At 46.7% G+C, this 56768-nt stretch carries 60 protein-coding genes and 1 pseudogene (2 of these 61 running past the window's edge); 39 read left to right on the top strand and 22 right to left on the bottom strand.

The genetic code is table 11. The features are described 5' to 3' along the window. The 9 genes from E0D71_RS06320 to E0D71_RS06360 all read left to right on the top strand — a co-directional run. Positions 1-774 carry the final stretch of an ATP-binding protein gene (locus tag E0D71_RS06320; RefSeq protein ID WP_243711947.1) on the top strand. Its footprint begins 2394 nt before the window's first position, so only the last 774 of its 3168 coding nucleotides appear in the window; its start codon lies off the left edge, out of view; it ends in the stop codon at positions 772-774. 10 nt (positions 775-784) lie between these two features. Beyond that, the gene (locus E0D71_RS06325; RefSeq protein ID WP_133002469.1) at positions 785-1120 is read left to right on the top strand and encodes an Hpt domain-containing protein; all 336 of its coding nucleotides are present in this window, start codon (positions 785-787) and stop codon (positions 1118-1120) included. A gap of 155 nt (positions 1121-1275) precedes the next feature. Then, the gene (ugpB, locus tag E0D71_RS06330) at positions 1276-2577 is read left to right on the top strand and encodes a sn-glycerol-3-phosphate ABC transporter substrate-binding protein UgpB (protein WP_133002470.1); all 1302 of its coding nucleotides are present in this window, start codon (positions 1276-1278) and stop codon (positions 2575-2577) included. A gap of 73 nt (positions 2578-2650) precedes the next feature. Further along, the gene (gene ugpA, locus E0D71_RS06335; RefSeq protein ID WP_133002471.1) at positions 2651-3526 is read left to right on the top strand and encodes a sn-glycerol-3-phosphate ABC transporter permease UgpA; all 876 of its coding nucleotides are present in this window, start codon (positions 2651-2653) and stop codon (positions 3524-3526) included. After that, positions 3526-4374 carry a sn-glycerol-3-phosphate ABC transporter permease UgpE gene (gene ugpE / locus E0D71_RS06340; RefSeq protein ID WP_133002472.1) on the top strand — a complete coding sequence of 283 codons (849 nt, stop codon included), beginning with the start codon at positions 3526-3528 and terminating at the stop codon, positions 4372-4374. The genes ugpA and ugpE overlap by 1 nt, the downstream gene beginning before the upstream one ends. 3 nt (positions 4375-4377) lie before the next feature. After that, positions 4378-5445: a sn-glycerol-3-phosphate import ATP-binding protein UgpC gene (locus E0D71_RS06345; protein WP_133002473.1), complete on the top strand. Its 1068-nt coding sequence runs from the start codon at positions 4378-4380 to the stop codon at positions 5443-5445. Between the two features lie 7 nt (positions 5446-5452). Beyond that, a complete protein-coding gene (locus E0D71_RS06350; RefSeq protein ID WP_133002474.1) occupies positions 5453-6208 on the top strand; it encodes a glycerophosphoryl diester phosphodiesterase in 756 nt (251 codons plus the stop codon). Between the two features lie 18 nt (positions 6209-6226). Then, positions 6227-6985: a DeoR/GlpR family DNA-binding transcription regulator gene (locus E0D71_RS06355; protein ID WP_133002766.1), complete on the top strand. Its 759-nt coding sequence runs from the start codon at positions 6227-6229 to the stop codon at positions 6983-6985. Positions 6986-7006: 21 nt separating this feature from the next. Continuing rightward, positions 7007-7801, top strand: a complete 795-nt coding sequence (locus E0D71_RS06360; protein WP_133002475.1) for an HAD-IIB family hydrolase — start codon at positions 7007-7009, stop codon at positions 7799-7801. Between the two features lie 37 nt (positions 7802-7838). Here E0D71_RS06360 and E0D71_RS06365 read toward each other — a convergent pair whose 3' ends face one another. Continuing rightward, complete coding sequence (locus E0D71_RS06365) at positions 7839-8765, bottom strand: DUF808 domain-containing protein (protein WP_133002476.1); 927 nt, start codon at positions 8763-8765, stop codon at positions 7839-7841. Between the two features lie 249 nt (positions 8766-9014). On the opposite strand from E0D71_RS06365, the gene E0D71_RS06370 reads away from it, so the two are divergent. The 3 genes from E0D71_RS06370 to E0D71_RS06380 are packed head-to-tail and all read left to right on the top strand — an operon-like array spanning position 9015 to position 12194. Continuing rightward, the gene (locus E0D71_RS06370) at positions 9015-10205 is read left to right on the top strand and encodes a GAK system CofD-like protein (protein ID WP_133002477.1); all 1191 of its coding nucleotides are present in this window, start codon (positions 9015-9017) and stop codon (positions 10203-10205) included. Between the two features lie 28 nt (positions 10206-10233). Beyond that, complete coding sequence (locus E0D71_RS06375) at positions 10234-11238, top strand: response regulator (protein WP_133002478.1); 1005 nt, start codon at positions 10234-10236, stop codon at positions 11236-11238. A gap of 2 nt (positions 11239-11240) precedes the next feature. Next, the gene (locus tag E0D71_RS06380; protein ID WP_133002479.1) at positions 11241-12194 is read left to right on the top strand and encodes a sensor domain-containing diguanylate cyclase; all 954 of its coding nucleotides are present in this window, start codon (positions 11241-11243) and stop codon (positions 12192-12194) included. 78 nt (positions 12195-12272) lie between these two features. On the opposite strand, the gene rimK is transcribed toward E0D71_RS06380, so the two are convergent. After that, positions 12273-13181 (bottom strand): 30S ribosomal protein S6--L-glutamate ligase, encoded by a 909-nt coding sequence (rimK, locus tag E0D71_RS06385; protein WP_207923348.1) that lies wholly within the window; start codon positions 13179-13181, stop codon positions 12273-12275. Between the two features lie 75 nt (positions 13182-13256). After that, a pseudogene (locus E0D71_RS17455) lies at positions 13257-13661 on the bottom strand (RimK/LysX family protein); the annotation flags it as partial. 239 nt (positions 13662-13900) lie between these two features. Here E0D71_RS17455 and E0D71_RS06390 point away from each other — a divergent pair. Further along, positions 13901-14827: a D-hexose-6-phosphate mutarotase gene (locus E0D71_RS06390; protein WP_133002481.1), complete on the top strand. Its 927-nt coding sequence runs from the start codon at positions 13901-13903 to the stop codon at positions 14825-14827. Between the two features lie 156 nt (positions 14828-14983). Here E0D71_RS06390 and E0D71_RS06395 read toward each other — a convergent pair whose 3' ends face one another. After that, positions 14984-15760 (bottom strand): exodeoxyribonuclease III, encoded by a 777-nt coding sequence (locus E0D71_RS06395; protein ID WP_133002482.1) that lies wholly within the window; start codon positions 15758-15760, stop codon positions 14984-14986. Between the two features lie 116 nt (positions 15761-15876). On the opposite strand from E0D71_RS06395, the gene pyrE reads away from it, so the two are divergent. After that, the gene (pyrE, locus tag E0D71_RS06400) at positions 15877-16530 is read left to right on the top strand and encodes an orotate phosphoribosyltransferase (protein ID WP_133002483.1); all 654 of its coding nucleotides are present in this window, start codon (positions 15877-15879) and stop codon (positions 16528-16530) included. A 48-nt stretch (positions 16531-16578) separates the two neighbouring features. On the opposite strand, the gene slmA is transcribed toward pyrE, so the two are convergent. The 4 genes from slmA to coaBC all read right to left on the bottom strand — a co-directional run bounded on the left by slmA (position 16579) and on the right by coaBC (position 20189). Further along, positions 16579-17172, bottom strand: a complete 594-nt coding sequence (gene slmA, locus E0D71_RS06405) for a nucleoid occlusion factor SlmA (RefSeq protein ID WP_133002484.1) — start codon at positions 17170-17172, stop codon at positions 16579-16581. 66 nt (positions 17173-17238) lie between these two features. Beyond that, positions 17239-18147 carry an acetylglutamate kinase gene (gene argB, locus E0D71_RS06410; protein ID WP_133002485.1) on the bottom strand — a complete coding sequence of 303 codons (909 nt, stop codon included), beginning with the start codon at positions 18145-18147 and terminating at the stop codon, positions 17239-17241. A 330-nt stretch (positions 18148-18477) separates the two neighbouring features. Continuing rightward, on the bottom strand, positions 18478-18936 hold the full coding sequence (gene dut, locus E0D71_RS06415) for a dUTP diphosphatase (protein WP_133002486.1): 459 nt from the start codon (positions 18934-18936) through the stop codon (positions 18478-18480). A 29-nt stretch (positions 18937-18965) separates the two neighbouring features. Beyond that, the gene (gene coaBC, locus E0D71_RS06420) at positions 18966-20189 is read right to left on the bottom strand and encodes a bifunctional phosphopantothenoylcysteine decarboxylase/phosphopantothenate--cysteine ligase CoaBC (protein ID WP_133002487.1); all 1224 of its coding nucleotides are present in this window, start codon (positions 20187-20189) and stop codon (positions 18966-18968) included. 136 nt (positions 20190-20325) lie between these two features. Between coaBC and radC the strand changes: the two genes are divergently transcribed. The 9 genes from radC (at position 20326) to cdd (ending at position 28123) form a co-directional block, all read left to right on the top strand. After that, a complete protein-coding gene (gene radC, locus E0D71_RS06425; protein ID WP_133002488.1) occupies positions 20326-21000 on the top strand; it encodes a DNA repair protein RadC in 675 nt (224 codons plus the stop codon). Between the two features lie 240 nt (positions 21001-21240). Continuing rightward, the gene (gene rpmB / locus E0D71_RS06430; protein WP_133002489.1) at positions 21241-21477 is read left to right on the top strand and encodes a 50S ribosomal protein L28; all 237 of its coding nucleotides are present in this window, start codon (positions 21241-21243) and stop codon (positions 21475-21477) included. A gap of 11 nt (positions 21478-21488) precedes the next feature. Further along, the gene (rpmG, locus tag E0D71_RS06435; RefSeq protein WP_011978459.1) at positions 21489-21659 is read left to right on the top strand and encodes a 50S ribosomal protein L33; all 171 of its coding nucleotides are present in this window, start codon (positions 21489-21491) and stop codon (positions 21657-21659) included. A 124-nt stretch (positions 21660-21783) separates the two neighbouring features. Continuing rightward, entirely contained in the window at positions 21784-22602 is an 819-nt protein-coding gene (gene mutM / locus E0D71_RS06440; protein WP_133002490.1) for a bifunctional DNA-formamidopyrimidine glycosylase/DNA-(apurinic or apyrimidinic site) lyase, read from the top strand. Between the two features lie 220 nt (positions 22603-22822). Continuing rightward, entirely contained in the window at positions 22823-23815 is a 993-nt protein-coding gene (locus E0D71_RS06445) for a BMP family ABC transporter substrate-binding protein (RefSeq protein WP_133002491.1), read from the top strand. A 267-nt stretch (positions 23816-24082) separates the two neighbouring features. Then, positions 24083-25636, top strand: coding sequence for an ABC transporter ATP-binding protein (locus E0D71_RS06450; RefSeq protein ID WP_133002492.1), 1554 nt, complete (start codon positions 24083-24085; stop codon positions 25634-25636). Continuing rightward, positions 25636-26742 carry an ABC transporter permease gene (locus tag E0D71_RS06455; protein ID WP_133002493.1) on the top strand — a complete coding sequence of 369 codons (1107 nt, stop codon included), beginning with the start codon at positions 25636-25638 and terminating at the stop codon, positions 26740-26742. Before E0D71_RS06450 ends, E0D71_RS06455 begins: the two co-directional genes overlap by 1 nt. Position 26743: 1 nt before the next feature. Further along, a complete protein-coding gene (locus E0D71_RS06460) occupies positions 26744-27712 on the top strand; it encodes an ABC transporter permease (RefSeq protein WP_133002494.1) in 969 nt (322 codons plus the stop codon). Between the two features lie 3 nt (positions 27713-27715). After that, complete coding sequence (gene cdd, locus E0D71_RS06465; protein ID WP_133002495.1) at positions 27716-28123, top strand: cytidine deaminase; 408 nt, start codon at positions 27716-27718, stop codon at positions 28121-28123. A gap of 61 nt (positions 28124-28184) precedes the next feature. Here the strand turns inward: cdd and E0D71_RS06470 are convergent, their stop codons facing one another. Continuing rightward, positions 28185-29264, bottom strand: coding sequence for an AbrB family transcriptional regulator (locus tag E0D71_RS06470; protein ID WP_133002496.1), 1080 nt, complete (start codon positions 29262-29264; stop codon positions 28185-28187). Positions 29265-29563: 299 nt separating this feature from the next. On the opposite strand from E0D71_RS06470, the gene E0D71_RS06475 reads away from it, so the two are divergent. After that, positions 29564-29947: a septal ring lytic transglycosylase RlpA family protein gene (locus tag E0D71_RS06475; protein ID WP_133002497.1), complete on the top strand. Its 384-nt coding sequence runs from the start codon at positions 29564-29566 to the stop codon at positions 29945-29947. Here the strand turns inward: E0D71_RS06475 and E0D71_RS06480 are convergent. Next, the gene (locus E0D71_RS06480) at positions 29931-30863 is read right to left on the bottom strand and encodes a LysR family transcriptional regulator (RefSeq protein WP_133002498.1); all 933 of its coding nucleotides are present in this window, start codon (positions 30861-30863) and stop codon (positions 29931-29933) included. The two genes, E0D71_RS06475 and E0D71_RS06480, sit on opposite strands and share 17 nt — an antisense overlap. 148 nt (positions 30864-31011) lie before the next feature. Between E0D71_RS06480 and E0D71_RS06485 the strand changes: the two genes are divergently transcribed. Continuing rightward, complete coding sequence (locus E0D71_RS06485) at positions 31012-31767, top strand: SDR family oxidoreductase (protein WP_133002499.1); 756 nt, start codon at positions 31012-31014, stop codon at positions 31765-31767. 85 nt (positions 31768-31852) lie between these two features. Here the strand turns inward: E0D71_RS06485 and E0D71_RS06490 are convergent, their stop codons facing one another. Continuing rightward, a complete protein-coding gene (locus tag E0D71_RS06490; protein ID WP_133002500.1) occupies positions 31853-32239 on the bottom strand; it encodes a hypothetical protein in 387 nt (128 codons plus the stop codon). 137 nt (positions 32240-32376) lie between these two features. After that, positions 32377-32661, bottom strand: coding sequence for a NadS family protein (nadS, locus tag E0D71_RS06495; RefSeq protein WP_133002501.1), 285 nt, complete (start codon positions 32659-32661; stop codon positions 32377-32379). A 189-nt stretch (positions 32662-32850) separates the two neighbouring features. Here nadS and E0D71_RS06500 point away from each other — a divergent pair, with 189 nt between their 5' ends. Genes E0D71_RS06500 through E0D71_RS06510 form a run of 3 tightly spaced genes read left to right on the top strand, consistent with a single transcriptional unit; the run spans position 32851 to position 35190 of the window. Further along, entirely contained in the window at positions 32851-33081 is a 231-nt protein-coding gene (locus tag E0D71_RS06500; protein WP_133002502.1) for a Trp family transcriptional regulator, read from the top strand. Further along, entirely contained in the window at positions 33078-34523 is a 1446-nt protein-coding gene (locus E0D71_RS06505) for an anthranilate synthase component I family protein (RefSeq protein WP_133002503.1), read from the top strand. The genes E0D71_RS06500 and E0D71_RS06505 overlap by 4 nt, the downstream gene beginning before the upstream one ends. Positions 34524-34527: 4 nt before the next feature. After that, positions 34528-35190, top strand: a complete 663-nt coding sequence (locus E0D71_RS06510) for an aminodeoxychorismate/anthranilate synthase component II (RefSeq protein WP_133002504.1) — start codon at positions 34528-34530, stop codon at positions 35188-35190. Between the two features lie 65 nt (positions 35191-35255). On the opposite strand, the gene E0D71_RS06515 is transcribed toward E0D71_RS06510, so the two are convergent. After that, entirely contained in the window at positions 35256-35954 is a 699-nt protein-coding gene (locus E0D71_RS06515) for an ElyC/SanA/YdcF family protein (protein WP_243711948.1), read from the bottom strand. Between the two features lie 115 nt (positions 35955-36069). Here E0D71_RS06515 and E0D71_RS06520 point away from each other — a divergent pair, with 115 nt between their 5' ends. Further along, entirely contained in the window at positions 36070-36768 is a 699-nt protein-coding gene (locus E0D71_RS06520; RefSeq protein ID WP_133002506.1) for a GDSL-type esterase/lipase family protein, read from the top strand. Between the two features lie 77 nt (positions 36769-36845). Next, positions 36846-37142 (top strand): Dabb family protein, encoded by a 297-nt coding sequence (locus E0D71_RS06525; protein ID WP_133002507.1) that lies wholly within the window; start codon positions 36846-36848, stop codon positions 37140-37142. Positions 37143-37601: 459 nt separating this feature from the next. On the opposite strand, the gene E0D71_RS06530 is transcribed toward E0D71_RS06525, so the two are convergent. Continuing rightward, on the bottom strand, positions 37602-38291 hold the full coding sequence (locus tag E0D71_RS06530) for a type 1 glutamine amidotransferase domain-containing protein (RefSeq protein ID WP_133002508.1): 690 nt from the start codon (positions 38289-38291) through the stop codon (positions 37602-37604). Positions 38292-38474: 183 nt separating this feature from the next. Between E0D71_RS06530 and E0D71_RS06535 the strand changes: the two genes are divergently transcribed. From E0D71_RS06535 to E0D71_RS06545, 3 genes are all read left to right on the top strand, one after another. Further along, positions 38475-39371 carry a LysR family transcriptional regulator gene (locus E0D71_RS06535; RefSeq protein WP_133002509.1) on the top strand — a complete coding sequence of 299 codons (897 nt, stop codon included), beginning with the start codon at positions 38475-38477 and terminating at the stop codon, positions 39369-39371. 96 nt (positions 39372-39467) lie between these two features. Continuing rightward, positions 39468-39833, top strand: coding sequence for a hypothetical protein (locus tag E0D71_RS06540; protein ID WP_133002510.1), 366 nt, complete (start codon positions 39468-39470; stop codon positions 39831-39833). After that, a complete protein-coding gene (locus E0D71_RS06545) occupies positions 39830-40405 on the top strand; it encodes a cysteine hydrolase family protein (RefSeq protein ID WP_133002511.1) in 576 nt (191 codons plus the stop codon). The genes E0D71_RS06540 and E0D71_RS06545 overlap by 4 nt, the downstream gene beginning before the upstream one ends. Before the next feature lie 59 nt (positions 40406-40464). Here the strand turns inward: E0D71_RS06545 and E0D71_RS06550 are convergent, their stop codons facing one another. The 8 genes from E0D71_RS06550 to E0D71_RS06585 all read right to left on the bottom strand — a co-directional run bounded on the left by E0D71_RS06550 (position 40465) and on the right by E0D71_RS06585 (position 49414). Beyond that, entirely contained in the window at positions 40465-42891 is a 2427-nt protein-coding gene (locus E0D71_RS06550; RefSeq protein ID WP_133002512.1) for a TonB-dependent receptor, read from the bottom strand. A 139-nt stretch (positions 42892-43030) separates the two neighbouring features. Continuing rightward, positions 43031-44002 carry a FecR family protein gene (locus E0D71_RS06555; RefSeq protein ID WP_133002513.1) on the bottom strand — a complete coding sequence of 324 codons (972 nt, stop codon included), beginning with the start codon at positions 44000-44002 and terminating at the stop codon, positions 43031-43033. Continuing rightward, positions 43989-44522 (bottom strand): sigma-70 family RNA polymerase sigma factor, encoded by a 534-nt coding sequence (locus tag E0D71_RS06560; RefSeq protein ID WP_133002514.1) that lies wholly within the window; start codon positions 44520-44522, stop codon positions 43989-43991. The genes E0D71_RS06555 and E0D71_RS06560 overlap by 14 nt, the downstream gene beginning before the upstream one ends. 132 nt (positions 44523-44654) lie before the next feature. After that, complete coding sequence (gene gntR, locus E0D71_RS06565) at positions 44655-45650, bottom strand: gluconate operon transcriptional repressor GntR (RefSeq protein WP_133002515.1); 996 nt, start codon at positions 45648-45650, stop codon at positions 44655-44657. A gap of 183 nt (positions 45651-45833) precedes the next feature. Next, positions 45834-46322: a gluconokinase gene (locus E0D71_RS06570; protein WP_133002516.1), complete on the bottom strand. Its 489-nt coding sequence runs from the start codon at positions 46320-46322 to the stop codon at positions 45834-45836. 87 nt (positions 46323-46409) lie between these two features. Beyond that, entirely contained in the window at positions 46410-47726 is a 1317-nt protein-coding gene (locus E0D71_RS06575) for a TRAP transporter large permease subunit (RefSeq protein ID WP_133002517.1), read from the bottom strand. After that, positions 47719-48276, bottom strand: coding sequence for a TRAP transporter small permease (locus E0D71_RS06580; RefSeq protein WP_133002518.1), 558 nt, complete (start codon positions 48274-48276; stop codon positions 47719-47721). Before E0D71_RS06580 ends, E0D71_RS06575 begins: the two co-directional genes overlap by 8 nt. 121 nt (positions 48277-48397) lie before the next feature. Next, positions 48398-49414, bottom strand: coding sequence for a TRAP transporter substrate-binding protein (locus tag E0D71_RS06585; protein WP_133002519.1), 1017 nt, complete (start codon positions 49412-49414; stop codon positions 48398-48400). A gap of 300 nt (positions 49415-49714) precedes the next feature. Here E0D71_RS06585 and E0D71_RS06590 point away from each other — a divergent pair, with 300 nt between their 5' ends. From E0D71_RS06590 to E0D71_RS06615, 6 genes are all read left to right on the top strand, one after another. Further along, entirely contained in the window at positions 49715-52678 is a 2964-nt protein-coding gene (locus E0D71_RS06590; RefSeq protein ID WP_133002520.1) for an EAL domain-containing protein, read from the top strand. 75 nt (positions 52679-52753) lie between these two features. Then, complete coding sequence (gene siaA / locus E0D71_RS06595; protein WP_133002521.1) at positions 52754-54739, top strand: biofilm regulation protein phosphatase SiaA; 1986 nt, start codon at positions 52754-52756, stop codon at positions 54737-54739. A 25-nt stretch (positions 54740-54764) separates the two neighbouring features. Beyond that, positions 54765-55301 carry a biofilm regulation protein kinase SiaB gene (siaB, locus tag E0D71_RS06600; protein WP_133002522.1) on the top strand — a complete coding sequence of 179 codons (537 nt, stop codon included), beginning with the start codon at positions 54765-54767 and terminating at the stop codon, positions 55299-55301. 8 nt (positions 55302-55309) lie between these two features. Next, the gene (siaC, locus tag E0D71_RS06605) at positions 55310-55684 is read left to right on the top strand and encodes a biofilm regulation phosphoprotein SiaC (protein ID WP_133002523.1); all 375 of its coding nucleotides are present in this window, start codon (positions 55310-55312) and stop codon (positions 55682-55684) included. Further along, complete coding sequence (gene siaD / locus E0D71_RS06610; protein ID WP_133002524.1) at positions 55684-56466, top strand: biofilm regulation diguanylate cyclase SiaD; 783 nt, start codon at positions 55684-55686, stop codon at positions 56464-56466. Before siaC ends, siaD begins: the two co-directional genes overlap by 1 nt. 157 nt (positions 56467-56623) lie before the next feature. Continuing rightward, positions 56624-56768: the 5' portion of a DUF294 nucleotidyltransferase-like domain-containing protein gene (locus E0D71_RS06615; protein ID WP_133002525.1), read on the top strand. It continues 1733 nt past the right edge of the window; the window shows 145 of its 1878 coding nt (coding positions 1-145); it begins with the start codon at positions 56624-56626; the stop codon falls past the right edge of the window.

Raw genomic sequence — 56768 nt, forward strand, 5'->3', positions numbered from 1 at the left:
GAAACAGGGCGTCACTATATTAGTCAGTTATTAACGCACTTTAACGTTCAGCATACGTTATACGAGAGCGTTAGCTTACTATTGGACGCGTCATTATCGAATGTCGATGGCCTTTTGCTTGATAGCATCGCTTCTGAAGCTTGCTCTGCCGATGACGCGTCGAGATTGCAGGCGGCATGTCGTCATTCTAGAGTGCGGGTTATTCGGTTACAATCCAGCTTAGAAGAGGCCGAAACATCCGCGTCAGAGTCCATACAAAAGCCCATTAGTTATTCTCAGTTAGAAACATTATTATCAACCATGGCATTGGCGACACAAGGGGAATCAATCATGGCAGCAAGTACCTTTTCAGACGAGTTAGTGAGCCGCGGTCTAACTATCAATGCCCGCGTGTTAGTGGTGGAAGACAACTTAACTAACCAGATAGTGGTGCGAGGGCTGCTTAATATGTTTGGTGTAGAGGTTGAAGTGGCAGAAAATGGGCAAGAGGCACTGGAAAAAGTGCGTACAGAAGCCTACGATCTTATTTTCATGGATTGCCAAATGCCGGTGATGGATGGCTACGAAGCGACCCGTGAAATTCGTAAGTTGGCCGCTGGAGCAACCCCGAATGATGTGCCTATTGTCGCGTTGAGCGCGAATGCCATGAAGGGTGACAAAGAGTTGTGTCTTGAGGCCGGAATGAACGACCATTTAGCGAAGCCTATTGCCCAAGATCAATTAAAACAGCAACTGAAAAAATGGTTACCAGAAGCCTTAATACAGGATAAATAAAGAGGAAAGGATGCAGGACTTTGATGCGGTTAATTATGGCAATCGTCTAGGCAACAATAAGATGCTAATGACGTTGGTGGCGAAAGAATTTTTGAAAGAAAGCGCCGCTCTAGTCGAACAATTACTGGCGCATGCGGCAGCAGAAGATTGGACAAACGTGGCGCGTGTTGCTCACCGAATTAAAGGCGCAAGCGCTGAGGTGTCGGGGCTCGCCATGAGTGACACTGCCAAGCGCATTGAATCTGCGGCACAAGCTGACGACGCCACCACAGTGCAGCAGGCGTTAGAGCAGCTGCAAAAAGAGTATAAAGCGCTCACCGCAGCGCTTTCATCTAGCGAATTTTAATATCCATTTCGAACCTAAAAACGTCTTTTTAGGTTCAATTATTTTCTTTTTTCGACTTTTTTCTTTCATTTGAAACTCAAATATCATAAAAATGAAACATTGAGCTACTAAAGTGCTTTCTCAACCAATAAAATAATCACATGAGGAACTCCTAAATGCGTAAATCAATGTTCGCGACAACCGTATTAGGCTTGTCTATTGCTAGTTCCAGCTTTGCCGCCACAGAAATTGAATGGTGGCATGCTATGGGTGGTGCTAACGGTGAAAAATTGAATGAAATCGTTAAAGAATTTAACGACTCGCAAACGCAATACAAAGTAGACCCTGTTTTTAAAGGGACTTACACAGAAACCATGACGTCCGCTATTGCGGCGTTCCGCGCCCACAAACAACCTGCCATTGTCCAAGTTTTCGAAGTGGGTACCGCGACCATGATGGCCGCCAAAGGCGCTGTTTATCCTGTTTATAAGCTGATGAAAGACACCAAGGCAGATTTTGACCCAAGTGCTTACCTCAGTTCTGTTACCGGTTATTACTCGGATGTAGATGGCAACATGTTGTCTATGCCTTTCAATAGCTCAACCCCAGTGCTTTATTACAACAAAGAAATGTTTAAAAAAGCGGGGCTAACAACACCGCCAAAAACATGGGAAGAGGTTGCAGCCTACTCTAAAAAATTATTAGCCAGCGGCGCACAATGTGGTTTTACCACGGGTTGGCAGTCATGGGTTCAACTTGAAAACCTAAGTGCACGGCACGATGTGCCGTTTGCGAGCAATGATGATGGCTTCTCAGGCCTAGACACCAAGTTGTTGTTCAATGGCCCTCTGCAAGTCATGCATATCACTAAGATGCACGAATGGCAGAAGAGTGGCATTTTCAGCTACGGTGGTCGTCGTAGCGATTCCGCTCCTAAGTTCTATAGCCAGCAATGTGCTATGTACACAGGGTCTTCTTCTGCGTTTGGCGGCATGACGCGTAACGCAAAATTTGATTTTGGTGTGTCTTCATTGCCTTACTGGGCAAGCGAAGTAAAACAGCCTAACAACACCATCATTGGTGGTGCTTCTTTATGGGTACTACAAGGCAAAGACAAAGCAGAATACAAAGCGGCTGCGGCTTTCCTTCACTTCCTATCTACGCCAGAAATCCAAGCTCAGTGGCACCAGTTCACCGGCTATTTGCCGATTACGCACGCGGCTTATGAGCTAACCAAAAAAGAAGGTTTCTACCAAGCGCACCCAGGTACTGAAGCGGCGGTTCTGCAAATGACCGCATCAGAGCCGACGGTAAACTCTCGTGGTTTGCGATTGGGTAACTTTGTGCAGATTCGCGATGTGATCAACGGCGCGCTAGAAAGTGTGTGGAGTGGTAAAGAAACACCACAAGCCGCTCTAGACACCGCGGTGAAACGTGGCGATATGTTGTTGCGTAAGTTCGAAAAAGCGCACAACTAATTGCTTTGGTTGTTATCCCTATCCGTCCTACGGATAGGGATATTTGATTTCTTGTTTCTGTTCGAGTGACGTTATGTCTGTTTATTTCCCGCAAAAAAAATTGCCTTACTTGCTGGTGTTACCTCAGTTGGTGATCACGGCGATTTTCTTCCTTTGGCCTGCTGGACAGGCGGTGCTGCAAGCCTTTTATCGTGAAGATGCCTTTGGTTTGAGCCAGCAATTTGTTGGCCTTGAGAACTTCGTTGATTTATTCCAAGACCCGCTTTATTACAAATCCATGGTAGTCACCATGGTCTTTAGTTTTTCGGTCGCCTTTTTGGGCATCGCTGTGGCGCTCTGGCTGGCGGTGATGGCAGATCGAGTGATTCGCGGCAGAATGGTTTATCAAACCTTATTAGTGTGGCCTTACGCTGTTGCGCCGGCCTTGGCTGGGGTGTTGTGGTGGATTTTATTTGACCCAAATATCGGCCCTGTGGCCTTGTTTTTAGATCGTATTGGTCTGCATTGGAATCACTTTTTAAACGGTGATCAGGCGATGATTTTGGTGGTTATTTCTGCGACTTGGAAACAGATTAGTTATAACTTCTTATTTTTCTTAGCTGGGTTACAAGCGATCCCTCGGTCTTTGATTGAGGCGGCGGCGATCGATGGCGCCAGCTCTTTCAAGCGCTTTTGGGACATTGTGTTTCCCTTGCTGTCACCCACCACATTTTTCTTGTTGGTCGTCAACTTGGTGTACGCCTTTTTCGAAACCTTTGGGGTGATAGATACCACCACTCAAGGTGGACCAGACGGCAGCACCAATACACTGGTGTACAAGGTATTTAAAGACGGTTTTATTGGCTTAGACAGCGGCGGATCAGCGGCGCAATCTATTGTCTTAATGGCCATTGTTGGACTCATGACGGTGATTCAGTTCCGTTTCATTGAGCGTAAGGTGCAATACTAATGATAGAGAATCGTCCTTGGTCGAGATTGCTTAGCCATCTTATTTTGATAATTGGTGTGTTTATTGTTGCTTTGCCTGTGTGGGTTGCCTTGGTGGGATCGACACAACCAGAAGGTTCTTTTAACTCCGGTAGTATTCCTTTGTGGTTTGGTGACCAAGGTGTACAGAACTGGGCGCATGTATTGTTTGCGGAAGCGGGCAGTACCTTACAAATTCCCGTTTGGCATTTGTTATTGAACTCTTTAGTGATGGCGCTGGGAATTACCATTGGCAAGATTGCCATTTCGATTATTTCTGCCTATGCCATTGTGTTTTTCCGCTTTCCTTTTCGCAGTGCTATTTTCTGGGTGATTTTTATGACCCTGATGTTGCCAGTTGAAGTGCGGATTGTGCCGACGTATCAGGTCATTGCGAACTTGGATATGTTGAATTCTTACAGTGGTTTGATTTTGCCTTTGATCGCCAGTGCGACGGCTACTTTCTTGTTTCGACAGTGTTTTATGTCGATTCCTGGTGAGTTAGTGGAAGCGGCTAGGATTGATGGCGCCGGCCCGATTCGTTTCTTCTTTGATATCTTGCTGCCGATGTCGCGTACCAATATCGCGGCCTTGTTTGTGATTATGTTTATCTATGGTTGGAACCAATATCTTTGGCCTTTGATCATTACCACAGATGACACCTATTACACCTTGGTAATGAGTATAAAGAGCATGTTGTCTGTTCCTGATGGCGACATTCAGTGGAATTACGTCATGGTAACCACTTTATTGGCTATGCTTCCACCGGTTGCGGTGGTCGTGGGAATGCAAAAATTATTTGTGAAAGGCTTGGTTGACGCGGAGAAGTAAGCAATGACCGATTTAGTATTAAAGAACATAGGCAAAACCTACCCGAATGGCTACCAAGCGATACCAAGTATTGATTTAAGCATTGAAGAAGGTGAATTCATTGTCCTAGTTGGGCCATCAGGTTGTGGTAAATCAACGTTACTGCGCATGGTGGCAGGCCTTGAGACGATTACCCAAGGCGACTTGTTGATTAAAGGCAATCGGGTGAACGACAAAGAGCCCGCCGATCGTGATATCGCCATGGTGTTTCAAAACTATGCCTTGTATCCGCATATGACGGTGCGCGCCAATATGGAATACGGCTTGAAAAACCGTGGTGTTTCCAAAGACGAGCGCCACACCAAGGTGATGGATGTGGCTCAGATGTTGGGGTTAGACGAGTTGTTAGACCGTCGTCCAGGTCAATTGTCTGGCGGTCAGCGTCAGCGTGTGGCCATGGGGCGCGCTATGGTGCGCGACCCTAAAGTGTTTTTGTTTGACGAACCCTTGTCGAATTTAGACGCCAAGTTACGAGTGCAAATGCGCGTCGAAATTCGTCAGTTACAGCGTAAACTTGCCACCACCACCTTGTATGTGACCCACGATCAGGTCGAAGCCATGACCTTGGCGGACCGTTTGGTGGTCCTAAACAAAGGCAAAGCGGAACAGATTGGCACGCCGATGGAGCTGTACGATAAGCCAGCCACTACCTTTGTGGCGGAGTTTATTGGCTCGCCATCAATGAACTTATTTGATGCCATGTTGACTGAACGCGGGATAGAATTGTCAGAATCATTAACCTTGCTGATGCCTCACCAATACCGTGGCGCCATCAAGTGGGGGATTCGTCCAGAGCATTTACTGCAAAGCGATGAAGCCAATGGGGACTTTTCTTTACAAGTACAAGCGGTAGAATCCCTTGGTGCAGAAACACTAATTCATGGTGTGCTCGAGGATGGAACTGAGCAACCGAAACCTATTGTAGTGCGACTGGCAGGCCCTCATTTGCCTGACATTGGAAGTCGAATGTGGTTAACGGCCCCTTTGAAGCACTGGCATTTGTTTGATGCCACTACCCAACAACGTTTGTGAGGTTTTTATGCAAACCAATCCAGCAGTACGAAAAGACATTTTGAAAAGTAAGGTGATGGGGCATCGGGGTGCGGCATTATTGGCACCAGAAAATACCTTAGCCTCGATTAAAGCGGCGGCTGAAACCGGAGTTAAGTGGGTAGAAATTGACGTTTACCTGATCGACAAAGGCGGTTTGATTATTTTTCATGATGACACACTAGATCGCTGTACGAATGGCGCTGGTGTGACGCGAGAAACCGACCCGCTGGTGGCCAGTACATTGGACGCTGGTGCTTGGTTTGCACCTGAATTCAAAGGGGAAAGCATTCCTACCTTGATCGAAGCCTTGGATTGCATTCAGGCGCTGGGGTTGGGTTTGAATCTAGAAATCAAACACGACACAGCTGACGTCGAAAATATCGTGCCGACCGTCTTAGACACATTAAAAGAGTACTGGGTGGACAATGAAAAGCTGCTTATTTCTAGCTTTAATCATGACGCTCTAAAAATGGTGTTTGAGTTGGACCCACAGCGTCACCTTGGCCAACTTTATGAAGCGATCCCGGCGAATTGGCAGGCACAATTAGAGCAAATTCATGCTTATAGTTTGAATTGTGATTACAGCTTGTTAACGCAAGCGCAGGCGCAAGCGGTGAAGGCCGAAGGCTATAAGTTGTTGTGCTATACCGCGAACGATCCTGAGACAGTGACCGAGCATTGGGAATGGGGAATGGACGCCGTGATTACGGACAATCCTTCTGTGTTTGCTTCTTTTATTTAGTCGTGTAGGACAATGATGTTGAGTCTCAACGAACGACAAAGCCAGATATTGAACTGGGTTCAGCAAATGGACAGTTTACTGGTAGAAGACATGGTGGCGCATTTTGATGTTTCCTCGCAGACCATTCGCAAGGACATAAATCAGCTGGCAGAACGCAATCTGGTGCGTCGTACCCATGGCGGTATTGCACCGGTTTCCAGCATGGAAAACCTACCTTTTGATCACAGACACAATCTCAATATAGCGGCCAAGCTGGCGATTGCGGAGCGAACCGCAAAGGCCATTCCAGACGGCTCGTCGTTGTTTCTAGGGGTGGGCACCACGGTCGAATATGTGAGTCGAGCCTTGTTAGAGCATAAAGCGCTGCAGGTGTTTACTAACAACCTGACGGTGGCCAGTATTTTTGGCACTCGTCCTAATATTCAAGTGCGGGTATTGAGCGGTAAGTTGCGGCATCGACATCATGATTTAGTGGGCGAAGAAACCCTTGCTGGTTTGCGCCAATATTATTTCGACTATGGCATTTTAGGGTGCGGTGGTCTGGATGATGTGCAAGGTATTTTAGACTTCGACCCAGAAGAAGCGGCCGTGAGCAGAGTGTTAATCGAACAAAGTCGTCATTCATTTTTAGTGGCTGATCAGCACAAATGGAATCGCAAGGCGATGGCGCGAGTGGAGTCTTTTTCCAATATAGACTGTTTTTTTAGTGACGAAATGACGCAGCCAAGACAGCAAATGCTTAAGGCTGCTGGCGTCAAAGTAGAGCTGGTGGGTTAAGACCGGTTGGTTAGGAATCGTATGTCGATAAAATCACTTGAACATTTCAGTAAAGAGGCTTGTCACGGGGTGCGATTTATCCTCACGGATGTGGATGATACCTTAACCTGGCATGGGCGTTTACCGGAGCAAACGTTAGCGGCCCTGACGCGCTTAAGCGCAGCGGGCATCAAGGTGATACCAGTAACGGGAGGCTGTGCTGGGTGGTCAGATATGATCGCACGAACGCTTCCGGTGGAAGGCGTTATTACCGAAGGTGGCGGCTGTTTTATTGCCAACACAGAGGGCGTATTAGATTACACTTTTTGGCGTGATGAAGCGGAAATGCTCGCGGACCAAGCCAGTATTATGGCAAAGGTTCAGCAAGCGCTAACGGCGTTTCCTCGTTTGCGCTTGGCGCGTGACCAATCTTATCGGTTAACCGATGTGGCGATTGATTATGCTCAAGACGTGAAACCGCCTGCCATTGATGAGAAAAACGCCTTGCTTAAGGTTTTGTTGGAGCAAGGGTTGAACGCCAAAGCCAGTTCTATCCATATTAATGTCAGTGGTGGTGGCTACGATAAGTTTGCCATGGCAGAAAGAGTGCTGCGTGAGCGTTATGGCTTGCACGAAGAAGCCTGTCGCCAGCAGGTGGTGTACGTTGGCGATGCGCCCAATGATGAAAGCATGTTCGCGCGCTTTCCATTAAGTGTAGGCGTCGCCAATATTGCTCAGCACTTAGATCATATGCAGCATCACCCAGGCTTTCAAACTCAGCAGCCTGGTGGTTTTGGTTTTGCGGAATTTGCTGATTATTTATTGGCCAATACTTAACTGTGTTGCCAATCGTGAAGGATAAGCAAGGCGTGAATTAGCCTTGCTTATTGGGGCGCATTTTTTGTAAGCAAACGACGCCAGCTGTCACCAGAGTACCGAGTAACAGGCCAACCAGTAAACTAATGCCGGTATTGAGTATCATGCTGATGAAAGGCTGTTGGGTAATTTCCCCTGAAACGGCCTCTTGAGCAAGATGGTGTAGCGCCGGTAAACCATGAACAACAATGCCACCGCCGACTAAAAACATGGCGATCGTCCCCACAATAGACAGCAGCCGAATGACCCAGGGCGCACTTTTCAAAATGCCTGAGCCGATTACTTTCACCAGTGCCGCTTTTGATTGGATTAAATGAAGGCCAATGTCATCGAGCCGCACGATTAACCCTACCAGCGCATACACACCAACAGTCACCAATAACGCAATCAGGCTCACTACGACGGCTTGAGTCAACAAAGGTTGGCCATTCACTGTGCCAAGTGCAATCACAATGATTTCAGATGATAAGACAAAATCGGTGCGAATTGCGCCACGCACTTTGCTTTTCTCAAGTGCCAATAATGCCTGATCAGACAGGTTTTGTTTTTTGACTATGTCAGCGTGTAGCTTGCTCTTATCATCGTGGCGATGCTGATAAACATGCAGGATTTTTTCGATGCCTTCATAGCATAAGTAAGCGCCACCGAGCATTAACAATGGTTGGATCAGCCAAGGAATAAAGGCGCTGATGACCAACGCAAGTGGCACCAAGATGATCTTATTGATGAAAGAGCCTTTGGCAACCGCCCAAACAACAGGCAGCTCTCTATCCGCCTTCACGCCGGTGACTTGTTCTGCGTTTAACGCCAGATCGTCGCCTAATACGCCAGCGGTTTTCTTGGCCGCCACTTTAGAAAATACGGCAACGTCATCGAGTAAGGTGGTGATGTCATCGAGTAACGCAAGCAGTCCTGTCATTGCCATATCATGGGTCCTATTGATGAGTAGTCTGTGTGTTTTTATTGTGCGTTAAGCGTGAAAGAAAACCAAATGAAACAAAAGACGTTACACGGCATTAATCACGCTTTTGGTTAAGAATTGCAGGCAATGTGTTCTGCTTGACTCTTTTCTGTGCTCTAACGTGACTATTGTAAGTCACGTTAACACTTTTCCTCTTGTTGTCATGGTCTAGGTTATTTAAGGTAGTGCCAGTTCAATGGTTTTGAGGTCAATATGTCTAGCTCTTGTCGCATTTGGCGGCGCATGCAAATGCCTGATCTTGCTCGAATTCACCGTTACCAAAGTTTGCCTGAGCAAGGTCCCAAAGTATTATTTTTTAGTGGCGGTTCAGCACTGAATAAAATCAGTCGCGTGCTCAAAGGCTACACCCACCATTCTATACACCTTGTGACGCCTTTCGATTCTGGTGGCAGTTCTGCTCGTTTGCGGGCTGAATTTGATATGCCGGCCGTAGGAGATTTGCGCAGCCGCTTGATGGCGTTGGCCGACGAAACCGTGATGGGGCAACCTGAAGTCTATGCTTTGTTTACCCACCGTTTTGGTATGTCCGCTTCTTTGTCTGAGTTACGAGAAGAGCTTAAGCAGCTAGTGGATGGGTCGCATTCACTGATCAAACCGATTCCAAACCCCATGAGAGAGTTGATACAGACGCAACTTGGGGTGACTCAAGCGCAAATCAGCGACACCTTCGATTTGCGAGGAGCGAGCATTGGCAACCTGATTATTTCAGGTGGTTATTTGAATAACCAGCAACAGTTAGACCCCATAGTGTTTCTTTTCTCGCGTTTGACGAAGGCGCTTGGCGAAGTCAAAACCATATTGGATGCTCCTTACCATTTGAGCGTAGAGCTTGATAATGGCGAGATCATTCTAGGTCAGCACCGGATTACCGGCAAAGAGCATGCTGTGCTAGACAGTCCAATTAAGCGCATGTGGCTAAATAAAGGCTTAAAGCAGGTGTCTGCGATCAACAGTGAGATTGCCGAAGATCGTCGTGATCTCATTGAACACGCTGATTTAATTTGTTATCCACCGGGCAGTTTTTATAGCAGCGTGCTGGCTAATTTACTGCCTGTTGGCGTGGGTCGGGCGATTTGCCAGAACCCAAATCCTAAGGTCTATTTACCGAATTTGGGCGTGGACCCTGAGCAATTCGGTTTGTCGTTGATGACACAAGTAGAGCGCTTGGTTGCGACCGTACTTAGCGACGCAAAATCCATGGAAGCCATTCAGTTTGGTGGTTTGGATTACCTCTTATTGGATGATCGTCATGATTATGGCGAGATTGATGAAAAGCAATTGAGCTCGCTTGGTGTGAGCGTTATCAAGACGCCACTGATCGCTCAAAAAGAACATAAATATGATGAGCAAATGGTCGTTAAAGCCTTGTTATCTATGATGTAAATCTATTTTTCGGTTTTGGGAAATACGTATGAGAAAGAGTGTATTAATTTGCGATGACTCAAGTATTGCTAGGAAGCAATTGGCAAAGACATTGCCAGCTGACTGGGACATTGACGTAGATTATGCCCAAGATGGACAGGAAGCCTTAGACATAATAGCGAAGAAGAAAATTGATATTCTTTTTCTCGACTTAAACATGCCCGTCAAAGATGGTTACCAAACATTAGAGGAGTTACGAGGCCGTGGGGCCATGCCCCATGTGTTGGTGGTGTCTGGTGATGTGCAGCCGCAAGCAGTGCAACGGGTAAAAGACCTTGGCGCAATTGCCTTTCATAAAAAGCCAATTCAGGTGGATGCCCTACGTGAGTCTCTTCAGTCTTTAGGTTTAATGGAGCTGGGTGTTCATTCGGTTGCCAGTGCTAGAGCGTCTGTTGTGGATGATTTTTCATTCTCAGAATGCCTGCAAGAAGTGTCCAATGTCGCGATGGGGAAAGCCGCCAGCGTATTGGCTGACATGCTCAATGTTTTTGTTAAATTGCCTGTGCCTACGGTGAATATTTTAGAGGTTAGTGAGCTGCAAATGGCGCTTGGGTATGGCTCGCAAGACAGTCGATTTTCTGCCATCTCTCAAGGTTTTGTCGGTGCTGGTGTTGCGTTTGAAGCCCTGCTTATTTTTAACGACACTAGCTTTCCTGATATCGCCAAATTGTTGAATTCATCGGGAGAGGTTGATCGTGACAGAGAGGTCGAACTACTGATGGAGGTTTCTTCGGTGCTGGTTGGGCCTTTTATGGATGCGCTTGGCAAGCAAATGAACATTGATTTCAGTTTTGGGCACCCAGCTCTACTGGGTCAGAATGTCAAAATGGCCAACCTCATTGATGTAAAAAGATCGACATGGAAGCGCACGTTAACGGTAGAAATTGTCTACGAGATTGAAAATCACAATGTAAGTTGCGATTTGCTTTTGCTTTTTACGGAGGATTCTATTCCCGTGCTCGAAAACTTATTGTCTTATTTGGTTGAGGATTAGCCATGTCGAACTCTCTAGATGAAATGATGGAGCTGCATTGGCTGTTTGATATGCTCAACCATATCGATCTGGGCCTTGTTGTGGTCGATCAAAATTACAAAATAACCCTGTGGAATAGCTTTATGGAAAACCACAGTGGCAAAAGCTCCTCCATTGCCAAAGATCAGTCGTTATTCAATCTTTTTCCCGAAATAGACAAAGAGTGGCTGCAGCGTAAGTTAGATAATGTGATTGCCTTAAGGACATCCATTTTTATTTCTTGGGAGCAGCGACCTTACCTTTTTGCTTTTAAAAGCTACCGCCCCATTACTGGGCTGGCCGACAACATGTACCAGAATATCACCTTGCGCCCACTGGCCAACGCAGACGGTACTGTGAAGCATGTGTGCATTGCTGTTTATGATGTGACGGACACGGCGACCCATAAACAGGCGCTTTCATCGGCCAATCGTCAGCTTGAACAGCTCAGTAAAACCGATGCGTTAACGGAATTACACAACCGAGGCAGCTTAGAAAAAGCCCTGGGTATTATTTTTTCCGCGTATCAGAAGAAACCGAGCAGCACGCATTCCTTAGTGATAGCTGATTTGGATTTCTTTAAGAAAATCAATGATCAATATGGGCATCCCATTGGAGACATCGTATTAAAAGAAGTCGCCAAACTGATGATGGCATCGACACGTAAAGGCGATTTTATTGGTCGCTATGGCGGCGAAGAATTTGTCGTGCTTTTGCCTAATACACCCTCTTCAGGGGCCATAAGCTTTTGCGAGAAATTGCGCCAAAAGATCGAAGCGATGACGATAAAAACCGATAAAGGGGATATTAAAGTCACCATGAGTTTGGGAGTAGCCCAGCTGATGGAAGAAGATAAAACGTCGTCTGCTTGGCTGGTTCGAGCCGATGAAGCCTTGTATAAAGCAAAAGCCTCTGGCCGTAATCAAACGTTTGGCTAAACACAGCGAATAAAAAGCCGCTCTTCAGGTATTGGAGAGCGGCTTCGATGTCTATTGCTGGGCTTTGAGGGGTAACGCTTAGGCTTCTTTTGGCTTCATGAGTTGTCTTTCAATGGCCATTATCATGCGCACTGCGATGTCTTCATTGGTCGCGGTTTCTATGCCTTGTAACCCCGGTGACGAGTTGACCTCCAAGAGGAGTGGGCCTTTATTGGAGCGGATCAAGTCGACCCCCGCGACTTTTAAATCCATGGCTTTAGCGGCTTTAATCGCGATGCGCTTTTCTTCTGGAGTGATTTTAACCAATTCCGCGCGACCACCTTGGTGGATATTGGCTCGAAATTCGCCCACCGCGGCAGTTCGCTGAATGGAAGCAACCACTTTCCCATCTACCACGAAGCAGCGTAAATCTTTACCGCTCGATTCCTTAATAAACTCTTGCACGAGAATGTTCGCGTTTAAGCTCTTAAACGCATTGATCACGCTGTCGGCCGCTTTGCGTGTTTCGGCCAATACCACGCCTGTTCCCTGAGTGCCTTCTAGCAACTTAATGATAAGTGGCGCGCCGCCAACCATATCAATGAGATCACCTGTGTCCAGAGGCGAGTTTGCAAAGCCTGTCGTCGGTATGTCTAAACCGTTGTCTAACAGTAACTGCAATGAGCGAAGTTTGTCTCGCGATTGGGCAATGGCGGTTGAGGTGTTTAAGCAATAAATACCCAATGACTCAAATTGTCGTAATAGCGTGCAGGCATAAAAGGTTTTGCTTGGACGAATGCGCGGAATCACAGCATCGAGGTCGTTTAGAATACGGCCTCCTCGATAATGAATTTCAGGGGTAGTCGCGTCCAATTTCATATAGCAGTTTTTGATGTTTAAAAACTGAATTTCATGGCCACGTGCTTCTGCCGCTTCGATGATGCGTCGGTTACTGTACAAATCTGGATTACTGGCCAATAAGCCGATTTTAAGGCCACCAGTGCGCATCTCAGGAGCCTTGTATAAAGACGCTAAATCGTTCTGTAGGCGATCGCCAAGCAGGCAGTGACCTTCTGGGTCAACGAGAATGCGGCCGTTCATTGCTTCACGACCCAGTAACATGCGATAGCCCATGCTGTCTCGATCGGTGAGTGTTAACTCAACCACCCACGACTTTTCCCCTAGTGCTAAAGACGCACGAATCACAGGGCGCTTTTCTTTGTCACCGCTGGAGCTTTTTACCACGCGGTGGTCAATGATCTGCGCTTCACAATGCACCGTGATTTTACGGTTATCCTGTAATGGATGAACCTCAAAGCTGGTCCACTGCTCGCCATTCCGTGAAAAATACTGAATGTTAATCGCGTGCAAAGAAGAGGTTTTAGCGCCGGAGTCGATGCGCGCTTTTACCGCCGGAATGTTCAGAGAGGAGAAGGCACACCACTCTTCACTGCCGATGACCATTTTGGGTTCATTTAGTTGATTCATAAGACGTTGGCTCTGACTAGAATGTCGATAATAGCAAAAACAAAAGAGGGCGTTTTTCTGCAGTAGAAGACGCTATCGTATTGACTGGCTTTATAGCCTAAAAAGCAAACCAGGTTAAGTTTTATTCGGTAAAAAATTGATTCTCAGAATTATTAAATAGTCAGCATAAGCACAAACTATTGTAATCGTATTGTCTGGGGCTAATATGTGCGTACTAGATTAATCTTATGGAGTCTTGAATGAATGGCCAACTGATTCGAGAGTTGGAAACACTGGGTGGTGAAATACTACCGGCCAGCCTAAAAGAGTGTGATGAAATTGTGATTAACCAGCCTGATTTCAGTGCGCGTATTGCATTGTGGGGCGGTCATTTGGTGAGTTTTATACCGACAGGGCAGAGCGATCTTTTGTTTCAGTCTGCCAATGAAGGTGCTGATACCCGTTTTGGACGCCGTCACTTTGGTGTGCCTGTTTGCTGGCCGTGGTTTGGGGCGAACGAGAAACACAAAGATTACCCGGCACATGGTCTTGCACGTTATTTTCGCTGGCAACTGGCCGAAGTGGGCACTTTTAAAAATGGTGACGCTAAAATTGTGCTTCGATTGGCGTCTGAGGATCACCCATTAATCGAAGAAATGTGGCCTCAAGCGTTTGAGCTAAGACAAGTATTTCGTTTCACCAGCGATGGCTTTAGCATTAATTTCTCGGCGGCAAACTTATCTGATAAAACCATGCCGGTTAGCGAAGCCTTACATACCTATTTCCATGTGGGTAACAACAAAACGGCTGAAGTGCATGGCCTAGATGGTGTGATCTATGTGGATAAGCTTGAAAAAAGCGCCCGTAAACAGCAAGAAGGCACAGTGACACCATTTGAATGTGTGGACAGTGTGTATCTAGAGTCACCGGATGTGTGTGAGATCCATGACCTCGATTTGCAGCGCAAAATTACGGTGAGCAGCGCAGGCAGCCAAAGTACTGTGCTGTGGAATCCAGGCCCTGAGCTTGCCAAACAACGCAGTGACATGGAAGACGAAGACTATCGCCACTTTGTCTGTGTGGAAACAGCCAATGCGTTGAACGATGCCTACGAGATTAAGCCTGGCGACATGCACCAGCTTAGACTGAATGTTATGGTTGCGCCTTTAACGCCTGCTGACGTTTAACGGCTGCTAACGTTAAACGGCTGATACTGTACGGTACAAGGTATTTAATGACAAAAAAGCCCATCAGCCTTGCTTGTGTAACACAAAACTGTGTCATACAACCAAGGCTGGTGGGCTTTTTATTGATCGCTCTGTCTTCGCCAATGGCAAGTCAGATTAATCGATATTGTATTCCATGATCAATGGCGCATGGTCAGAGAAACGCTGACCTTTGTAGACGCTGCCACCTTGGATCAAGTGTTTGATGCCAGGCGTGGTAATTTGGTAGTCCAAACGACCTCCTTCATCTAACTTCCAAGCGCGCTCGTAGTCAGGCCACCAAGTGTATTGCTTGTCTTGTTTGTTAACTTGGCGGAAAGCATCAACGTATTCAAGCTCGTTGAAAATTTCGTTAATCCATTTACGCTCTTCAGCCAGAAAACCAGAGTTGCGTTGGTTTACAAACCAGCTGCTCACATCGATCGGTGAACGTGCCACGTTGGCAGTTCCACAAAAAATAAACTCACGGCGTTTACGGCGTGTTTTAATCAAGTGGTTTTTAAAACCTTCCATAAAACGGTATTTATGCTCTTGTAGCGCATCTTCATGGTTTGACCCATGTGGTGTTAGGAATGCACCAATGCTGACCTTATCGAAGTCTGCTTGAATAAAGCGCCCTTCAAAGTCGCACTCAGGAAATCCCATGCCGGTCATGATGGCTTTTGGCATCGTTTTACAATAAATGGCTACGCCTGCTTGTTCAGGGTCTTCCATAGAGTCAAAAAAGTAAGTGTTGTACCCAGGTGGAAAGAAGACGCTGTCATTAAGACTGCGTTCATCCGCCTGAATATCTTGCAGACAGACAACATCAGGATCCTGACGAACCATCCACTCGAAAAAGCCGCGATCGGCTGCTTGTCTTATACCGTTTACATTAAGGCTGATGACCTTCATTTCTGGTCCCTACAATTCCTAGCCGTGTGTTATATTAGCGCCTATCCAATGTTGGCATGGCTTCGCTCGTTCTTGGCGGCGCTTTGTTCTATTTTTAAAATCTATCTGGAGTCGGCATGAAACCTTACCAAAGAGACTTTATCGAGTTCGCCATTGAGCAAAATGTTTTGCGTTTTGGCGAATTTACACTCAAATCTGGCCGCGTAAGCCCTTACTTCTTTAACGCTGGCTTATTCAATTCTGGACAAGCGTTAGCGAAGTTAGGTCGCTTTTATGCAGCCGCATTAATGGAAGCTAATGTTCCATTTGATGTTCTATTTGGCCCTGCTTATAAGGGCATTCCTTTGGCTACCACAACCGCGGTGGCACTGTTCGATCACCATGATGTGGACACCCCTTACGTTTTCAACCGTAAAGAAGCGAAAGCTCACGGTGAAGGTGGTTCTCTCGTCGGTGCCCCTTTAGCAGGTAAAGTCATGATTATCGATGACGTTATTACCGCAGGGACGGCCATTCGAGAAGTCATGTCCATCATACAAGAAGCAAAAGCCGTTCCGGCTGGCGTGCTAATCGCATTGGATCGCCAAGAACGTGGTCAAGGCGAGCTATCTGCAATCCAAGAAGTCGAACGTGACTTCAACATGCCTGTGATCAGCATCGTTTCTCTTAATGACATCATGACCTACTTAGCAGAACAAGCAACGCCTGAGCTTGCTGAGCATCTTGATGCTGTTAAAGCGTACCGTCAGCAGTATGGTATCGAGTCGTAATCGAAGCCGTGCTAAGCCATAGTACTAGGGGGCTTTTGGCTCCCAGTACTAGCGGTTAAGCATTAGCGTTTTTACTAATGCTGACCATTGTTCTGTCCACGCTTCAGTGGGTTTTACTTTAAATTCACTGCGCACATAGTGGCGGATTTTGCCTTCTATTATGGCCAGCAAAAAGTTAGCGCAAGGTGCCACTCCCATCACTGGGCGTAAGCCTTGTTTTAAGTCCGCTTCACGCATGACTTGTTTTAACTGAGTTTCAATCCTGTCAAACAGCTGAGCAATACGAACGCGTAAACGCTCTGTCTCGCCCGCTAATGCGTCTGCAGTAAGAAGACGGCACATGCCTGGGTTCTGTGTAGAAAAGCCCAGCACTAGGGTGACAATCATTTCAATGCGAATCAGAACATCACTTTCATCTTGTACGATTCTGTGAATGCGCGTGAATAACGATTCTTCAATAAATTCGATCAAGCCTTCAAACATTTTCGCTTTGCTTGGGAAATGACGATATAAAGCGGCTTCAGAGACGCCAACTTGTTTCGCCAATGCGGCGGTCGTGATACGTGCTCCAGGGCTGCTTTCTAGCATTTGAGCTAGCGCCTGCAGTATTTGTGTTCGACGATCGCTTTTTTTGTTGCTCATTTATGTTCTGTTCCCAAACTCGTTATTGTTAATATGTCGTCTTGAAAAACTTGGCTGACACGCGGCTTATTCTGCCGCTTTTGTATTTGAGATTAAGGTGCCAACGCCTTTGTCTGTTAGGATTTCTAACAAGATCGCGTGAGGTACGCGGCCATCAATAATAATCGCACTGCCGACGCCTGCATTGACGGCAGAAAGTGCACAACTGATCTTCGGCAGCATACCGCCATAAATAGTACCATCGGCAATTAAGCCATCAACTTGAGCGGTTGTTAGCCCAGTTAACACATTGCCTTGCTTGTCTTGTACGCCGGAAATATTTGTCAGCAGCATAAGCTTTTCAGCGCCAACCGCTTCAGCGACTTTGCCGGCGACTAAATCGGCATTAATGTTATAAGAGTTGCCTTCAGCGTCCACACCAATTGGTGCGATAACAGGGATCAAGTCACTGTTTTCCAATACTTTTAGCACGTTTGTATCAATGCTAGCGACTTCACCAACATGACCAATGTCTACAGGCTCTGGCGCACTCATGCCTTCGGCTTGATGCTTAACAAAGAGTTTCTTCGCTTGAATAAAGTGGCTGTCTTTACCCGTTAGGCCGATGGCTTTACCACCCGCTTGGGAGATCATATTCACAATGTGTTTATTGACCTGACCACCAAGCACCATTTCCACGACATCCATTGTTGCGGTGTCAGTGACACGCATGCCATTGATGAATTTGGATTCGATGCTGAGTTTTTCCAACATGTCGCCAATTTGAGGGCCACCACCATGCACAACGATAGGGTGAATGCCGATGGCTTTCATTAGCACTATGTCTCGAGCAAAGCCCGCTTGGAGTTTTTCGTCTGTCATGGCATTGCCGCCATATTTTATAACGAGTGTTTTGCCAGCGTAGCGTTGGATATAAGGCAAAGACTCACTTAGTACATTGGCAACATCTAAAGCGGATTCACGCGAAAAAGCCACGGTAAAATTACTCCTGTTAAGCGATGAAACCCCCGGTTGTGTTGGTTAGGGGCTTGGCGGCTCAGCAAAGAGCCATTTTTATAATAGTTTAGCCGGTTGCTGTGTCAGAACGATGACTGTTCAAGGCTAGTGACAAGTGTGAGCAACCACTTAGGGTTGAAATAATAGCGTGATCCAGAGGGATACACTATAGAAATTTGTATGAAAATTACGAACTTTAGACTTATGAAAGTAAATTCAATTTCAGTTTTGAAAGATGGGTGAGAGAATGTGGAAAGCGGTGTGAGGAAAGGTGAAAAAAATTCACCTTTTCTCGTTTGAAAACAACAATTATTTCGTGCCAGTGTGGCCAAAACCACCTTCGCCGCGAGCGGTTGTTTCAAATTCAGTCACGATATCAAATTCCGCTTGAACCACAGGAACTAAGACCAATTGCGCGACACGTTCGCCAGGCTCAATGGTGAAAGTCGAGTGTCCGCGGTTCCAGCAAGACACCATGAGTTCACCTTGGTAATCAGAATCAATCAAACCCACAAGGTTGCCTAGCACTATGCCGTGCTTATGGCCCAAACCTGAGCGCGGTAAAAGCACCGCCGCTAGGCTAGGGTCTTGAATATAAATAGACAATCCAGTTGGTAGTAGCGTTGTATCGCCAGGAGAAAGTTCAATGGCTTCGTCTAGGCAGGCGCGTAGATCAAGGCCTGCAGAGCCTTCTGTGGCGTAAGTTGGCAAGGGGATTTCTTTGCCGATTTTATCGCTGATGATTTTTAATTGAATGGCATGTTTCATAGTCTTCACTTTGTCTTGTCGATAATAGATTAATGGGAGGAATGGGTGTGTTGTTGGATTAGGCTGACGAGTTCAGTGGCTAAGGTTGTTTTTGTCGCCTTATCTGGTGTCCAAAGAGCGTCTTTAGTAATAACAGACACTTGGTTTTCGTCTTGATTAAAGCCAATGTCTGCACGAGACACGTCGTTGGCAATGATCATATCCAAGCCTTTTCTGGCCAATTTGTCCTTGGCGTATTCGATGACGTTTTGAGTTTCTGCCGCAAAGCCGATCACGCATTTTGACCAGTTGTTTTTGGCCACGGCGGCAATGATGTCAGGGTTTTTGACCAAGGTCAGGTGCAGCTCGTCGGTGTTGCTTTGCTTTTTCATTTTTTGATCTGAAGCTTGCTTCATTTTGAAATCAGCCACGGCGGCAGCGCCGATAAAAACATCCGCTGGATGAGTCATAGCGGTGGCGCATGCGGCCAACATATCATCGGCGCTTTTGACGGGAATTAGCTTTGCGCCAGCTGGCGCTGGGATTTGCACTGGACCACTGATCAAGGTGACTGCGGCGCCACGATGCAGTGCGGCCTGCGCTAATGCGTAGCCCATTTTTCCAGAACTGTGGTTGCTAATAAAGCGTACCGGATCAATGGCTTCCATGGTCGGGCCTGCGGTAATTACCCAGTGTTGGCCGGCCAAATCTTGGCTTGCTGCAGACGCGCTAAAATGCTCAGTAATAGCGTCAAAAATATCGCTTGGTTCACTCATGCGGCCAGGTCCCACATCACCACACGCTTGGGCTCCATCCGCAGGGCCAATGCTCAATACTCCACGGGCAGACAGTAAGGCGGCATTGGCTTGGGTTGCTGGGTGCTTCCACATGGCTTGGTTCATCGCTGGCGCCAGTAACACCGGCGATTCGGTAGCGAGACATAAGGTGCTTAATAAGTCATTGGCCATGCCTTGGGCATAGCGCGCCATAAAATCGGCGGATGCCGGGGCGATAACAATCAGATCGGCCCACTTGGCCAGCTCAATGTGGCCCATACCGGCTTCGGCATTGGGGTCCAAAAGCGTACTGCGCACCGGGTGACCAGACACAGCTTGCAGCGTCATTTCTGTCACAAAGGCTTTTGCCCCTTCGGTTAAGACCACTTGCACCTCGCCGCCTGCCTTGGTGAGCAAACGAATTAATTCAATACTTTTGTAGGCAGCGATGCCACCAGTAATACCTAATAGAATGCGTTTTTGCGCTAGGTTTGACATATAAAACTTCTCAATCCAAGTGGTGGCCGATAAGGTAAAATATCCAATCGATAAATAACGACTAAACTAGTCACTATAGAGACAGGACGTCTCTGTTTTATTGCTGCCAAGATTAACATGGATCAAGGAGTAGATCATGAGTATTAAGCATTGGCCGGAACAAGAGAGACCGCGAGAAAAGCTGATTCACCAAGGGGCAAGTGCCTTAACGGATTCTGAATTGCTGGCGATTTTCTTACGCACAGGAACGCAAGGCATCAGCGCGGTCGAGTTGGCGCGGCAAGTGTTGTTGCAGTTTGGAGGTCTACGCGCCCTGATGTCGGCCAGCCGTGAAGAGTTTTGCCAAGGCTTTGGTCTGGGCGATGCCAAATACACTCAGTTGCAAGCGGTGCTTGAAATGTCCAAGCGGCATTTGCACGAGCAGTTAAAGCGAGAGACCGTCTTTACCAGCGCAGAACACGTCCGTCAGTATCTTTCTGCGCAACTAAGGCACGCCCAAAGAGAGGTGTTTGCAGTGCTGTTCTTAGACACCCAGCACCGTTTGATCCGATACCAAGAGCTTTTTATGGGCACCATAGACGCGGCGGCGGTTTATCCGAGGGAAGTGGTGAAAGCGGCGCTACAGTATAATGCCGCTGCGGTTATTCTGGCTCACAATCATCCCAGTGGCGTGGCCGAACCCAGCCAAGCGGACATTTCAATCACGACAAAAATACAAGACGCACTCAACTTGGTGGATGTCAGATTGCTGGATCATTTTGTAGTAGGCGACGGCACGCCCGTGTCGCTTGCCGAAAGAGGCCTGTTATAAAAAGAGACAAGTAATGGGGGATTTATCGGTAAATTCGACGCTACTTGGCTTTTTTCGCGACTAACTTTGAAGAATTGATCAATTTTTTAACAAAATATTTGCCCAGAAGAGCTGCTTATGGGAGAATGCGCGCCGCTATTCCTCGGTACGGGATATTTTTGATTCATAAGGAATCATGCTCCGCCTGAGGAAGTGAAGCACACTTCCAATAATCTTCTGGATAGCAAAAGGTATTTAATTATGTCTCGCGTATGTCAAGTTACTGGGAAACGTCCTGTTACAGGTAATAACGTTTCTCACTCAAAACGCCGTACTAAGCGTCGTTTTCTTCCTAACCTTCACTGGCACCGTTTTTGGGTCGAAGGTGAAAACCGCTACATCCGTTTACGTGTATCTTCTAAAGGTATGCGTATTATCGATAAAAAAGGCATCGAATCAGTTCTTTCTGATATGCGTGCCAACGGCGAAAAAGTATAAGGATCTGAATCATGGCTTCTAAAGGCGCTCGCGATTTAATTCGCATGGTATCTTCTGCTGGTACTGGTCACTTTTACACAACTGACAAGAACAAGCGAAACACTCCAGACAAACTAGAAATGAAAAAGTTTGATCCTGTTGTACGTAAGCATGTTATGTACAAAGAAGCGAAAATTAAATAATTTTCGGTCTTTGTAAAAAGAAACCGACTCAATAGAGTCGGTTTTTTTGTATCTACTATATAGTAGAACCTGTTGAACATATGGTCAGCATTGTTTTCACCGTGCATTTTTTGCTGAGGTCCCTATGCCTGAATTACCAGAAGTAGAAACTACCCTGCGTGGAATCGAGCCACTTCTTGTTGAGCAAACCGTCGCTCATATTGATGTTCGTCAACCTAAGTTGCGTTGGCCGATTACGCCTGCATTAGTCACAGAAATGCAGGGGCAAGTGATCACGCACCTAACGCGACGAGGTAAATACATTGGTATTCACACGGCGGCAGGTACGTTAATTATCCACCTTGGGATGTCAGGTAGCTTGTATTTCGTTGAACCAGAAACGGCGCCGTTATTTCATGACCATGTGGATTTTCGTTTTGCTGGTAAGGGCCCTTGGCTACGTTACACGGACCCTCGTCGCTTTGGCGCTGTGCTGTGGACAAAAGGCGATTGGCTGGCGCATGAGCTGTTGGCGCATCTTGGCCCTGAACCCTTGTCTGAAGATTTTCATATCGATTACCTTTATGAAAAGGCAAAAGGCCGTAAAGTGGCGATCAAAAGCTTCATTATGGACAGCAAAGTGGTGGTGGGTGTTGGCAATATTTATGCGAATGAAGCCTTATTTATGGCGGGCATTCGACCAACACGTATGGCGGGCAACATTAGTAAAGCACGCTATGCTGTATTGGTTGAGTGCATCAAAACCGTGCTAGCAGCGGCGATTAAACAGGGCGGCACCACCTTAAAAGATTTTGTCGGTGGTGATGGTAAACCTGGCTACTTCAAGCAAGAGCTTATGGTATATGGACGAGCCGATCAGGCGTGTACCGCCTGTGGTGCGGTCTTAAAGGAAATAAGACAAGGTCAACGAAGTACGGTATATTGTCCAAAATGCCAAACCTGACCCATTGGTTAGGTTATAGGCATGTTTATTGCTGTTGTTCTTGCGAATCTTGATTCGTGTTTTATCACAGGCAGTATTTTGATGTTCCTCTTGGAATAAGGGGGTCATCTGAACGTTGTTGTCATTGCGATATGACATTAATCAGTTTATTTTTGACCAGTTAGGCAGCTTCAAAATAAAAATGGGCTAGCCATCATTAAAAAACATGAGAGGAATTGGAATGAAAGGTATCTTTCTTGCGTCCGTAACGGCATTGGCTGTATCTGTAAGTGTGGCTCATGCTGCGGACAAACCTGCGGTTGTCTACGATCAAGCCGGTAAATTCGACAAGTCTTTTAACGAAGGCGTGTACGACGGTATTACTAAATACACAAAAGAGAGTGGCGTTAAAGTTCGCGAATTCGAACCAAAGAATGAAGCGCAAGTTGAGCAAGGCCTTCGCCGTTTAGCTAAGCGTGGTTATTCGCCAATCGTGGCGGTTGGTTTCACGATGACGTCTTCTGTTGAAAAAGTAGCGAAAGATTTCCCTAACATTCATTTCACTTTGATTGACAGCGTGGTTGATCTGCCAAACGTTGAATCCATTGTCTTTAAAGAGCACGAAGGGTCTTTCCTTGTTGGTGCTTTGGCAGCAATGAAGTCTAAAACCGGTACGGTTGGCTTTATTGGCGGTATGGACATTCCTTTGGTACGTAAGTTTGGTTGTGGTTACGAGCAAGGTGTTAAATACATTGCTCCAAATGACAAAGTTATCCAAAACATGACAGGTTCTACTGGCGCGGCGTTTAACGACCCAACAAAAGGCTCTGAATTGGCGAAAAGCCAGTTTTCACAAGGCGCTGATGTTGTCTTCGCGGCCGCTGGCGGTACAGGAATCGGTGTTTATCAAGCCGCCGCCGATGCTGGTCATTACGCGATCGGTGTGGACTCTAACCAAAACCATTTGCACCCAGGTGTGATGCTAACCTCTATGGTTAAACGCGTTGACCGTGCAGCGTACAACACCTTTAAAGACGGTGCAGCGGGAGATTGGAAACCAGGTCTTCAAGTACTAGGTTTGGCTGAAGATGGTGTGGATTGGGCGCTTGATGATAATAACAAGGGCTTAGTAACCGCTGAGATGAAAGCGAAATTAGCGGACATCAAAGCAAAAATTATCAGTGGTGACATCAAAGTACATGACTACATGTCAGACAGTACTTGTAACTACTAAGTTATATCGAGAAACAGTCGTCCATTGTGTGGGCGGCTGTTTTTTTGTCTTAGTGCTTCTGTGAAAAATGTTTCTGCTAACGAAAAATATCGCATGGGTCATGCTCTGAATCGTTTGTTTTCATTGAGTAAGATTGTTGAGTGTTTATCCGCAGAGCAGGCATTGATAGCCATCAAACTAAGGTAGCGATATAGGCAGGCTGAGTGTATTTTGATCAAAATATGATTTCACCGCCCTAACATAAAGCAGACGAATTATTATTGAAATATGACAAACAATACAACGCCATACGCAATTGAATTGCGTGATATTAGCAAACGCTTTGGCGCCGTTCAGGCGAACAAAGACATTTGCCTACAAGTTCCTGCAGGTACGGTTCACGGTATTATCGGTGAAAACGGGGCAGGTAAATCGACTCTGATGAGTATTATTTATGGTTTCTACGAGGCGGACTCGGGCCATATTGAAGTCGATGGAAAAATTGTAGATATTCGCAACTCACAAGATGCGATTAAAGCCGGCATAGGTATGGTGCATCAGCACTTTATGTTGGTTGAAAACTTCACGGTTTTGGAAAACGTGATGTTGGGGGCCGAGGGTGGTGCCTTATTGCAGCAAGGTATGGATGCAGCTCGAACTGAATTGAAGCGTCTTGCTCATGAATACAGTCTAGACATTGATGTAGATGCGGTTGTGGAAGAGCTCCCAGTTGGTCTACAGCAGCGTGTTGAAATTTTGAAGGCTCTGTATCGTGGCGCGCGCATTCTGATTCTAGATGAGCCGACAGGCGTTTTAACACCACAAGAAGCGGATCACCTATTCCGTATCTTGCGCTCGTTGACTGAGCAAGGTGTGACGGTTTTATTGATTACGCATAAATTACGTGAAATCTTGGCTTCCACGAGCAATGTCTCTGTGATGCGCCAAGGTGAAATGGTGGCGCATCGTGAGACGGCAAAAACGGATAAAGAAGAGTTAGCCGAGCTGATGGTGGGAAAAAAGGTGCGCTTGAAAGTCGATAAAGACGACGCGACACCAACGGACGTTTTTTTATCCGCCAAAAACCTTTCCCAATTTGATAGCCAAGGCGTGAAACGTTTAAAAGAAGTGAGCTTGGAACTGCGTGCTGGAGAAATCCTAGGCATCGCAGGGGTCTCTGGTAATGGCCAGAGTGAGCTGTTGAATGTGTTGTCTGGTATTACGCCAATGGACGAAGGTGAAATTCAATTTGCCGGGCAAACCATTACCGCCAGTGCGCCTAAAAATGCAGCGCAAATGCGTGATATGAAAATGGCCCACGTGCCAGAAGATCGCCATAAAATGGGCTTGGTAACAGGGTTTGAAGCGTATGAAGCGGCGGTGCTGGGTTATCACAATTCAGCGGCCTATAACGGCGCCTTTTTGATGAACCGCAAGGCCATGCTAGATGAGTGTAATACTCGGATGGCAGCTTGGGACGTTCGTCCCCCAAATCCTCATCTAAAAACCGCCAACTTCTCTGGTGGTAATCAGCAGAAAATCGTGATCGCCCGTGAAGTCGAGCAGAACCCAGATGTGTTGCTGATTGGTCAGCCAACCCGTGGTGTCGACATCGGCGCCATCGAAAACATTCATGAACAAATTGTAAAATTGCGAGATTCTGGCAAAGCGATTTTGCTGGTATCGGTAGAGTTGGACGAAATTATGGCACTGAGTGATCGCATCCTAGTGATGTTTGATGGTGCGGTTGTTGGTGAGCTTGATGCAAAAGACGCCGACGAACGTACTCTTGGTTTGATGATGGCAAACGCCTACAACGAAGACCAAAAAGGAGTGGCGTAATGAGTCAGGCTAAGGTTCCTGTTTGGGTCAATGTCGGCCTAATTCCGTTTATTAATATTGTACTGGCCTTTTTGGTGTCTGGTTTGGTGTTTGTTGCCATTGGCCAAAACCCAATAGAAGCTGCGGGTTACTTGGTGTATGGCGCCTTTGGTTACGATGAGGGGATTGGTTATACGCTGTATTACGCGACCAACTTCATCTTTACTGGTTTGGCGGTGTCGGTCGCCTTCAAAGCGGGTTTGTTTAATATCGGTGGTGAAGGCCAAGCTTATATCGGTGGGTTAGGGGTTGGCCTTGTGTGTCTTTCGCTTGATCACTCTATGCCCTTTATTGTCATTATGCCGCTGGCGATCATAGCGGCCGCCTTGTTTGGTGCAGCGTGGGCGTATGTTCCCGCTTACTTGCAAGCGCGACGTGGTAGTCACATCGTTATTACCACCATTATGTTTAACTTTATTGCCTCGTCTTTGATGGTTTACCTAATGGTGAACTGGTTAAAAGAAAAAACGGGCATGGCGCCAAACAGTCGTACTTTCGAAGAAAACGCTTGGATGCCGTATCTGCACAATATGCTCACTCCATTGGGTATCGACATCGGTGATTCTCCATTAAATGGTGCGTTTATTTTGGCTTTGGTGTGCTGTGTGCTGGTCTGGGTCTTAATTTGGCATACCCGTTGGGGTTACCAACTTAGAACCTTGGGAACCAACCCAACAGCGGCTAAGTACGCGGGTATTGATACCGCTAAAGTCACTATTTGGGTGATGTTGATTTCTGGTGGTTTGGCTGGTTTTGTGGGTATTAACGAAATCATGGGGGTAAACCACAGTCTATTGCTGAACTTTACCGCAGGTTATGGTTTTGCCGGAATTGCTGTGTCTTTAATGGGCCGTAATCATCCTATTGGTATTGTGCTGGCCGCTGTTTTGTTTGGTGCCTTGTATCAAGGTGGCGCTGAGCTAGCGTTTGAAATTCCAAGTATCACACCTGAAGTTGTGGTGGTTATTCAAGGTCTGGTGATTTTGTTCTGTGGTGCCCTAGAGCACATGTTCAAAGGTCGCATCGAAGGCTTCTTTATTCGCAGAGCCGCGGCGCAGGAGAAATAAAATGTTTGATACCCTAATCATAATGCTGGATGCCACCTTGCGTGTCTCCACTCCCTTGATTCTCGCGGCATTAGCGGGCTTGTATTCTGAACGTGCTGGTATCGTTGATATTGGCTTGGAAGGTAAAATCTTGGGCAGTGCTTTTGCCGCCGCCGCGGGCGCCGCCATATTCGGTTCTGCGTGGATAGGCTTGGCTTGTGGTATTGCCGCGTCGGTTGTGTTGGCGATGATACATGGCTTTGCCTGTATCACTCATCGTGGTGATCACATTGTCTCCGGCGTCGCCATTAACACCATAGTGGCTGGCTTAACAGTCACCTTGGGGTTGGATTGGTTTGGCATGGGTGGGCAAACGCCGACCTTGTCTGGTGACCAGCGTTTCACCGATATTACTTTACCATTTGCCGATGCCTTGCGTGATGTGCCCGTGATTGGTCAGATCTACTCGAATTTACTCAGTGGCCACAATATCATCGTTTACCTTGCCTTTTTGATGGTGCCGGTGACCTATTGGGTGATTTATAAAACCCGTTTTGGCTTACGCCTACGTGCGGTGGGTGAGAACCCTCATGCGGTGGATACCGCCGGTATTTCGGTGGCTTGGATTCGTTACCGTGCGCTGATTGTTTGCGGCATCTTATGTGGTATTGCAGGGGCTTATTTGTCTACTGCGCACAATGCTGGCTTCTTAAAAGACATGAGTGCGGGTAAAGGCTACATGGCATTAGCGGCGTTGATTTTTGGTAAATGGCGTCCGGTGCCTGTGATGTTCGCTTGTTTGCTGTTTGGCTTCTTAGATGCCGTAGCAGTACGTTTGCAAGGGGTTGTCATTCCAGGTATGGGTGAAGTGCCAGTGCAATTGATTGAAGTCTTGCCTTATGTGCTGACGGTTCTGTTGTTGGCCGGTTTTATTGGCAAAGCGGTCGCGCCAAAAGCCGTTGGTCGTCCTTATCTGAAAGAACGAGCTTAGTTTATGAGTCATGCGGTGATGAACGAACAAGCATTTGAGCTTGCCAAAACAGCGATGAGTAAGGCCTATGTGCCTTACTCTAAATTCAAGGTTGGGGTTGCCATTGAAACGGCGAACGGTCGTTATTATTCTGGCTGTAACGTAGAAAACGCTTCTTACCCTGAAGGAACCTGTGCAGAAGCAGGCGCGATTGCGGCGATGATTTTAGACGGTGAAAGCCAGATCAAAAACATCTACGTTATGGGCAATGGAAGTGAGCTGGTGACACCGTGTGGCGGTTGCCGTCAGCGGATTCGTGAGTTTTCCTCAGAAGCGACGCGTATTCACGTCTGCAGCGCGACGGAAGTACGTCGTTCTTTTGCGATGGATGAGCTGTTGCCGTGTTCGTTTGGGCCTGAAAATTTGGCTTAATAAACGCCGATTTATGTCAGGTTAAAAGCCACGTTCAGCGTGGCTTTTTTATGCCCGCTCGTTAGCTCGAAGGTAGGCTTTTGTTTACCGATAGCCAGCGAGCGAGCATAGGGCCAGCAATCAATACCACAAAGAAGCGCATGATTTGCATGGCCATCACAAAGGCCACGTCCGCGTGGGTGGTGGCGGCAATAATGGCCACAGAATCCGCCCCCCCTGGGCTGGTGGCAAGAAAGGCGGTAAGCGGGTCAATGTCGGCAAAGTACACCAGCAGCATGGCAAAACCACCGTTGATCACAATCAGGGCAATAATCGCGCCCAGAACATGAGGAAAGACGTGCAGCGCGTGTCGCAATACCGCGGGTGAAAAACGAAAGCCAATCCCCCAACCAAGAATGCCAAAGCTGATGGCCAAGTACCAATAAGGCAACACAATGGGAAAGGTGCCAGAGAACTTGATGAAAATCCCCACTGCGATGGACATGAGTAAGGCACCGCCAGGCAGGCGCAATTTCACGCCTAAATAGACGGTGACGCAGCTCATCGCTATGGTCATGATAAAGCCAGAGGACGAGCTCATGGCAAACCAATGGATCGGCTTGACACCGTCCACATTGAACAAGGTAGCCACAACCATAGCCGCGATGGCACAACAGGCGACCCGCAAATATTGCATAAAAGCGACGAGGCGCATGTCGGCCCCATAGGATTCAGACATGATAGTCATGACGGAAGCAGCCCCTGGCGATGAACCCCAAATAGCCGTGGTGCCGGGCAAGAGTCCGGTTCGGCTCAATAGCCAGCCAAGGAAGCTGGATGCGACAATCGTAGAGCCGGTGCCGAGTAGAAAAATTGGCCATTCTTGAACGATTTCAAGGTAAATGTTGGTGGGTAAATGACCCGCTATCATCCAACCAAGGGTGCCTTGTGCCATCAAAAAAAGCGGCTTCGGCAGACTCAAATCAGCCCCTTTCACTGTGATAAAAATACTCGCTACCATGGGGCCGAGTAATAGAGCGGCCGGTAGGTGAAAGTATTCTAATACGCTGGCAAACACACAGGACAAAAGGAAAAGTAGAAGAAACCGCCAAGGCGTTGGCCAGTGAGCTAAGGTGGCAGTGTTTATCTCTGGCGAGGGCATGTTTCTGATCCAAGAAAGTGGTGAAGGAATGCGGTATTTAGAGCATACCTGAAATCATAGAATAATAAGCGAATGGAAGAGGGTGTCACTAATCTATTCACATTTTTCTCGAACCGCCAAAACCTGGAGTGCGCTCGTGTACAAAGCGTAAAAGCCTGCGAGGAAAGCGCAAAGTTCGCAGTGGTTTGTTTTATCATGATCAAGATTTGTTAGACTTTTCATCGCTCTACAGCAGATTACCCCCATCGACCCTGTTGTCACTCGCGCCTGTGATAACAAGCAATGAAAAAGAGAATCTTATGAAAAATGCAGCGCCTATTTATTGGGTCTTTTTGTCTTTATGGCTCACCGCCTGTTCGAGCACCCCACTGACACGCTCAGCGGCGATGGGCTATGAAGAATCAGGTGAGGCCTCCTACTATGCGGACAAATACCAAGGGCGACAAACCGCCAGTGGCGAGCGCTTTAATCAGCATGCCCACACGGCGGCGCACAAACGCCTCCCCTTTGGCACCAAGGTAAAAGTGACAAACGTGGCGAATGGTAAAAGTGTGATTGTGCGCATAAATGACCGTGGTCCTTTTGTGAGAGGCCGTATTATCGATTTGAGTAAATCGGCGTTCCAACGTATTGCGAGCACCCATCATGGGGTGATTGATGTTGAGATTAAGGTGCTGCACTAGGAGAGGCACGCAAACCCGTTTGGTCGATCTTGGTGACCACCTCTTCTAGCCACGACATAAAAACACTCAGGCGTTTGGGTGGTTGGCGGCGCGACGGGTAAAGCAAAGACACTGGCATAGGCTCGGCTTCGTATTGCGGTAAAATGTGTATCAACTGACCTTTAGCGATCCAATCTTCCACCCCTATGGTGGGTATTTGTGCAATGCCTAAGCCAGATAAACAGGCAGACAAATAGGCATCTGTGCCATTAACGGCTAAGCTGCTGGGCATAATATGGTGTTTTACGACGCCTTGTTCCATGTATTCAAACTGCGCTTCTAGATTGCCAAGGGTGTGCGAATAGTCGATCAATTGATGGTTGGCTAAATCGTCCAAGGTCAAAGGAATACCAAACTTTTCCACATAGCTTGGCGAAACACAGTTGATGCTTCTGTAGTGGCTTAAGGTTCGAGCGACCAAACTGCTGTCGTTTAATTCTCCTGTGCGTACAACGCAATCAATGCCTTCTTTGACTGGGTCTACTCGATGATCAGAGCTGCTGATTTTTAACTGGATATTGGGGTATTTAGTGAGAAAGTCGGACAAATTTGGAAGCACCACAGTAGAAGCGAAACGGCTCGACATGTCGACTCTCAATACGCCACGAATGGTGTCTTGGTGGCGCTGAAATTGCCCACTCATTGCGTCCAGTTCCGCTAATAGTGCCTGACACTGTGGCAAGTAGGTTTCCCCATCCTGAGTCAGCACGACGCTGCGGGTACTACGATGCAAAAGTCGTGTTCCTAATGATTTCTCAAGCCCTTGTATGGCTTGTGAAATGCTGGATTTTGGCAGGCCAAGAGCCTCAGCGGCCTTGGTAAAACTGCCCGATTGCGCGACTAATACAAAGCGCTGCATGGCATCAAACTTGTCCATTCAATACTCCAGATTGTTTGTTTTATCCGAACAATGTTATCACCTTTACCCTCTATATCCATGACAATAAAGCGCTTACTCTAATGGCTATTCTTAAGGCTCCCTTCGGGCATAGCCTGGAGCATTTGATCACTAAGAGAGGTGCATAATGAGCAAGTTAGCAATTATTACGGGTGGTAGTCGTGGTTTGGGCAAGAGCAGCGCACTTGCTTTAGCAAAAGCGGGCGTTGATGTTGTGTTGACCTATCATCAAGATGCTGATGGCGCACAAAGCGTAGTGGAAGCGATCAAAGAAACAGGTCAAAACGCTTTTTCGCTGCAATTAGATACTCGAGATGTGGCGGCTTTTCCTCAGTTTAAAGAGCGCTTACAAAAGGTGCTAGAAAGCGAATTTGGGCGCCGGGATTTCGATTATCTGCTAAATAATGCTGGCACTGGCATACAAAGCAGCATTGAAGAAACCAGTTATGAGGCGCTAGAAGAGATGCTAGCAATACATGTGAAAGGGCCTTTCTTTTTGACTCAAGCTTTATTGCCATTGATTAAAAACGGCGGTCATATTTTAAATGTTTCGTCTGGTTTAGCGCGCTTCACCTTGCCTGGCTCAAGTGCTTACGCCATTGCGAAAGGCGGTGTAGAAGTTATGACTCGCTATATGGCAAAAGAATTCTCACAACGACAAGTGCGCGTGAATACCTTGGCACCGGGAGCGATTGCGACGGATTTTCGTGATGGCAATGTGCGCGACAACCCTGAGATGAATAAAATGGTGTCTTCGGTGACGGCATTAGGGCGTGTCGGTGAAGCCGAAGACATTGGTCAAGCGGTTGCTATGCTATTGAGCGATGGGGCAGGCTGGATAACCGGGCAGCGTATCGAAGCGTCCGGCGGTATGTTCTTGTAACCAAGATCAGGTTGAAAGCCACAATATAATATTGTCAGCCATAAAGAGAAACGCCTTATACAAAGGGTTTCTCTTTTTTTATGGGTTAGGCGTTCAAATTCAGTAGGATAAGGGCATAAGTGTAAAGTGACGCATAAATGGCAAGCGCAAACAGGGCTAAGTTATTGATGACATTGTGTATTGCATGACGATAACGCTGCAGCGTTTGAATCGGGCTTTTTAGCGGCGAAGGCCAGGTGTCGGCTTGTAAGAGCGGAAAGCTACTGAACATCATAAAGAAGCCAGAAATAAAGGCCGCATTTCCCCAAAACTCCCCAAGATGAAAGGATCCATAAAAAGCGAAGTTCCAAACCCCTGTTATAAATGCCAACAATGCGAGCGTGCCCTGCCGTTTCTCTAATTTACCGCGCAGCGGGTTAGGAACAGACATCAGCAAGATGAGCCACATACAAACCGCGACGACAATACCCATTAGCTTTCCTCATGATGGATGATGCGAGCACTATATAGAACAACGAAAGCGTTTTTCTTGATTTAACACTATGTTGGTAGGATAAAGCGTTACTTAGACACAGAGCAGCGCTTTAATGCGTAAGACTGAGGATATTGTCAGTGTGCTGATAATTCGTTATAGAAATTGGGGTTATCTTGAATCGTTGCCAATACCTTAGCCGCTAAGCCTGTTGGGTTGCGACGTCGACTTTCCCCGCTCTTAATCGTATCCACACTGGTGCCAAGCGCTTTGGCAAACTCAGCCTGAGAGACTTGAAGGTCATCGCGAATAGATTTTACATCTGCGATCTCAAAGCGAGTAATACGACCAGTTTCTTTACGACCTTGGTGGATATTTACCGCTTCTTCTAAAGAAGATTTTAATTCATCAAAAATACTCATGTTAAACCTCGCTCTTCCATAGTTTTGTTAGTTTTTCATTGAAAGTCTTAATTAGCGAACGGATCAATTTAATGATGAAGCACCCTGTCTTTTTATGCTCAGACCTCTTGCTTCACTCCTTTGAAATCTATATTGTACTAGTACGTGAATACATAGCCCTTTTTATAAGAGTCATTAGAGACACAACCTATGAAGGACTTGATCCAGTTTTTATCCGAAGTTGATGATGCCGCCGAGTTAGAAAAGCGCTTAACCGTGTTGCTGACGCCAAACGAGATCAGCGAAATGGCGCGCCGGTTAAAAATCATTGCCTTATTAGACGACGGTGTGCCACAGCGCGACATCGCAAAACAGTTAGGTGTTGGTATTGCTACGGTGACCCGTGGCTCCCGCGCATTGAAGGAATTAAAAGAATCATGAGTAGCCAGTCTTACTATCAAAAAAAGCCGCAGCGCATCACGCTACCGCGCAAGCCTAAGTACATTACTATCAGCGCCGATTGTGACTTTTTTGCCTTGTTTAAAACGGTAGAAAAGCATTTCGATAACTGCTTTATGTTGGAATCCCTTGGCGAAGAGAGTTTTATTTCCCGCCATTCGATCATTGGTTTTGATCCTGAGAAATTGATCTGGGCTGAAGGCAAACAGCTGTTTATTCAAGAACGTGATGGCTCGACTGAGTCCTACGAATCTGAGAACCCATATTATTTGCTACGAGACATTGTGCCGCAGAATATTTTGTCGCGCGGTTTCGCGGGTGGGTTAACCGGTTATCTTGGTTACGACAGCATGAACTACTTTGAACCAAGTTTGAATCTGCAGTCGAGTGAGATGTTTGATGCCTTCCGTTTTGGTTTGTACAAAGACGGTCTGATCTACGACAAGATGACCGGCGAAGTGGTCTACTTCTACTACGAAGATGAGCATTGCGATGCCAATCGTGTGGCACTCGTGAATAAGATGATGGCAGAAGAAACGCCGAAAAATGGCCCATTCGTGGTGACGCCAGCGGGTGAATCTATGTCTAAATCTGACCACGCAGATGCGGTGGCGAAAGTGAAACAAGACATAGTAGACGGCAAAATATTCCAGTGTGAAGTGGGCTTCAAAATGTGGTTCAACATGGCAGGCGATACGATTAACTTGTATGAGCAACTGCGTGAAGTGAACCCGTCACCACAAATGTATTACATCAAATTTGGCGAGCAAAAAGTCATTGGCGCCAGTCCTGAACTCTTGTTCCGCGTGCGCCAAGGGGAAATGGAAACCTTCCCGCTTGCGGGCACAGCGAAGCGTGGTGTAGACGAAAAAGAAGACGTGGCCTTAGCGCGCGCCTTATTGAATGACCCGAAAGAAATTGCTGAGCACAACATGATTGTCGACCTGCATCGTAATGACATTGGTCGAGTGGCTCGCTTTGGCACGGTGAAGGTGCGTAGCCTGATGGACATCAAACGCTTTAGTCATGTTCAGCATATTTCCAGTGAAATTGTCGGCATCATGGCGGAAGATCATGACATGTTTTCTGCATTGGCGAGCAACTTCCCTGCGGGCACCTTGACGGGCGCACCCAAAATCGAAGCGATGAAGATCATCGACGATTTAGAAAACGATGGTCGTGGCCCTTACGGTGGTGCGGTTGGTCAATTCTCTTTCAATGGCGATTGCATGTTTGCGATACCGATCCGTACTGTTTTTGCGAAAGGTGAGAAAGCCTACGTGCAGACTTGTGGCGGCAATGTCTATGACTCTAATGCCGAAGACGAATACGAAGAAATTCAACGCAAATTTGCTGGCACTCGTCGTGTTTTAGAAAGCTTTGCACCGAAAACCAACGCCATAAACAATGCGGGTCTGGAGTAAACACATGAAAGTATACATTATCGATAATTACGACTCTTTTACCTACAACCTGTATCAGTTTATTGGCGAAGTGTTGGAAACGGAACAAAGCAAGGGCGAAGTTTCAAGCTTTGAAGTGATAGTGAAGCGTAATGACGAAGTGACCTTGGATGACATTCGCAAGGCCGCACCAGACCGCATCATCATTTCTCCTGGCCCAGGTTCACCAGACGATAAGGCCTACTTTGGTATTTGTGCTGAGGTGATTGTGGAATTTGGCAAAACCATCCCATTAATGGGCGTTTGCCTTGGTATGCAGGGTATTTGCCATGTGTTTGGCGGCAAAGTGGTGAAAGCGCCATTGCCAATGCACGGAAAAACCAGCCCCCTTACTCACAATGGCGAAGGTATTTTCCATGACATTCCAGACCAGTTAGAAGTCATGCGCTACCATTCACTGATTGCCGAAGCAGAAAGCTTTCCTGATGTGTTAGAGGTAACGGCGTCTGTGGGGAATTTGCAAGAGGCGGACTTCAGCAATATTAAGACGATAAACCAAGGTGGTGACTTTGAGCTAATGGGGGTTCGCCATAAAGAGTATCCGATTCAAGGTATTCAGTTTCACCCAGAATCCTTTGCGACAGAAGGTGGCAAAGACCTGATTAAGAACTTCTTGTTTCAAGTATAAATAAGAGACAATACGAAAAGGCTGAGCATCTGCTCGGCCTTTTTTGTTTTCGTGATGCCCATTGATCATTCGACGTTTTTCGCTTTCAGCCACTGCCACGCGAGCCCTAAATATTCGTAAAAAGCGCGCTGGGATTTGTAGTTTTCAGAGGCGCCGATGCGCCATTCGGTGCGGGTGTCACTTAAGCGGAAGGCTGGGGCGGGCGTTGCCGTGATGCCCGCTTGTTGGAAAAAGCCAAGAGCGCGCCTTAAATGTGAGGCTTCGCTGACCAGCGCGACGCGTTTCCCTGTTAGTTGTGATGCCATGGCATTGGCTTCTGCTTCCGTGTCTTTTGGTTTTGGAAACATGACTATTCTGCTTGGCTTTGTGCCTAATTCTATCGCGGCATCATGCATGATTTTTGCGTGCCCAGCAAAACCCGAGACAAAAAGCTGAGCGTCTGGGTTGGCTTTTAAAATCCGCAAACCTTCTTCAAGGCGGTAAATAGCACTTCTTCCTAGCTGCATCACAGCAGGCTTATTAGGGTAGCTTTGATGGGCACTGCCCAAGACCACAACAACGTCTACAGGCTGTTGGGTGTCAAAGGTCGGATAGGTGTTTTCCAGTGGTGCAATGAGCTGATTGGCAACTGGGTCAAAGCTGGTCAATCCTAACAGGGCAATGGCAGTGACTAATAAGCCTTTTGCTATTTTTGGTCGAGTGGAAATCAGCAGCAAAGCGAGTAAGCTGATAATAAGAGATAACGGGATTGGCATTAGAGCCATACCGATTACCTTTTTGACAGTGAAAAGGCTAAGAGTCATGGAAAATAAGCTTCTGTTAATGGACAGCTTAGAATACCTTGTTTACCCGTCTAGATATAATATTGAGAGACTTTCTATGAGAAACGATGAGCCAGTAGCTATGCCTTTATCGGTTGTGCCAGCGGTGCAAACGGCCGACTGGTGGCTGCCAAGGCATGAGCAAAAGCTGGCCGAGAAAAATACCATGGAAAGTGTCGATCTGGTGTTTTTAGGGGATTCCATTACTCAGGGTTGGGAAGACGCTGGTCGCGCTGTTTGGGATGAATGTTATGCGCCTTTTAATGCTTTAAATTTAGGCTTTAATGGCGATCGAACAGAGCATGTCTTATGGCGTTTGGCCCATGGCGCGGTGGACAATATTACGCCCAAGTTACTGGTGCTGTTGGTTGGCACCAATAACACAGGGCACAGACAAGATTCGGCCGCTGAGACAGCGCTTGGCATTCAGCATATTCTTAGCGTGCTGCGGGAAAAACTGCCCCAGACAAAAATATTGTTATTAGCGATCTTCCCTAGAAGCGCTAAACCAAGCCAAAAATTACGAGTGTTAAATGATAGCGTCAATCGCTTGATAGCTTCTTATGGGGATGGTGACTGGGTAAGCTACCTTGACCTTAGTGACTGCTTCTTAGATGGCACTGGTCGAGTGAGTCCGGACATAATGGCGGACTATTTACATCTTAATGCACCTCAGTATCGAGTCTGGGCCAATGCTATCGCGCCTCACCTTTTTTGCTCTGGCGAGCAAAATGCCTTAATTTGCCATAATTCTTAATTATTTGTTTAATAACCTCGTGATAATATGCCTATTATTAAATTTTAATGTGATTATCCACGAGGAGTGACGCTCATATGATTCGCCATATACTATTTATTCAATTTAAAGAAGAAGCAAGCGCGGCAGATGTAACTAGCTGTCTAGAAAACATCGCAGGGCTAAAGGACAAAATCGATGGCATCGAAGCGGTTGAATGGGGTGAAAATAACAGCCCTGTTGGTTTTAAAAACTACACGCACTGTGTGCTGATGACTTTTGTTGATGAAGCAGCCCGTGATGCTTACCTTCCTCATCCTGTGCACCAATCTTTAGTTAATGACGAGTTGCTGCCAATTTTAGAAGATGTGGTGATGCTGGATTTCGCCGTTTAAAACAACGATTATTGCGAAAAAAAAGGCCAGAAATTTAAATTTCTGGCCTTTTTTTGTTTTCTACAAACAGGAAACTAAACAGCGTACAACCAAAAGTAGGCAGCACTTGCGACTAGGATAACAGTCATTTGAGAACTCCAGAAGGGTCAATAATGTGTCAGGTTTCGAATTGTTTTTAGTATAGACAGCTTGGATTTCGTAATCTATAGGAGAGGCTTTGAATCAATAATTGGTCCAATTCTTTGAATGAAAATTGCGGAATTCGAGATATAAATACTTTTTATAATAGAATTTGCAAACAGATGTGCTTTTTCACTCAGATCCTTATCATTTCTGATAATGAAGGCTAAACAAGGCTGAATTAAACGAAAAAATGGTTGGTTTTTAGGCGTAGAAAAGCCTGCCTTATGGGTAAATAAGACAGGCTTTAAGCCACTTTTGGCGGCTAATTAAGGTGTTTTATTTGCTCAGTGCAGTGAGCAGTTTTTCTGCAACAAGTTCAGAGCTTGCTGGGTTCTGACCGGTAATCATTAAGCCGTCTTGAACCGCAAATGCACTCCAGTCCGCGCTACTTTGGTATTCCGCGCCGCGTTTTTTCAGCTCGTCTTCTAGTAGGAAAGGAACCACATCGGTCAGTTGTACGGCGTCTTCTTCACTGTTTTTGAACGCAGTGACGGTTTTCCCTTTGACATAATATTCACCCTTGCTGTCTTTGATGTTCAAAAACGCACTAGGGGCATGGCAGACAGAAGAAATAGGCTTCTCTGCGTGTAGGAAGCTTTCGATCAAGGCAATGGATGTTTCATTGTTCGTTAAGTCCCACAATGGGCCGTGGCCACCTGGGTAGAAAATGGCATCAAAATCTTCTTGCTTCATGTCGCTTAATAGCTGTGTGTTGGCAATGATGTTTTGTGCTGTTTGGTCTTCGTAGAAGCGCTTTGTGGCTGCGGTTTGCGCATCGCTCAATTCACTGTTTGGGTCGATGGGCGCTTGACCACCTTTTGGTGTCGCAACGGTCACTTCTGCGCCAGCATCGATGAAAGCATAATAAGGTGCTGCGAACTCTTCTACCCAAAAACCGGTTTTATGGCCTGTGTTTCCTAAGTCTGAATGAGAGGTTAGGACAACTAAAATTTTCTTGCTGCTCATCACGGGCTCCTTATAAGCGAGTGTTTGTTTGGTTTGCTATCGATGAATCGCGAATGCCATCTGTACCGATAAGCGTGGGATTAGTATAGAGGTGGATTCAAATCTTGACTATGGGGACAAAATTGACATCATTGATTTAATTATTGATACAATAGACGCATTGATTACAAAGCGTGAGACACGATGGATATTTCCTTTGAACAGTTAAAAAGCATGGTGGTGTTTTCTCAGGTTATCGAGCAAGGCAGCCTAACGGCCGCGGCAAAAGCGATGGGGATTTCTCGTGGCGTCGTGAGCTACCACCTTAAAAAGCTAGAAGATCAATTGGGCGTGGTGTTACTCAACCGCACGACTCGCTCAATATCGTTAACGGAAACGGGAGAGGCGTATTATCAGCGTTGTCGAACGATTGCCCATCAAGCGCACGAAGCCAATTTACAGATAGAAAAAGCCAAGCAAGAGCCCATAGGTAAGTTAAAAATCACCTGCCCGGTGAATTTAGGGTTACAGATTGTGGTGCCTGCTTTGAATGAGTTTCGTCGTTTGTATCCGCTTATTGAGCTGGATGTGTCATTAGGCGATGAGGTGGTGAACATAATAAAAGACGGTGTCGATCTGGCTATTCGTGGGGCGCCATTGGCGGATTCCGGTTTGCAGGCCAGTAAGCTGGCGTCGTTTGAGACCTATTTGTGTGGCGCACCAGAATACTTCCGCTTGCGTGGTAAACCCACTCAGCCGCAAGAATTGTATGACCATGATTGGGTCGTGTATCGGCAAGCGGCCAATTCCGTTCATCTTAGCCAAGGCGGGCGTTCTTTTAGTATTTCGGTGGTTGGCGCCGTTAGCACCAATAATGCGGCCGCCCGCACTCTGTTTTTAGAAGGGGGGAATGGTATCGGCCGGATTCCCAGTTACGACGCAAAGCCGCGCCTTGAGCATGGTTCATTAGAGCGCATTCTTGCTGATTACCGCTGCTCTGATATTGATGTGTTTGCTGTTTTTCCGCCCGGCACGGCAAATTCAAAAAAACTGCGGTTGGTGGTCGATTTTCTGAAACAGGCGTTTTCTCGCATTCAGTAAAGTAAAGGTTAAACAAGGTCCCATTCTAATGATAGCCATCTAGCCTTGGATACCGTTATGATGTTGATATTCGTTAAATCGACATAGGTCTTATTCATGTTATTTCGCATCCTACTGTTGTGTTTACTTGGCGGTTTTATTTTGCCCGCCATGGCCACGCAATCTCATTCTAATAAGGCGTTACAAAGCGTCGAAAAGAAGGTCATTGAGTTAGAGCGCAGTATGGCAATTTTGCAGGTGTCTACTGCTTCAAGCGATGACTATCAGACGCTTGAAACACAGATTGAGCAGCTAGCGGCCACAGTGAAAGAAAACTCTCAGGCGACAGATCGCATCGACTTCTTAACCAACTTAGTCTTTTTGCTGTTTGTTGCCTTGCTGGTTAGTCTGTTTTTTCAGCGACGCCAAGCGCGCCAATTAACGCGATTATTGGATGTGAAACAAAAGGAGATTGCACCATGAAAAATATGCCGTGCCTGCTTATTATTGATATGCAAAAGGGAATGTCATGGCCGCAAGCTGGGCAACGCAATAATCCTAATGCAGAACAAGACATTGCTGAGTTGCTGGCCCATTGGCGAGTACACCATGCGCCTATCGTCCATGTTCGACACCTTTCACTGGAGCCTGAATCACTGTTCTGGCCAGAGCAAGATGGTGCTTTATTCCAAGATGTGTTTCAGCCATTGAGTCATGAAATGGTCATTGATAAGTCTGTGCCTGATGCATTTACGCATTCAAATCTGGCCGTTTGGTTACAAGAAAAAGGCATTAAGGATCTGGTTGTGGTGGGCGTGAGCACCAATAATTCAGTGGAATCGACGGTGCGTACGGCGGGCAATTTAGGGTTTAACACCTATGTGGTTCAGGAGGCGTGTTTCGCCTTTGCCAAAGCGGATTTTAATGGCTATGAGCGCTCGGCGGATGAAGTGCATGCGATGTCGCTGGCGAATCTAGACGGCGAGTACGCCACGGTCATTTCTCAAGACAGTGCCTTCACTTTACTCTCTTCAGCGGTTGCACAAAGCCAATAGCAAATGGCTACTGGCTTTGTAGTTTGACCCTAGTATTAGGGAAGGCTAGCGGCTTCTCCCTAGAATGTACTGCTCACGGATAATTTGATTTCACGCGGACTGCCTTGGGTTAAGTAACCTGAGCTACTGGCGCTTTCCCAATACCCTTTGTTCATTAGATTGGTGACGTTTAAGCGCCATGTTACTTCATGTTCTGAGAGTTGGGTTTGGTAGCGTGCGCTTAAATCGATACGAGTCCATGAATCTAGCTCGGTGGTGTTGGCAGCGTCTAAATACTGCGGACCACTGCGAATGACTTTGCCGCCAAGCGTGGCGCCAGCGAAGAATGGTACGTCGTACTCTCCTCCAACAACAAGACGATACTTGGCGACGCCAGCGGCATCATTGCCATTATTGTCGCTGTTTTCTGCATTGCGCAACTCTGGGTCCAGAACCGTCGCTGAGGTATGCAAGCGTACTCCAGCCATAGGTTCGCCATACAGGCTGACTTCCACTCCGCGGTTACGTTGTTCGCCATGCAGACCATAGTCGCCATTTAAGGTGTAGGCTTCTGGTTTGGTGATTTCAAAGAGAGCCAGCTCTGCGCCTAGGGTGCCATTTTCGTACTTCACACCAATTTCATTTTGCTTAGAAACGTAAGGCGCTAATACGCTGCCATAGTTGGCGGCGGAGGTGTCGGTAACCTGATCTCCTTGTTGCAACGCTTCCACATGGTTTGCGTACAAGGAAACATTCTCTATGGGTTTATAGACGATTCCGTAAATAGGGGACGTGGCCGCGTCGTCGTAATAGCTGGACTCAATACCGTCGTAGTCGTAATTGTTCACCGTTATATTTTGGCGGCGCAGACCCGCTGTAATAAGCAGGGTGTCATCCAGGAAGCCTAGGGTATCCGCAAGGGAAACACCTCGAGCGTTGGTCTTGCTGCGGATATTAGGGTTGTCCATGTTGCCATCGGCTAAGGAGGAGGCTGTAGGGTAGTCGGTGTCGTTCGGGTTATAGATATTTGTCGTATTATCTGAAGCGCTACCATAGGTATACGCGCTATAGCTTTTATTCACGAAGCCCGAATAGGCAAGGTTAATCCGATGAGTGACATCGCCAGTATTAACATGACCGACTAGACCCAGTGTCGAGGCGAAGGTGTTTGACTCATAAGGTACCGACAAGCGAGTCACAGTGGCATCACCATCGGCATTGCTCAAAGTAGGGGACGAATAGTCGCCATATTCCTTGTTTTTATTCAGGCCTAGGCCAGTATGAAGGGTCCAATCATCATTCAAATCGTAGTCGGCATTGACCATACCATAAAGGGTTTTTAAGCGAGAGTTCGCCCACGATGGCGAGTAGTTTGTTGCGGCGTCTGGTGCTGAAACATCGAAATAAGATGAGTTGTGAACCACGGAGCGACCGCTGTCTATTTTGAGGTTCTGATAGCCAATGTCCGTTGAGACTCTAAGGGTGTCTGAGCGGTAATCGGCGCCAATACTAATGGCCGTCTCTTCGCGGGATTCATTGTCTACGGCGCTGTCACCATCACGATACAGTACATTGCTGCGCACTCCCCATTGTTTTTCGCTACCAAAGCGTCGCGCCACATCTAGGTTAATGCCCGTTTGGCCTTCTGCGGAGGTATCAAGGGTGATCTTGTTTAGATCGGCGTCGGCACGCTTGGGTTGGAGGTTAATCGCACCTCCAATGCCTGAGCCACCCGGAGTGACGCCATTGAGAAACGCACTGGAGCCTTTTAGTAACTGTACGCTTTCGATGGCGTTAGTCGACACCACTTGGCGCGGTAAAATACCGTATAAACCGTTGTAAGAGATGGCGTCACTGTCGAGCGCAAACCCCCGCACCATAAAGGTTTCTGAATAGTTACCGTAACCATAGCCAGATTGAACGGAGGCGTCGTTATCCAGCACCTCGGCGATGCTTTCGGCTTGTTGGTTCTCGATGGTCTTATCCGTATAAGAAATCACGCTGAAGGGCACATTGGCACTGTTTTGCTCACCAAAAGTGCCTAAGCGTCCACCGGCTTCGATTTGACCGCCTGAGTAGGCTGTTAACTTGCTCTCCGCCACCTTGTCGGCCGACACAGCAACACCGGGTAAGGTGTAATCTTGTTGGTCTAGTAAGCTGTAGGTGCCATCTTTATTGGCGACCATCAATAAGTTCGAACCACTGAGCAGACGATCAATCAATTCGAGAGGCGTAAACTCTCCGTGAATTGCCTTGTTTTTTAGCCCCTGAGTTAACGCAGGATTAAAAGACAAGGCTATGTGGTTTTGCGCCGCGACCTCGGTGATGTTCTTGCCTAAGTCGCCAGCCGGCACAGTGAACAACTGACGTGCGCTGTGTTGCGCCGAGTCAGCGGCAATGGCAACTAGGCTGATGCTGCTACCAAGCAATAAGCCAGTACTGCAAAGTGCCACTTTTATTGCCTGCTGCAATGGCGTTTTCACCATGTTATTTTTGCGGGTAGCCACAGCCACCTCCTTTCTTTTCGATTGAGTGTGTTTAGTTGTTTTATTGACTGTTACTAACTAAGCCACTCGAAAATAAAAAAGGTATCAATGATAATGAAAATTATTCCTATTAATTTCTATTGGCTGCTCTGCCATCGCCTCAACTGGCTTCTAATGTTACCCAGTAGCCCCCAAGATGGCGCGACACTGTCAGTGGGTAGGTGTGCGAGAGCATGGTAAGAATCGTGTCTGTATTTGTGGTGGGAAACGAGCCAGAAATAGGCAGCTCAGCGAGCTTGGGCGACACTCGTAACAGGCCATGTCGGTAGCGGGACACTTCGTTAATAAAAGTACTCAATGGCATGTTATGAACGGCGAGCATGCGTTGTAGCCAGGCGGTCGATTCTGGCCTTAAGGCTTTGCGAGTGTGAAGCTGATAGCGGGAAAAACTGACTTCTTGCCCTGCTTCTATGATGTTATTTTGGCGTTGTGTAGCCTGTTTTGGTGTGGCTTTGACGCGGCCTTCTATAACCACTAGATGCGTCATTTCTTGGTGCTGTCGAACCGTGAAACGTGTCCCTAGCGGCATCAACTCCCCTTCTTGAGTGCTGACCAGAAAAGGACCGAACTGCTTGCTGTTCACTGGCGCCGTGACAATTTCAATTTCCCCTTCGCGCAGGGTTAAAAGCCGATGCGTTGGATTAAATTGAATATCAAATGCCGTGGCTGTATTCAGCTTTACGGTAGAGCCATCCGGCAGCGTGACCGAGCTAAAGCCACCTTTTGTGGTGCGATAATCGGCACTCCATTGTTGGCTTTCGACCAATTTGCTGCCGCCCCAAATAGTGGGACCAGCGGCCAGCAGTAGGGCAAGTTTACCAATAGCAAGGCGGCGGCCTTCGTCGTCTGCACGATTGAGCACTGGCCCTGCGATGTCTTTTGGCATTTGTGCCATGCCATGCATCAAGCGCTGTGCTTTTTCCCATGCGGCTTGGTTGTCAGTGTTGGCTTGCTGCCAATCTAACAATGTTTGCTGTTCGAGGTTGGACAAGGGCGCGTCTTGGAGTTTGAGTAGCCATTCTGCGGCTTCCTCTAAGGCTCGTAAGGGAATTTTCTGGTTAGATTCCGGCAAAAAAATCTTCCTCCATAAGCATCAGGCACTGCAGGTAGGCTTGCTTCATATAACGCTTTACGCTGATCAGCGAAATGCCCATCTCATCGGCGATTTCTTGGTACTTTTTACCCTCAATTTGAGACAGTAAAAAGGCGGTTTTGACTTTCTTTGGCAAGTTATCAAGCAGGGCGTCTATTTGCTCAAGGGTTTGCAAAATAATCAGCTGGTGCTCTTGGGAGGGCATTGCCTGTTCAGGTAATAAAGCGAGTTGCTCAAGATAGGCCTGTTCGATGGAGCGACGGCGATAAAAGTGGCTGATGATGCCTTTTGCCACCGTGAGCAAATAGGCGCGCGGTGAATCTATCTTGTCCGATTCTTGGCGAGTATGAATCCGAACAAAAGTGTCTTGTGTGAGATCTGCCGCATCACATTGATTTTCTAAGCGTTTGCGCATCCATGTAAACAGCCAACTATGGTGATCTGAATAAAGAGAGTGCATTAGCTCCTGCTGCACTCTTGGATCCGCGCGGTGCGGCATGTTGTCGCCTCTTATTTTAATGAGAATTACCAAATGATAATAAGTCTCATTAAATAGATGTGCTGCTTTTTTGTCAATCCAATAGTCACATTTGATGCCAGATTGGCGCCAAATTTATCACACAAGTTTGTGCTAGAGGCTTTCGCCGGCTTCGATCTGAAATGGCAAATCAATGATGCGCTGTTGGATAGGGTTGCCTTGCAAACGCGACAGTAAATGCTCCGCTGCCAAACGACCTATCTCCTCGCGAGGGGTAATAACGGTGGCGAGTAGTGGCACCATAGCACGGGAAATATCATGGCCATGAAACCCAGCAATGCCTATTTCTTCAGGCACCTTAATACCGGCTTTCTGACACGCGTAAAGCGCCCCGATTGCCAAGTCATCATTGGTGCAAAAGATGCCATCGGTGTCCGGTTGTTGCTTCAGTACTTCTTCTAAAAAAGTCGCACCAAGGGTAAATGAAGAAGCGCTGGTGGTTTTGACGCATAACGGGGTAAAGCCATGATCTTGCATGGCTTTTTCGTATCCTTTTATTTTGAGTAGGGTTCGTTCGTCCATGCGAGCGGCAAAATAAACCACTTTTCGATGGCCTTTCTCGATCATAAAATTGGTCATAGCATAAGCGGCGGCTTCGTTATCAATGCCGATGGCTTGTTCAATCGGTGGTGACACAGAATCCATGATTTCAATCACAGGAACCCCAGCCACTTCGAGCATTTTTCGTACCCGATCGGTGTGGAAACTCTCGGAGATAATCAGCCCATCCACATTGTATGACAGCAAGGTTGCGATCCGGGCTTCTTCCGACTCTCGGCTGTAGCCATAGTGGGCCAACATGGTTTGGTAACCAGCGGGTTCAAAGACGGCTTCAACACCACGGATGACTTCAGAAAACACTTGGTTGGTCAAAGAAGGCAATAACACGCCAATCGCATGACTTTTTGAATTGGATAAAATATCCGGTGCGCGATTTGGAATATAGCCTAGGGTGTCTAAGGCGTCGCGGATACGGATTTGCAATGGAGAAGAAACCAGATCGGCGCTTTTTAGATAGCGGCTGACCGTCATTTTGGTAACGCCGACAAGGTCGGCTACGTCTTGAAGCGTAGGGCGTTTCTTTTTCATTCTCTGTTTAAATCCATCTCATTGTTACACGTAACATTAGCATATCACTCAGCCTACGAGAAAGAAAAATTTCTCTATTACGCCTTTCTAATCTCTTTATCTATAGGGAGTAATGTAGAAGTGAGTATTAACTTCATTTGGATCTAAAACGAAAGGCACGCAACGAAAGGTGCCTTTGTGAAATTACGACTTTAGTTGTTGCAAGGCTTCGTTGACGACGGCATCTACCTCTTGATCGATGTCGACAATAATGGCTTCATCAGAGGTTGGCTCAATTAAGGTGGCAAATTGGCTTTCGAGCATGCCACGGCCTTTAAAATAATGGCCGTCGCGCTTTTGATGACGCTGCCAGATGGTTTCAATGTCGCCTTTTAAGTACACCATGGCGAGTTGATCGACGCCGTTGCGTAAGATATTGCGATATTCCGGCTTAAGCCCTGAGCAGGCGATGACGGCCTTATCGGTGTCTTGAAGCAGTTGGTTAAGCGTGGCTAACCAGCCCATACGATCTTCATCGTTCAACGGAGTGCCGGTGGCCATCTTCTTCACGTTTGCGTCGCAGTGGTAATCGTCGCCGTCAAAAAATGGATAACCTAGTTGCTCAGCAAGTCGCTGTCCGATAGAGGATTTTCCTGAGCCAGATACACCCAATACAATAATTTTTTTAATCATTTCTTCATGTCTCCTAACGGTCTTTGCTGATTGAGACAAAGACCGTACGTTCAAAAAGCCGTGTTGAACGGCATGACCTAGGGTTAATTATTTCCACCACAAAGCCAGCTGAGGGAAGAAGACAACCAGTGCTAATACCAGAATTTGTAAGCCGATAAAGGGCAACAAAGAACTGAAGATTTCGCCTAGGCTAATGTCTTTAGGGGCTACGGATTTTAGGTAAAACGCAGCAGGACCAAACGGTGGGGATAAGAATGATACTTGCATGTTCAAACAGAAGACCACGCCGAACCACACAGGATCTAGTCCTAAGTTCATGATAATAGGTACAAAAATAGGCATGGTGAGCAAGGCAACGCCCACCCAGTCAAGAAACATGCCGAGCACAAATAGCACCAACATCATGATCAAAACGGTGCCCATTACGCTGCCGCCGCTTAAGGCCAAAATGGTTGTTTCGACAAAGTCGATGCCGCCCATCAGGTTATAAACGCCTACCAACGCGGTGGCACCAATACCGATCCAAATAATCATGCCACAGGTGCTCATAGTGGCTTTGGCGCTTTCTTTTAGCATGGAGAAGCTCATTTCACCGCGAATCACCGCGCTGATCATGATTCCTACCACCCCTAATGCAGACGCTTCGGTCACAGACGCCACACCGGTGTAAATACTGCCCAACACCACAGCCACAGACAGTAGCGGGAAGAACAAGGCCTTGAAATAGTTGACGTTGGCATCTTCTGCGAGCTCTTCTTCCGTAGGAAGCGGTGCGTACTCAGGGTGCAGACGACAAATAATCAACACATACGCCATGTAGGCAAAAGCGAGCAACAGCGCAGGAAGAAAGGCGGCTTTAAACAGTTCGCCGATCGAAACACTGGCGGTTAAACCATAGATGATCAGGACAATACTGGGTGGCAACATGGTGCCTAACGCACCACCGGCACAGGTGGTACCAATCGCCAGCTTACGGTTGTAGCCAAGGCGGAGCATTTGCGGCAAAGCAAGAATGCCCAGCAGCACGGTTTCGCCACCAATCACACCAGACATAGACGCCAATACAATGGCCACTAATAAGGTTTGAACCGCAACGCCACCACGTAGCTTTCTACCGAATACCTTCATCGCGTCAAATAAGTCGCGGGCGATACCGGAACGATCGAGCAAGGCGGCCATCAGAACAAACATGGGCACAGCCAAGAACACATAACTGCCGACAAAACTGTATAAGCGGCTGGTAACCAGAGGCAATGCCCCTACACCAAACCAACCAATAGCAAAAAACATGGCAACGAGTAGGGTAACAAACGCGAGTTGCATGCCGGTTAGCAATAAGAAAATCATTGAACCGAGCATTAATAGGCTGCCATAGCCTATTCCTAGGGAGGATAAATCAAACATTTTTATGCTTCCTTAGGCCATTAATCTCTTGAATAAGATGTAAGAAAAATTGCGCAAACATCAGACAAATTGTCAGAAAAATAGTGCCTTTTACTAAGGCTGGAAAAGCGGGATTCCACGCAGAACCAGAGGTTTCTAAATACCATCCACCAAGTGGTGATAACCAAGAGTCATGTACCATCTGAAATGACGCCCAAATAAGCAAACTGGTAAATACCAATCCCAGAATATGGTGGAAGACATTTAAATAGCGACGAGCCGTGTCGGAAACAATGTCGTAAATCAGTACCACGCGAACGTGTTTATTTGTCGCCATGGCATAACTTCCGCCATAGACAAATAAGCAGCCGCCGATAAACGACGCCGTTTCATGCACCCAAATGGTTGGAGAGTCGAATAGATAACGCATTAATACTTCATAAAAAGAAATACCAACGGTAAAAATAAACAACAGACTTAAGATATTGCCCAACCCATGAATAACGTGATCTAAGCCGTTACGAGGTTGTTCAGAAGGGTCTATTTCTGGGTGAATTATTTCGGGTTTCATAGCAGTGGTCCAATGTAAAGTTGAGACAGAAAATCTCTTCTTCGCGAGGCTAATAAACGAGGTTTAAGAGAATGAGATAGAACAACGCAAAGGCGCTGTTCTATCTATGAAAATCGGCAGATTATAGAAGGCCGTTTTCTTCTAGGTAAGTAGTGATAGAGTCGTACACTTTTTGTGCATTTGGTGAGCGTTTAGCAAACTCTTTCCACTGTACACGAGCAATAGCACGGAACTTCTTACGTTCTTCTGGAGACCAGTTATGAATGGTGATCTTCGGATTGGCTTTAGCCACCTTCACAGCAGCTTCATCTGCGATGCGCAATTGCGTGGTGATGTCTTCTGCAAAATCACGAACAGAAACCGTTAGAATCGCTTGAATGTCGGCAGGCAATTTGTCCCATTTTTTCTTGCTCATAGAGATATCAATCAATGGCAAAGAGTGGAAGCCTGGGTACACAGGATGCGTTGCAATGTCGTTCATGCCGGCTTTCTGGTTTGTCGAGAAAACAGTGTAATCAGCGGCATCAATAACGCCTTTGCTTAAGCCTGTAAAGACTTCAGAACCTGGTAAGTTTACCGGCGCGGCACCCGCCGCGGCGAAGACTTGCTGAACAAGGCCTTCAGGCGCTCGAATTTTTAGGCCTTTTAGATCCGCAACACTGTCTAGAGGGACTCGAGATACTAAGGCTTCAACACCAGTCGTTGAGCCACCAATGAATTTCACGCCGTAAGGAGCGTAAAGTTCATTCATCAACTCGTAACCACCGCCGTAGTTAATGTACTGTAGAAGTTGCTGAGTATTGGACCAAGCGCCGACGGTATTACCAATCAGTCCGAACGCTGGATCTTTACCTGAGAAGTAACTTGTTGCGGTGATTTGGCCGTCCAAGATGCCCATTTTAATGCCATCTAGGGTTTCGGTGTGTTTGAACACACTGCCAACAGGAAGCAAATCAATGTGCACGCGACCGCCAGTCATGGTTTCAACGCGTTTTACCCATTCCTGCTGAATCTGGTAATTTTTATCACCCGATGGGTCTGAGGACTGGAATTTAAATTTGTAGTCTGCCGCGAATGCGGAAGTAGACAAAACCCCTGCTAGAGCAACAGAGGTCAGTGTGGTCATTAACTTGCTCATAAGATCGCTTCCCGATGTTTATTGTTTTAGGAAAATGGATTGCTAATACCAGTATTTGTTACCGGTAACTTAAGAGTGATATGTTACCGGTAACGTTCAGTCTGGGTCAAGTTCGATATCTTTATTTTTATTGGTTTTTTCATAATGGATTGATATCTAAAGATATCTTTTTTGCGTTTCTTTGTTCTGTATCTATAAAGCCATGAGAGAGCCTCGATTAATAAAGGGGTGTGTAGTAGCATGTAAGCTTTATTTTGACTTCAGAATTTAAATGTATTCTTCATAGGTTGGCTGGTAATAATGCATCGAATATTTCATACACTATTGGCTCGACCGAAACGCGCTGGTGTCGCCGTTTTTGTCCTTGTGTTGCTTGTATTTGGTTTCGCAACGACAAAAATTTTGCACCAGCAACTACAAACAAAGAAATCTGTGGCGCTCTCTCTAGCGCAAAGTCATGTTTTATTATTAAAAACCGCACTCGATAAAAATTTGTCTGCAAATTATGCCCTGGCAGCGGTGGCCGCTAGAGAGCATGAAAGAACGGATTGGTTCCCTTCCTTCGCAGCAAACCTGCAAAAAGATTATCCAGATGTATCCAGCTTCGCGCTTTCCCCTGATGGCATTGTGCGTCAGGTTTTTCCTTTTGAAGAGAATAAATCCGCATTAGGTTTTGATCAGTTAACAGACTTAGAGCAAGGAAAAGAAACATTACAGGCGAAAGAAGACGGAAAGCTCACTCTTGCCGGTCCTATGGACTTGATTCAAGGCGGCAAAGGGGTGATTGGACGCTTGCCTGTTTATTTGCCGCAATACGATGACAGTGAGCCGGTTTTTTGGGGGTTTACCAATGTCGTTATTCGCCTTGAAGACTTGTTGCGTTATGTGAATTTTACCGACCTGGATAACGGCGGTTTTAACTACCAACTGACGAAGTTACAGGAAGAGCGAAGTGAATCGGCTGTTGTGATTGCCTCTTCAAAACAAGCCGTCAGTAACGATCATATCGGGGTGACAATCGCGGTGCCGAATGGGCGTTGGCAGTTGATGTTGTCACCACAAGGTTATTGGCTGTCTCCTTGGGTTGTGATTGGCGACTTTCTCATTGTGTTGCTGATGAGCCTCTTGTTTGGGCGGGTGGTTTTTGTGGCATTGAAAATGCGCGAAGGAAAAGTGAACCTTGAGGCACTTATCGGACAACGCACAGCACAACTAAGTACTTCTAACTTGCGTATGAAAGCGATTTTATCCGCGCTGCCCGACTCCTTTTATGAAGCCGACGAGAACGGTGTCGTAACGTCTTACCATTCACCGAGAATGGATGCCTGGTATCAGAAAACGGACTGGCCGATAGGCAAGCATTTTAGTGAGTTGTTAGGAGAAGAGTCGACCGCAATTTTTAAGAAAGTGATGGAGCAAGCGAAAAAAGAGGGCTATGCCAATGGCCAAGAATACTACTATGACTTTGGTGAGCATCGTCGATGGTTTGAGATCTCCATGACTTACACTGGTGACAATGAAGGTGGAAACGGCTTTTACATCTTATTGTCGCGAGAAATTACTGAGCGCAAATCGGTAGAATCTGAGTTGCGTATCGCGGCGACCGCCTTCCAAACTCAAGATGGTATTTTGATTTCAGACGCGGACAACAAAATTATACGAGTCAACTCAGCCTTTGAAGCCATTACGGGTTATAAAGAATCCGAAGTGATTGGAGCCCTACCGAGTGTGATCAGTTCCGGCCGTCACCCTAAATCGTTTTATCGGGAAATGTTTCAACGCATTAAAGAAAACGACAGCTGGGAAGGGGAGGTTTGGAATCGTCGTAAAAATGGCGAAATTTTCCCAGAGTGGCTAAGCATTTCCATCGTAAAAGATGACGAAGGCGAGCTGACTCATTATGTCGCGACCTTTAAAGATATCTCTGAGAGCAAAGCCAATGAGCGCCGTATTAATCAGCTTAATTATTACGACAGCTTAACGCGTTTACCAAACCGTCGTATGTTGACAGAAGAAATTGATTATCTGCTGACTCATATTGACCTTAAGTGTCGTCGTAGTGCGGTTTTGTTTATCGATTTAGATCACTTTAAAGATGTGAACGATTTAAAAGGTCACCATTTAGGGGATCTTCTGCTACAGCAAGTGGCTTCTCGTTTAATGGACGCTACTCGCTCAGGTGATTCTGTGGCGCGCTTTAGTGGCGATGAGTTTGTGGTGATTTTAGAAGATGTGGACATCTCGTTAAATCCAGATCGCATTGCTTACCGCGCCAAACATGTTGCGAATAAAATAATGACGTCGTTAGGGCAGCCTTTCGAGTTAAATGAACAGCCATATTCGATGACGGCGAGTATTGGTATCGCCATCTTTGGCCAAGACGCCATCGGCAGTGATGAAATTATTAAGCAAGCTGAAATGGCGATGTATGAAGCCAAAGGCTTGGGCCGTAATCATGTGTGTTTTTATGCTCCTCAAATGCATGAGAAAATTCTTGAACGAGTCACGCTAGACAGTAGCTTCAGATTGGCTTTGCAGCGCAATGAATTTGTTTTACATTTTCAGCCACAATGGAATAGCGAGCGGAAAATGATCGGTGTTGAAGCGCTAGTGCGCTGGATTCACCCAGAAAAAGGCATGATACCGCCAGGTGTTTTTATTCCATTCGCAGAAGAATCTAAACTGATTTTACCGCTCGGACGCTGGGTAATGCAGAGCGCGATGGCGCAACTGGCCAGCTGGCAAAAAACCACTCAATTGAGTGATCTTGTCATGTCGATCAATGTCAGTGTGTTGCAATTTACCACGGTAGATTTTGTCTCTGAAGTGGAAGATGCCTTGACGCAGACAGGCGTCAATCCTGCGCAGATACAATTAGAATTGACGGAGAGCATGCTGGTACGAGATCAGTTAGATATTATCCAAAAAATGCAGGCACTGAAAAAACTTGGTGTTCTGATTTCGTTGGATGATTTTGGTACAGGCTACTCTTCTTTGTCTTATTTGCAGCAGTTGCCGATTGATCAACTAAAAATAGACCAATCCTTCACCCGTGCGATAGAAGAAAGCGATAAGCAAGCTTCGTTGGCGGCGTCGATCATAGGTTTGGGGCACAATTTAGGCATGGAAGTGATTGCCGAAGGGGTTGAGACGCAAGCCCAATTTGACTGGCTGAAGAATCACGGATGTGATCTTTACCAAGGGTTTTTGTTAGGGCGCCCACAACCGAGCAATGAGTTTGTTATAACGGAAGATACGAACTAATTGGCATTATTTGTCGAATACTATGACTTGTTTAGAACGTATTAACGTTTAACTTATTGGTAAGGTTTTTTCTGTATGGCTCGTTGGGGATTACGTGGTAAATCATTGTTTGCATTGGCTGTTACCTGCTTTCTAGCCCTGTTGTTTACGACATTTATGGGCTGGCTTTTATTAAAAGAAGGTAAGCTTTATTCGGCTAAAAATTACGCCAAAAGTTTTACCGAACTGAACTATCAAAAAATTCTAACCCCTATTTCTCGCGAGTTAGCTTTGGCGGAGCGGTTTGCGGACACCTCGACGGTTCGAGAGTGGATGCAAGACCCGACTAACAGTGAAAAACAAGCGGCGTTTGTTGAAGACGCAAAAGGTTTCTTAGGGGTATTTCAGGATCATTCGATGTTTTTCGTTACCGATGCGACGAAAGACTATTATTTTGCCGATGCCAATAACCCTTTTAGCATGACGCCAAAATACCGGATATCCCACGCGAATCCTCGTGACGATTGGTATTTCCATACGCGTCAGCAGTTAGCGCCCTTTAATATTAATGTTGATGAAGATGAACACTTAAAAGTCACCAAAATTTGGGTCAACTACCTAGTCAAAAACAAAGGTGTTTTTGTCGGTTTGGCTGGAACAGGTTTTGATTTAAGCCATTTTTTGGATGAGTATACCAGCACGCCTGTGGCCGGCGTTCACCCCTTTATTATTAATGCCAATGGCGGGATTGAGGCTCATCAAGACAAGGATTTAATCGCCTTTGATACCTTGGATGGCGATTACGGTGCCCGTTCGATTTTTGCCTTACTAGACGATAATGCGTCTAAACAAAAGGTAAAACAGGCCATGGAAAAAGCCCGAGGCCTGGACTCCAATGTTGTTTCTGTCATGGTGCAGCAAAAGGGAACGCAGCAGTTGATGTCCTTTATGTACTTCCCATTGCTGGATTGGTATGTGGTGACCAACGTTGACCTGAACAATGTCAATTTGTTGAACATGAAGGTGTTGCTGCCGACGGCCAGTGTGTTTGTTATATTGTTGATTTTGTTGCTCGCTGTTTTTGGCTTCGCGGTCGAGCGTTTGGTTATTTCTCCGATTCGTCATTTGCAATCTTCGGCAAAAGCAATGGAAGGCGGCTCTTACGATGTCAGTTTGCCGGTAACGGGCAATGATGAAATTGGCGATCTCAGTCGAACCTTTAACAATATGGCGAAACAGGTTAGAAACCACACGGAAGAATTAGAACGTAAGGTCACTGAGCGAACCACTCAACTGCAAGCTACCCATCAAGAAATGGCCGAAGCCCATCGGAAAATTGGCGCGTCCATTGACTATGCAAGCTTGATTCAAAAGGCGATTTTACCCGACCGACAAATGAAACAATTCTTGGGTGAACACCATAGTGTGGTGTGGCGTCCTAGGGATGTGGTTGGCGGTGATTTCTATGTTTTTAAACACTCTGATGACGGTTGTTTATTAGGCATTGTTGATTGTGCTGGTCATGGTGTGCCGGGGGCTTTGATGACCATGCTAATGCGCGCGGCGATCGACCATGCCACCACGGAAGTCGGCATTCAAGACCCAGCCGCTTTATTGCATTCTATTGATAGCACCTTGCGTTCCATGTTGAATGAAGACGCCAGTGGTGATCGAGTGGCCACGAACGCAGATGTCGGATTGGTTTATATTTCGAAAGATAACAAGAATATGCGATTTGCTGGTGCTAAGATTGGCTTGTATGCTAGCAATGGTGAAGACGTCGTGAAGTTTAAGCCGTCGCGTCGAGCGCTAGGAGACAGACGCCTAGGTGAGTATGTAAATGTGGACTTGCCAGTATCGGGTTGGACTTACTATATGACCACCGATGGCTTCTTGGACCAAGCCGGCGGAGAGAAAAAATTCGGTTTTGGGAATCGTCGCTTCGAGTCCTTATTACAAGAGAATGCGGAGCTACCATTGAATGACCAAGCTTCCGCATTTGTAGAGGCATTAAAAACGTACATGGGCGATCAGCCGCAACGAGACGACATCACTTTATTGTCTTTTCGCTTTGATCAATAACCCAGTCGATCATGGGGAATAAGCTATGCCAACACCGGACCTTTATGGTTTAAGAGAGCGCTTTGAAAAAGATAAGATATTGCTGTGCTTTAATGGACCAATATCGCGAAGTTTGATTGAAGAGATCGGCAATGCGCTGAAAAACTATTTACAATCGGAACAGCTTCCGCCAGCGTCCGCGATGGATGTGTTTGCCGCGTACATTGAGCTAACGCAAAACATTCGACATTATGCCATCGAATCTCAGCTAGCAGGGGCGGACACCGCCACTGTGATCGTGAGCCACAGCGAAGGTTGCTATAGCGTGGCAGCGGGTAATATTGTGCGTATAAACGACGGTGCAGCCCTGTTAAAACGCATTGAGTTATTTGCGACAATGGATAAGGTTGAGTTAAAAGCAGCGTATAAAACTCAGCTACGCCAGCCGCGAGATCCCCAAGCCACCACAGGTGCAGGGTTAGGGTTGATCGACATGGCTCGAAAATCGACCAAGCCAATGGAAGCGACATTAAAGCCCATTGACGATGAAACTGCCTATTTCAGCTTAAGTATACAAATCTGAGACACACTATGAATGAGTTATTAATTAACAGTACCCAGTCTTCACCTGAAATTCGTGGGGATTGGGAAAATGGTATTCTGTACATGAAGGGCGATTCGTACCCTGAGAATTCCTATGAACTGTATAGCGATGTGGTGGCTTGGGTTAGCCGCTTTTTGAAAGAAACATCGTCTCCTTTGACCCTAGAATTGACCTTGGTTTATCTTAATACCAGCAGCATCAAAGTGATGATGGATATTTTTGATGAAATGGAAGAGATGCACCAAGCGGATCGACAGGTGTCGGTAAAGTGGTTCTACGACGAAGACAACGAGCGCGTGGCTGAACTCGCAGAAGAATTTAAAGAAGACTGTTCTTTTCCTTTTGACATCATAGGTGGGTAATGAAGATTGATTTTTCGGCCTTAGAAGAGGAAGTTCAGCGTATTCTGGACACCCCTGAATACGACGATCACCCAGCCCGTGATGCTTTAGGTCGATTATGGGAAATGAATCTTAACCAATGGAATCGAGTCGAACGTATTACCCGTTTATCGGATTCATACCAAGATATGATGATGAAGCGAGAAAAAAGCCTCAGCGCTCGCTTTGATAAGCATTTGCGTCAATTGGAAAAAATCACTCGAATTTCAGACCATTACCAACGCGTGTTAAAACAAGTGAACAGTGAGCTTGAACAAACGGCCCTGATTGACCCTTTGACCGAGTTACCAAATCGTCGAATGATGATGAAACGCTTGTCTACGGAATTCGAGCGTGACGAGCGTGATAAAGTCTATTGTGTTGCAATGGTGGACGTGGATCATTTTAAATTAGTGAACGACGAATACGGGCACCAGGTGGGCGACGATGTGTTAGTGGCACTCGGCAAAGCCATGCCTGCTGTCATCGCACAAGAAGGCTACATTGGGCGTTGGGGCGGCGAAGAGTTTTTGGTATTGCTGCCAGGGAAAAGCCGCCAGCAAGCGCAACAATTGATGGAGGCAATGCGTCTTGCCATCGCTGAGCTAGAGCTTGATTTTGATGGTAAACGATTGACGACAAGCGTCAGTATCGGCCTGAGTGAGCATCGTCAAGGAGACACCATAGACTCCTTACTAACACGGGCGGATGATGCACTTTACGCCGCCAAATCCCTAGGTCGTAATCAAGTAACCGTCGATTGAGATAAGCGCCAGTGACGCGCTTATTATCCTTTTACTGGTGCCTTCTTGCAGGTGCCAGTTTTGCTCTTCCTTCCCTAGACATTAGTCTAGATGGCGTTTGATTGTCGCTGAAAAAGGCGCATTATGTTGTTAACTCGAGACTAAGAGCATAATAACAATGGCAGCCATCGACGTTTCAGAAGTACAAAAGTTCATTTTAAGCACTCCTCCTTTCTCTAATCTTTCTACTGCGCAAGTGACGACACTGCTCACCGGCATAAGTATTTCCTATGTGCGCCAAGGGCAGACATTAACGTTGGAAG

It is taken from the genome of Marinomonas sp. KMM3893 (assembly GCF_004352855.1).
Taxonomy (GTDB): domain Bacteria; phylum Pseudomonadota; class Gammaproteobacteria; order Pseudomonadales; family Marinomonadaceae; genus Marinomonas; species Marinomonas arenicola.

Coding starts and splice junctions, on each gene's coding strand:
- E0D71_RS06475 (WP_133002497.1), top strand. CDS start 29,564: ATGAAAAATGCAGCGCCTATTTATTGGGTCTTTTTGTCTTTATGGCTC.
- siaC (WP_133002523.1), top strand. CDS start 55,310: ATGAATGAGTTATTAATTAACAGTACCCAGTCTTCACCTGAAATTCGT.
- ugpB (WP_133002470.1), top strand. CDS start 1,276: ATGCGTAAATCAATGTTCGCGACAACCGTATTAGGCTTGTCTATTGCT.
- E0D71_RS06515 (WP_243711948.1), bottom strand. CDS start 35,954: ATGGCTCTAATGCCAATCCCGTTATCTCTTATTATCAGCTTACTCGCT.
- E0D71_RS06505 (WP_133002503.1), top strand. CDS start 33,078: ATGAGTAGCCAGTCTTACTATCAAAAAAAGCCGCAGCGCATCACGCTA.
- E0D71_RS06395 (WP_133002482.1), bottom strand. CDS start 15,760: ATGAAGGTCATCAGCCTTAATGTAAACGGTATAAGACAAGCAGCCGAT.
- E0D71_RS06485 (WP_133002499.1), top strand. CDS start 31,012: ATGAGCAAGTTAGCAATTATTACGGGTGGTAGTCGTGGTTTGGGCAAG.
- mutM (WP_133002490.1), top strand. CDS start 21,784: ATGCCTGAATTACCAGAAGTAGAAACTACCCTGCGTGGAATCGAGCCA.
- E0D71_RS06560 (WP_133002514.1), bottom strand. CDS start 44,522: ATGCCGCACCGCGCGGATCCAAGAGTGCAGCAGGAGCTAATGCACTCT.
- dut (WP_133002486.1), bottom strand. CDS start 18,936: ATGAAACATGCCATTCAATTAAAAATCATCAGCGATAAAATCGGCAAA.
- E0D71_RS06585 (WP_133002519.1), bottom strand. CDS start 49,414: ATGAGCAAGTTAATGACCACACTGACCTCTGTTGCTCTAGCAGGGGTT.
- E0D71_RS06545 (WP_133002511.1), top strand. CDS start 39,830: ATGAAAAATATGCCGTGCCTGCTTATTATTGATATGCAAAAGGGAATG.
- radC (WP_133002488.1), top strand. CDS start 20,326: ATGAGTATTAAGCATTGGCCGGAACAAGAGAGACCGCGAGAAAAGCTG.
- E0D71_RS06520 (WP_133002506.1), top strand. CDS start 36,070: ATGAGAAACGATGAGCCAGTAGCTATGCCTTTATCGGTTGTGCCAGCG.
- E0D71_RS06590 (WP_133002520.1), top strand. CDS start 49,715: ATGCATCGAATATTTCATACACTATTGGCTCGACCGAAACGCGCTGGT.
- E0D71_RS06380 (WP_133002479.1), top strand. CDS start 11,241: ATGTCGAACTCTCTAGATGAAATGATGGAGCTGCATTGGCTGTTTGAT.
- E0D71_RS06575 (WP_133002517.1), bottom strand. CDS start 47,726: ATGTTTGATTTATCCTCCCTAGGAATAGGCTATGGCAGCCTATTAATG.
- rpmB (WP_133002489.1), top strand. CDS start 21,241: ATGTCTCGCGTATGTCAAGTTACTGGGAAACGTCCTGTTACAGGTAAT.
- E0D71_RS06450 (WP_133002492.1), top strand. CDS start 24,083: ATGACAAACAATACAACGCCATACGCAATTGAATTGCGTGATATTAGC.
- E0D71_RS06445 (WP_133002491.1), top strand. CDS start 22,823: ATGAAAGGTATCTTTCTTGCGTCCGTAACGGCATTGGCTGTATCTGTA.
- E0D71_RS06535 (WP_133002509.1), top strand. CDS start 38,475: ATGGATATTTCCTTTGAACAGTTAAAAAGCATGGTGGTGTTTTCTCAG.
- E0D71_RS06530 (WP_133002508.1), bottom strand. CDS start 38,291: ATGAGCAGCAAGAAAATTTTAGTTGTCCTAACCTCTCATTCAGACTTA.
- siaD (WP_133002524.1), top strand. CDS start 55,684: ATGAAGATTGATTTTTCGGCCTTAGAAGAGGAAGTTCAGCGTATTCTG.
- E0D71_RS06570 (WP_133002516.1), bottom strand. CDS start 46,322: ATGATTAAAAAAATTATTGTATTGGGTGTATCTGGCTCAGGAAAATCC.
- E0D71_RS06490 (WP_133002500.1), bottom strand. CDS start 32,239: ATGGGTATTGTCGTCGCGGTTTGTATGTGGCTCATCTTGCTGATGTCT.
- E0D71_RS06360 (WP_133002475.1), top strand. CDS start 7,007: ATGTCGATAAAATCACTTGAACATTTCAGTAAAGAGGCTTGTCACGGG.
- E0D71_RS06480 (WP_133002498.1), bottom strand. CDS start 30,863: ATGGACAAGTTTGATGCCATGCAGCGCTTTGTATTAGTCGCGCAATCG.
- E0D71_RS06390 (WP_133002481.1), top strand. CDS start 13,901: ATGAATGGCCAACTGATTCGAGAGTTGGAAACACTGGGTGGTGAAATA.
- E0D71_RS06470 (WP_133002496.1), bottom strand. CDS start 29,264: ATGCCCTCGCCAGAGATAAACACTGCCACCTTAGCTCACTGGCCAACG.
- E0D71_RS06500 (WP_133002502.1), top strand. CDS start 32,851: ATGAAGGACTTGATCCAGTTTTTATCCGAAGTTGATGATGCCGCCGAG.
- cdd (WP_133002495.1), top strand. CDS start 27,716: ATGAGTCATGCGGTGATGAACGAACAAGCATTTGAGCTTGCCAAAACA.
- ugpA (WP_133002471.1), top strand. CDS start 2,651: ATGTCTGTTTATTTCCCGCAAAAAAAATTGCCTTACTTGCTGGTGTTA.
- E0D71_RS06365 (WP_133002476.1), bottom strand. CDS start 8,765: ATGGCAATGACAGGACTGCTTGCGTTACTCGATGACATCACCACCTTA.
- E0D71_RS06460 (WP_133002494.1), top strand. CDS start 26,744: ATGTTTGATACCCTAATCATAATGCTGGATGCCACCTTGCGTGTCTCC.
- E0D71_RS06350 (WP_133002474.1), top strand. CDS start 5,453: ATGCAAACCAATCCAGCAGTACGAAAAGACATTTTGAAAAGTAAGGTG.
- pyrE (WP_133002483.1), top strand. CDS start 15,877: ATGAAACCTTACCAAAGAGACTTTATCGAGTTCGCCATTGAGCAAAAT.
- rpmG (WP_011978459.1), top strand. CDS start 21,489: ATGGCTTCTAAAGGCGCTCGCGATTTAATTCGCATGGTATCTTCTGCT.
- rimK (WP_207923348.1), bottom strand. CDS start 13,181: ATGCGCACTGGTGGCCTTAAAATCGGCTTATTGGCCAGTAATCCAGAT.
- E0D71_RS06370 (WP_133002477.1), top strand. CDS start 9,015: ATGTCTAGCTCTTGTCGCATTTGGCGGCGCATGCAAATGCCTGATCTT.
- E0D71_RS06325 (WP_133002469.1), top strand. CDS start 785: ATGCAGGACTTTGATGCGGTTAATTATGGCAATCGTCTAGGCAACAAT.
- gntR (WP_133002515.1), bottom strand. CDS start 45,650: ATGAAAAAGAAACGCCCTACGCTTCAAGACGTAGCCGACCTTGTCGGC.
- E0D71_RS06455 (WP_133002493.1), top strand. CDS start 25,636: ATGAGTCAGGCTAAGGTTCCTGTTTGGGTCAATGTCGGCCTAATTCCG.
- E0D71_RS06345 (WP_133002473.1), top strand. CDS start 4,378: ATGACCGATTTAGTATTAAAGAACATAGGCAAAACCTACCCGAATGGC.
- nadS (WP_133002501.1), bottom strand. CDS start 32,661: ATGAGTATTTTTGATGAATTAAAATCTTCTTTAGAAGAAGCGGTAAAT.
- E0D71_RS06525 (WP_133002507.1), top strand. CDS start 36,846: ATGATTCGCCATATACTATTTATTCAATTTAAAGAAGAAGCAAGCGCG.
- slmA (WP_133002484.1), bottom strand. CDS start 17,172: ATGAGCAACAAAAAAAGCGATCGTCGAACACAAATACTGCAGGCGCTA.
- coaBC (WP_133002487.1), bottom strand. CDS start 20,189: ATGTCAAACCTAGCGCAAAAACGCATTCTATTAGGTATTACTGGTGGC.
- E0D71_RS06540 (WP_133002510.1), top strand. CDS start 39,468: ATGTTATTTCGCATCCTACTGTTGTGTTTACTTGGCGGTTTTATTTTG.
- E0D71_RS06510 (WP_133002504.1), top strand. CDS start 34,528: ATGAAAGTATACATTATCGATAATTACGACTCTTTTACCTACAACCTG.
- siaA (WP_133002521.1), top strand. CDS start 52,754: ATGGCTCGTTGGGGATTACGTGGTAAATCATTGTTTGCATTGGCTGTT.
- E0D71_RS06580 (WP_133002518.1), bottom strand. CDS start 48,276: ATGAAACCCGAAATAATTCACCCAGAAATAGACCCTTCTGAACAACCT.
- siaB (WP_133002522.1), top strand. CDS start 54,765: ATGCCAACACCGGACCTTTATGGTTTAAGAGAGCGCTTTGAAAAAGAT.
- E0D71_RS06375 (WP_133002478.1), top strand. CDS start 10,234: ATGAGAAAGAGTGTATTAATTTGCGATGACTCAAGTATTGCTAGGAAG.
- ugpE (WP_133002472.1), top strand. CDS start 3,526: ATGATAGAGAATCGTCCTTGGTCGAGATTGCTTAGCCATCTTATTTTG.